At 39.9% G+C, this 57,671-nt stretch carries 44 protein-coding genes, 1 tRNA gene and 3 pseudogenes (2 of these 48 only partly in view); 24 read left to right on the top strand and 24 right to left on the bottom strand.

The window, feature by feature from the left end; translation table 11 throughout:
- On the bottom strand, positions 1-1,024 hold the 5' portion of the coding sequence (locus PREBIDRAFT_RS09005) for a beta-N-acetylglucosaminidase domain-containing protein (protein ID WP_004339764.1). 941 nt of this gene lie to the left of the window's left edge; only the first 1,024 of its 1,965 coding nucleotides appear in the window; its start codon is at positions 1,022-1,024; its stop codon lies beyond the left edge, outside the window.
- Positions 1,025-1,838: 814 nt separating this feature from the next.
- Between PREBIDRAFT_RS09005 and PREBIDRAFT_RS09000 the strand changes: the two genes are divergently transcribed.
- The 11 genes and pseudogenes from PREBIDRAFT_RS09000 to PREBIDRAFT_RS08950 all read left to right on the top strand — a co-directional run bounded on the left by PREBIDRAFT_RS09000 (position 1,839) and on the right by PREBIDRAFT_RS08950 (position 14,537).
- On the top strand, positions 1,839-2,465 hold the full coding sequence (locus PREBIDRAFT_RS09000) for a TetR/AcrR family transcriptional regulator (protein ID WP_004338736.1): 627 nt from the start codon (positions 1,839-1,841) through the stop codon (positions 2,463-2,465).
- Between the two features lie 7 nt (positions 2,466-2,472).
- Positions 2,473-2,703: pseudogene (locus PREBIDRAFT_RS08995) on the top strand (3-oxoacyl-ACP synthase); the annotation flags it as partial.
- Positions 2,691-3,134, top strand: a complete 444-nt coding sequence (locus PREBIDRAFT_RS08990) for an SPASM domain-containing protein (RefSeq protein WP_004338738.1) — start codon at positions 2,691-2,693, stop codon at positions 3,132-3,134. The pseudogene PREBIDRAFT_RS08995 and the gene PREBIDRAFT_RS08990, both read left to right, overlap by 13 nt.
- A gap of 64 nt (positions 3,135-3,198) precedes the next feature.
- On the top strand, positions 3,199-5,508 hold the full coding sequence (locus PREBIDRAFT_RS08985; protein ID WP_048740451.1) for an outer membrane beta-barrel family protein: 2,310 nt from the start codon (positions 3,199-3,201) through the stop codon (positions 5,506-5,508).
- Positions 5,509-5,589: 81 nt separating this feature from the next.
- Positions 5,590-6,564: an IS982 family transposase gene (locus PREBIDRAFT_RS08980; RefSeq protein WP_004339762.1), complete on the top strand. Its 975-nt coding sequence runs from the start codon at positions 5,590-5,592 to the stop codon at positions 6,562-6,564.
- A 39-nt stretch (positions 6,565-6,603) separates the two neighbouring features.
- The gene (locus tag PREBIDRAFT_RS08975; protein WP_004338592.1) at positions 6,604-7,743 is read left to right on the top strand and encodes a StlD/DarB family beta-ketosynthase; all 1,140 of its coding nucleotides are present in this window, start codon (positions 6,604-6,606) and stop codon (positions 7,741-7,743) included.
- A gap of 237 nt (positions 7,744-7,980) precedes the next feature.
- The gene (locus PREBIDRAFT_RS08970; RefSeq protein ID WP_004339761.1) at positions 7,981-8,199 is read left to right on the top strand and encodes a hypothetical protein; all 219 of its coding nucleotides are present in this window, start codon (positions 7,981-7,983) and stop codon (positions 8,197-8,199) included.
- Positions 8,200-8,267: 68 nt separating this feature from the next.
- Positions 8,268-9,518 carry a radical SAM/SPASM domain-containing protein gene (locus PREBIDRAFT_RS08965; protein WP_004338587.1) on the top strand — a complete coding sequence of 417 codons (1,251 nt, stop codon included), beginning with the start codon at positions 8,268-8,270 and terminating at the stop codon, positions 9,516-9,518.
- Entirely contained in the window at positions 9,515-11,812 is a 2,298-nt protein-coding gene (locus PREBIDRAFT_RS08960) for an outer membrane beta-barrel family protein (protein ID WP_004338586.1), read from the top strand. The genes PREBIDRAFT_RS08965 and PREBIDRAFT_RS08960 overlap by 4 nt, the downstream gene beginning before the upstream one ends.
- Before the next feature lie 30 nt (positions 11,813-11,842).
- Positions 11,843-14,053, top strand: coding sequence for a peptidase domain-containing ABC transporter (locus PREBIDRAFT_RS08955; RefSeq protein WP_004338584.1), 2,211 nt, complete (start codon positions 11,843-11,845; stop codon positions 14,051-14,053).
- A gap of 1 nt (position 14,054) precedes the next feature.
- Positions 14,055-14,537 (top strand): hypothetical protein, encoded by a 483-nt coding sequence (locus PREBIDRAFT_RS08950; RefSeq protein WP_004339759.1) that lies wholly within the window; start codon positions 14,055-14,057, stop codon positions 14,535-14,537.
- A 16-nt stretch (positions 14,538-14,553) separates the two neighbouring features.
- Here PREBIDRAFT_RS08950 and PREBIDRAFT_RS08945 read toward each other — a convergent pair.
- The 4 genes and pseudogenes from PREBIDRAFT_RS08945 to PREBIDRAFT_RS08930 all read right to left on the bottom strand — a co-directional run.
- A pseudogene (locus PREBIDRAFT_RS08945) lies at positions 14,554-14,739 on the bottom strand (plasmid mobilization protein); the annotation flags it as partial.
- 1 nt (position 14,740) lies between these two features.
- Positions 14,741-15,529 (bottom strand): annotated as a pseudogene (locus PREBIDRAFT_RS08940) (phage integrase SAM-like domain-containing protein); the annotation flags it as partial.
- A 4-nt stretch (positions 15,530-15,533) separates the two neighbouring features.
- On the bottom strand, positions 15,534-16,754 hold the full coding sequence (locus PREBIDRAFT_RS08935) for a site-specific integrase (protein ID WP_004338576.1): 1,221 nt from the start codon (positions 16,752-16,754) through the stop codon (positions 15,534-15,536).
- Positions 16,755-17,249: 495 nt separating this feature from the next.
- Positions 17,250-17,323, bottom strand: a tRNA-Met gene (locus PREBIDRAFT_RS08930).
- A 146-nt stretch (positions 17,324-17,469) separates the two neighbouring features.
- On the opposite strand from PREBIDRAFT_RS08930, the gene PREBIDRAFT_RS08925 reads away from it, so the two are divergent.
- The 3 genes from PREBIDRAFT_RS08925 (at position 17,470) to PREBIDRAFT_RS08915 (ending at position 21,196) form a co-directional block, all read left to right on the top strand.
- Positions 17,470-17,856 (top strand): START-like domain-containing protein, encoded by a 387-nt coding sequence (locus PREBIDRAFT_RS08925; RefSeq protein ID WP_004339757.1) that lies wholly within the window; start codon positions 17,470-17,472, stop codon positions 17,854-17,856.
- A gap of 199 nt (positions 17,857-18,055) precedes the next feature.
- Positions 18,056-19,957 carry an LptF/LptG family permease gene (locus tag PREBIDRAFT_RS08920; RefSeq protein WP_004338573.1) on the top strand — a complete coding sequence of 634 codons (1,902 nt, stop codon included), beginning with the start codon at positions 18,056-18,058 and terminating at the stop codon, positions 19,955-19,957.
- A 30-nt stretch (positions 19,958-19,987) separates the two neighbouring features.
- Positions 19,988-21,196 (top strand): bifunctional 3,4-dihydroxy-2-butanone-4-phosphate synthase/GTP cyclohydrolase II, encoded by a 1,209-nt coding sequence (locus PREBIDRAFT_RS08915; protein WP_004338572.1) that lies wholly within the window; start codon positions 19,988-19,990, stop codon positions 21,194-21,196.
- Between the two features lie 216 nt (positions 21,197-21,412).
- Here PREBIDRAFT_RS08915 and PREBIDRAFT_RS08910 read toward each other — a convergent pair whose 3' ends face one another.
- From PREBIDRAFT_RS08910 to PREBIDRAFT_RS08900, 3 genes are read right to left on the bottom strand one after another with little or no spacing between them, the layout of a single operon-like run.
- On the bottom strand, positions 21,413-22,477 hold the full coding sequence (locus PREBIDRAFT_RS08910) for a hypothetical protein (RefSeq protein WP_004339755.1): 1,065 nt from the start codon (positions 22,475-22,477) through the stop codon (positions 21,413-21,415).
- A gap of 22 nt (positions 22,478-22,499) precedes the next feature.
- Positions 22,500-23,264 (bottom strand): hypothetical protein, encoded by a 765-nt coding sequence (locus tag PREBIDRAFT_RS08905; RefSeq protein WP_004339753.1) that lies wholly within the window; start codon positions 23,262-23,264, stop codon positions 22,500-22,502.
- A 36-nt stretch (positions 23,265-23,300) separates the two neighbouring features.
- Complete coding sequence (locus PREBIDRAFT_RS08900; RefSeq protein WP_004338569.1) at positions 23,301-25,430, bottom strand: TonB-dependent receptor; 2,130 nt, start codon at positions 25,428-25,430, stop codon at positions 23,301-23,303.
- 1,264 nt (positions 25,431-26,694) lie between these two features.
- On the opposite strand from PREBIDRAFT_RS08900, the gene PREBIDRAFT_RS08895 reads away from it, so the two are divergent.
- The 3 genes from PREBIDRAFT_RS08895 to PREBIDRAFT_RS08885 all read left to right on the top strand — a co-directional run bounded on the left by PREBIDRAFT_RS08895 (position 26,695) and on the right by PREBIDRAFT_RS08885 (position 29,873).
- Positions 26,695-28,239, top strand: coding sequence for a Gfo/Idh/MocA family protein (locus PREBIDRAFT_RS08895; RefSeq protein WP_004338567.1), 1,545 nt, complete (start codon positions 26,695-26,697; stop codon positions 28,237-28,239).
- Between the two features lie 368 nt (positions 28,240-28,607).
- Positions 28,608-29,036: a hypothetical protein gene (locus tag PREBIDRAFT_RS08890; RefSeq protein WP_004339750.1), complete on the top strand. Its 429-nt coding sequence runs from the start codon at positions 28,608-28,610 to the stop codon at positions 29,034-29,036.
- Positions 29,037-29,294: 258 nt separating this feature from the next.
- Positions 29,295-29,873, top strand: a complete 579-nt coding sequence (locus tag PREBIDRAFT_RS08885; protein ID WP_230586346.1) for a GDSL-type esterase/lipase family protein — start codon at positions 29,295-29,297, stop codon at positions 29,871-29,873.
- A gap of 126 nt (positions 29,874-29,999) precedes the next feature.
- Here the strand turns inward: PREBIDRAFT_RS08885 and PREBIDRAFT_RS08880 are convergent, their stop codons facing one another.
- The 3 genes from PREBIDRAFT_RS08880 to PREBIDRAFT_RS08870 all read right to left on the bottom strand — a co-directional run bounded on the left by PREBIDRAFT_RS08880 (position 30,000) and on the right by PREBIDRAFT_RS08870 (position 33,421).
- Positions 30,000-31,100 carry an Mrp/NBP35 family ATP-binding protein gene (locus PREBIDRAFT_RS08880; protein WP_004338564.1) on the bottom strand — a complete coding sequence of 367 codons (1,101 nt, stop codon included), beginning with the start codon at positions 31,098-31,100 and terminating at the stop codon, positions 30,000-30,002.
- Positions 31,101-31,161: 61 nt separating this feature from the next.
- Complete coding sequence (locus tag PREBIDRAFT_RS08875; RefSeq protein ID WP_004338563.1) at positions 31,162-31,866, bottom strand: HAD family hydrolase; 705 nt, start codon at positions 31,864-31,866, stop codon at positions 31,162-31,164.
- A gap of 283 nt (positions 31,867-32,149) precedes the next feature.
- Positions 32,150-33,421 (bottom strand): O-acetylhomoserine aminocarboxypropyltransferase/cysteine synthase family protein, encoded by a 1,272-nt coding sequence (locus tag PREBIDRAFT_RS08870; RefSeq protein ID WP_004338562.1) that lies wholly within the window; start codon positions 33,419-33,421, stop codon positions 32,150-32,152.
- Between the two features lie 175 nt (positions 33,422-33,596).
- On the opposite strand from PREBIDRAFT_RS08870, the gene hflX reads away from it, so the two are divergent.
- From hflX to PREBIDRAFT_RS08850, 4 genes are all read left to right on the top strand, one after another.
- Positions 33,597-34,847: a GTPase HflX gene (gene hflX, locus PREBIDRAFT_RS08865; protein ID WP_004338561.1), complete on the top strand. Its 1,251-nt coding sequence runs from the start codon at positions 33,597-33,599 to the stop codon at positions 34,845-34,847.
- A gap of 52 nt (positions 34,848-34,899) precedes the next feature.
- Complete coding sequence (locus PREBIDRAFT_RS08860; RefSeq protein WP_004338560.1) at positions 34,900-36,756, top strand: DUF4954 family protein; 1,857 nt, start codon at positions 34,900-34,902, stop codon at positions 36,754-36,756.
- A gap of 21 nt (positions 36,757-36,777) precedes the next feature.
- Positions 36,778-39,717 carry a M16 family metallopeptidase gene (locus PREBIDRAFT_RS08855; protein ID WP_004338559.1) on the top strand — a complete coding sequence of 980 codons (2,940 nt, stop codon included), beginning with the start codon at positions 36,778-36,780 and terminating at the stop codon, positions 39,715-39,717.
- An 87-nt stretch (positions 39,718-39,804) separates the two neighbouring features.
- Entirely contained in the window at positions 39,805-41,445 is a 1,641-nt protein-coding gene (locus PREBIDRAFT_RS08850) for a fumarate hydratase (protein WP_004338558.1), read from the top strand.
- A 174-nt stretch (positions 41,446-41,619) separates the two neighbouring features.
- On the opposite strand, the gene trhA is transcribed toward PREBIDRAFT_RS08850, so the two are convergent.
- The 5 genes from trhA to PREBIDRAFT_RS08825 form a co-directional block, all read right to left on the bottom strand.
- On the bottom strand, positions 41,620-42,288 hold the full coding sequence (trhA, locus tag PREBIDRAFT_RS08845; protein ID WP_004339746.1) for a PAQR family membrane homeostasis protein TrhA: 669 nt from the start codon (positions 42,286-42,288) through the stop codon (positions 41,620-41,622).
- A gap of 52 nt (positions 42,289-42,340) precedes the next feature.
- The gene (locus tag PREBIDRAFT_RS08840) at positions 42,341-42,841 is read right to left on the bottom strand and encodes a gliding motility lipoprotein GldH (RefSeq protein WP_004338556.1); all 501 of its coding nucleotides are present in this window, start codon (positions 42,839-42,841) and stop codon (positions 42,341-42,343) included.
- The gene (locus PREBIDRAFT_RS08835) at positions 42,831-44,084 is read right to left on the bottom strand and encodes a PSP1 domain-containing protein (RefSeq protein WP_004338555.1); all 1,254 of its coding nucleotides are present in this window, start codon (positions 44,082-44,084) and stop codon (positions 42,831-42,833) included. The genes PREBIDRAFT_RS08840 and PREBIDRAFT_RS08835 overlap by 11 nt, the downstream gene beginning before the upstream one ends.
- A gap of 52 nt (positions 44,085-44,136) precedes the next feature.
- Positions 44,137-45,288 (bottom strand): DNA polymerase III subunit, encoded by a 1,152-nt coding sequence (locus tag PREBIDRAFT_RS08830; protein ID WP_036875686.1) that lies wholly within the window; start codon positions 45,286-45,288, stop codon positions 44,137-44,139.
- A gap of 118 nt (positions 45,289-45,406) precedes the next feature.
- Positions 45,407-46,567, bottom strand: a complete 1,161-nt coding sequence (locus PREBIDRAFT_RS08825; RefSeq protein WP_004338553.1) for a TlpA disulfide reductase family protein — start codon at positions 46,565-46,567, stop codon at positions 45,407-45,409.
- A 268-nt stretch (positions 46,568-46,835) separates the two neighbouring features.
- On the opposite strand from PREBIDRAFT_RS08825, the gene PREBIDRAFT_RS08820 reads away from it, so the two are divergent.
- Entirely contained in the window at positions 46,836-47,798 is a 963-nt protein-coding gene (locus PREBIDRAFT_RS08820; RefSeq protein WP_004338552.1) for a type I phosphomannose isomerase catalytic subunit, read from the top strand.
- 178 nt (positions 47,799-47,976) lie between these two features.
- Here PREBIDRAFT_RS08820 and PREBIDRAFT_RS08815 read toward each other — a convergent pair whose 3' ends face one another.
- Positions 47,977-49,038, bottom strand: coding sequence for a glycosyltransferase family 2 protein (locus PREBIDRAFT_RS08815; RefSeq protein ID WP_004338551.1), 1,062 nt, complete (start codon positions 49,036-49,038; stop codon positions 47,977-47,979).
- Positions 49,038-50,393 (bottom strand): tRNA (N(6)-L-threonylcarbamoyladenosine(37)-C(2))-methylthiotransferase MtaB, encoded by a 1,356-nt coding sequence (gene mtaB / locus PREBIDRAFT_RS08810; protein WP_004338550.1) that lies wholly within the window; start codon positions 50,391-50,393, stop codon positions 49,038-49,040. Before mtaB ends, PREBIDRAFT_RS08815 begins: the two co-directional genes overlap by 1 nt.
- A 429-nt stretch (positions 50,394-50,822) precedes the next feature.
- On the opposite strand from mtaB, the gene PREBIDRAFT_RS08805 reads away from it, so the two are divergent.
- Positions 50,823-51,005, top strand: coding sequence for a PG1828 family lipoprotein (locus PREBIDRAFT_RS08805; protein WP_004338549.1), 183 nt, complete (start codon positions 50,823-50,825; stop codon positions 51,003-51,005).
- Between the two features lie 61 nt (positions 51,006-51,066).
- Here PREBIDRAFT_RS08805 and PREBIDRAFT_RS08800 read toward each other — a convergent pair whose 3' ends face one another.
- Positions 51,067-51,813, bottom strand: coding sequence for an SIR2 family NAD-dependent protein deacylase (locus tag PREBIDRAFT_RS08800; RefSeq protein WP_004338548.1), 747 nt, complete (start codon positions 51,811-51,813; stop codon positions 51,067-51,069).
- 373 nt (positions 51,814-52,186) lie between these two features.
- Between PREBIDRAFT_RS08800 and PREBIDRAFT_RS08795 the strand changes: the two genes are divergently transcribed.
- Positions 52,187-52,450, top strand: coding sequence for a hypothetical protein (locus PREBIDRAFT_RS08795; protein ID WP_004339741.1), 264 nt, complete (start codon positions 52,187-52,189; stop codon positions 52,448-52,450).
- Between the two features lie 173 nt (positions 52,451-52,623).
- On the opposite strand, the gene PREBIDRAFT_RS08790 is transcribed toward PREBIDRAFT_RS08795, so the two are convergent.
- The 5 genes from PREBIDRAFT_RS08790 to PREBIDRAFT_RS08770 form a co-directional block, all read right to left on the bottom strand.
- Positions 52,624-53,250: a deoxynucleoside kinase gene (locus tag PREBIDRAFT_RS08790; RefSeq protein WP_004338547.1), complete on the bottom strand. Its 627-nt coding sequence runs from the start codon at positions 53,248-53,250 to the stop codon at positions 52,624-52,626.
- A gap of 34 nt (positions 53,251-53,284) precedes the next feature.
- Positions 53,285-53,899: a deoxynucleoside kinase gene (locus tag PREBIDRAFT_RS08785; protein WP_004338546.1), complete on the bottom strand. Its 615-nt coding sequence runs from the start codon at positions 53,897-53,899 to the stop codon at positions 53,285-53,287.
- 2 nt (positions 53,900-53,901) lie between these two features.
- Complete coding sequence (locus tag PREBIDRAFT_RS08780; protein WP_004338545.1) at positions 53,902-55,395, bottom strand: alkaline phosphatase family protein; 1,494 nt, start codon at positions 55,393-55,395, stop codon at positions 53,902-53,904.
- A gap of 42 nt (positions 55,396-55,437) precedes the next feature.
- Positions 55,438-56,697, bottom strand: coding sequence for an Nramp family divalent metal transporter (locus PREBIDRAFT_RS08775; RefSeq protein WP_004338544.1), 1,260 nt, complete (start codon positions 56,695-56,697; stop codon positions 55,438-55,440).
- Positions 56,698-56,818: 121 nt separating this feature from the next.
- Positions 56,819-57,671: the 3' portion of an aminoacetone oxidase family FAD-binding enzyme gene (locus PREBIDRAFT_RS08770; RefSeq protein WP_004338543.1), read on the bottom strand. It continues 389 nt past the right edge of the window; only the last 853 of its 1,242 coding nucleotides appear in the window; its start codon lies beyond the right edge, outside the window — the gene reads right to left on this strand; the stop codon is at positions 56,819-56,821.

Raw genomic sequence — 57,671 nt, 5'->3', positions numbered from 1 at the left:
GTTTCACGGTGTCGGCAGCAGTTTTGTAAGTTTTATTCCAACGTTCCTCCACAGCATGTTGAGCTTCTGTCAGGCGTTTTGCATTCAAAGCTAGGCTGATGCTATCTGTAGGTACACCAATATCATCGACAAAAATACCAAATTGGCGCACCCCAAGATTGTACATTTTCTCAAATTTATTCATGATCTTACCGATCACATTATTATCTTTATTCTCGGTGAATGCACCTCCCGGGTGGATAGCCCAAATAAAGTTTACCTTATTATTATGTGCTGTTGTGGTAATATCGCGCATCATAGGAGCCGATAAATAACCAATGGCTTTTTGCTCCGGAGTGATCGAGTCAGGGTAAGCCTCTTGCCATTTTTGCGAGTGGTAAGGATCGCTCTTCGCTCCATACATATAGCTATTCATCTTATAACGAGCCATAAAATGGAAGAGATCCTTAGTGGTTTCAGCCGAATAAGGCACCCCATAATAGCCCTCTATCACGCCACGATACTGAATATCGGCATAGTCTTCTATTTTTACACAAGCCAAATTCTTAGTACCATTATCGAGGATTTGCTCTAGTGAGGCTAGTCCGCAGAAAGTAGCATCTGTATTTTCGCCTAGGATCATAACGTTTGCTTTCCCACCATTTGATGTGATGCAAAGCAAATGTTTATCAAATTTTCCTACCTTATTAAACACTTCTGTCTCCATGTGCCATTTCTTTGCCATAGCGGTTGCTACTCCATTTTTGAGCGCAACACCCAAGAACACGTTAGACACTTTGTTGTTAGCGCGTTTGCCAACCTGCACCGTTAGTCCTTTTGCTGTTAGCACATCCTTAGCTCGAGCGATAGTAACCTCATCTATTGAGGCATCGGCTACAACGTTCACTACTTTTGTAAAGGAAACTTTTCCTCCTAAAGCCTGTTGGCTATGAGGAACAGGGTAAATGGTATATACGTTTTGTGCTACGCCTGATAATGAAATGGCGAGCAAAGACATACACACTACGATTTTTTTTAAAAACATACGAGTTATTTTTATCTAGGTTTATATTCTGATGTGCAAAGATAGTGCCAACGAGCGCAATACAAGCTTGCTTGAATATTGCCGAGTGCAGCCTATCTTATGCAAAGATAGTGCCAACGAGCGCAATGAAAATTTACTTTCAAATTGCCGAGTGCCGCCTATCTTCTACAAAGATAGTCAATTTTTTCTAATTAAAATTATTGTATCCTGCTAGGGTATGAGTTTTCAAATGGCAAGTGTTGAGCTTTTAAGTGGCTAAAGATCGGTTTCTCTCTATAAAAAGCTTACCTTTTTAATTTATTTTTAATTTATTTTTGCTCCAAAAATAAATTATTTTTCGTGATAATAATTCACGCTTTACGCCCGCAAAAGATTCAATAAATTCGTATATAGCAGATAATCAGTAAGATAAGAAAGTGTAAAGGGTAAAAGGGGTACGAGTTGGAAACGAGCGAGTTTCTTTCCCTTTCTTTATTCTGCAGCGCCCCAAAGAACACTTAAATTGATAATGCAAAGATAATATTTTCTGATGAAAGCAGTGTGTTTTTACGGAAATAAATTGTAGGAGCACTTAAAATCATTACCAACTAATTTTAATGGAAGTAATTTGTCAGATTTTTTTAGCCTTATTGCCTAATCAGCAAAAATGAATAGAAACAACTATTTTTCTATTGCAAAATGCAAAAAAAGAGAGAAATGAAACTTTTTGAAGAAAAATTCCCCGAAATATTTGGCGGATTGAAATAATTTGCATAATATTGCACTTATAAACACAGAACAAACGTTCTGTTTTGAATCTACTAAGTATGAAATAATGGAAAAACAAATAGATAAAGAAAGCATAAGCAAAAGGGACATTATCCTTAATGAATCGTTCAGGCTGTTTCTGAAAAAAGGTTATGCAGCAGTATCATTTTCGGATTTAGTGGAAGCTACTGGCATTTCTCGTGGCAATATGTTTCATCATTTCAAGAATAAGGAGGATATATTCAATCATGCCGTTGATAGGTTTGTATTTGAATTCTTGACAAATGATGCTACAGACTTTCTTGAACTTACAAGCTCGACACCATTAAAGACCTTCATTGATAATCGTGTAGAAAACATCGGTCGCCGTATGAAATCATTTTTTATAATGACAAAAGGCACAGTCACTCCTGCCAATTTCATGTCATTTATCTTGTATCTGAAAGACAACTATCCGGATTGGAAAGAGAAGTTTCAAGAATACGAGAAAAGAAAGAGCCTTGAGTGGAAAGAGGTGATAGAGCTTGCCAAACAGAAAGGAGAGATTACTCAAACTGTGGAAACAGAAAAGATTATATCTTCCATTAGAAATATATATCTTGGATTGTCATACAGAAGTGCATTGAGCAGCCAACTTTCTATTTCCGAATTGAAAGAGCAAATATACACAATATACTATTTAATAACCAAATAATATTCCTATGGAAAAAGCAGCATATATCAATAGCGTATCGGCATATCTTCCTAATTCTCCCATCGCCAATGAGGATATGGAAGACTATATCGGAAAAATTGGTGGAAATCCGTCAAGGGTTCGCTCAATTGTACTGAGGCAGAATGGGATTAAAACACGATATTACGGGTTGGACAAAAACCAAAGCCTAACACACTCGAATGCAGAATTGGCAAAAGAAGCCGTATGTGGGCTGTTCCTATAAGAGTTCTTGCAAATAGCTTGTATAATAACGTAAATAAAAGTCAGAAGAAAAAGAATAATGATTTTATAGAAAATAGGGTTCTTTGTACTGCAAATTATTCTCACTTATTTATTTTGCCTGATGGGAAAGTTACTATATGTGAGCAACTTTATTGGAACTCTAAATTTATTGTTGGAGATATATTAGAATCTTCTCTTGCTGAGATTTGGACTTCAGATAAAGCTAAGTATTTATACAACCTACCTCAAAAAGATATAAGTGATGAAAGCTCTTGTAAGACTTGTAAAGTATACACAATTTGTCGGCAACAGTCAGGTGGAGTATGTTGGAAAGAAGTAATTGCGGCATATGGAACAGACAAATGGGACTATCCAGACCCTAGTTGTCCTCATGCTCCAAATATCTACAATGATATTTATTTGTAATTTTATGTTTCGAATGAGAAGTTCTCGTGTTTTCAAAAACATCTTCTCTATATTAAGTAGGGAGATGAAGCTTGTAAGCTTATTAGTTCTTGTTTTGTTGTCTATACAGAGTTCTTATGGACAGCAGGTTTCGGGAGTAGTACAGCATGACAACAATGCGATAGAGTATTGTAATGTGATGGTTAAAAATGTGGAAGATTCTGCATTTGTTTCTGGAACAGTAACAGACCAATTGGGAACCTTCGTGATTGACAAGATAGGTGTTGGAAACTACTTCTTGGAAGTTTCATGTATAGGCTATGAAAAACAGAGAATCCCCTTTACAGTTACTTCCAATCAGAATATCCACTTGCGAGTAGAGCTTCTACGCAATGAAACTTTCTTGGACGAAGTTACAGTTACGGCTTCTCATAAAATTTGGAAGAGAACGAATAATTCATTAGCGATGAAAGTCGAGGGGACTCCGCTTGCCGATATGATTTCCGCTATTGATGTTTTAGCATATATGCCGGGAGTTATGGCTGATAATTCCGGCATAAAACTAATTGGCAAAGACAATCTGCTTATTTTGATAGATAATCGTGTAGTATCTTCATTTTCAGAGGTAGAAAACCTAAGTGTAAACTCTATTAAAACAGTCGCTCTCGAGAAAAATACAGGCGTGCGGTATAACAGCAAGTATAAATCAGTCTTGCGAATTACCACAAAGGAGCGCAGTGGTAATTCTGTGGAAATAAGTCAGAGGACGAAAGTAGGTAGGAAAATTTCCAATACAGAAAACGCCAACTTTTATCTCGCATCAAATAAAATAACACTTAATGGCGGAGTTATCACGAATTTCCGTAACGATTTGAATTACTACACTGTGGAAACACAAAATGTAGAGAATAATGTCCACTACATTAGTCGGCAGTCGATACAAAACAAACGAAAAGGCTTCGATGCTTCGCTCGGACTTAAATATGAGTTCAGCAACAACCACTACTTACAGCTATATGATGATTTCTATTACACGGGAAACAAGCCAATTAACAAAAGTACCACAGAGTATATTGAACCCGGTTTGCACGAACAGATATTCACAGAGATTGCACCAAATTACAATGAAAAGAATAATCGGTTGAACCTCTTCTATAATCTGCCGATATTGAAAGATAGTCATTTAGAATTAAATCTTGACTACATATATCAATCTTCTGATGACAACCAAGCAATCAAGAACTCCAACAAACAAAAGACAAATGAGTTTTGCATAACTTATAAAGGACGTTATAACGTTTATCTGGCTCAGCTAAACTATGTGGGCACATTTTGGCGTTCATTCGACGGAAATCTGGGCTTGGACTATATGAACTTGACGAACGATACCTTTTCCTATAATAACGCGGAAAAGGCGAATGCGATAAATAACGAGGGAGAACATAAAGAACAACAGATTGCATATTACATCAACCTGAAAAAGCAGTTAAATAAATTTGGTCTTCAAGCAGGTATCAGATACGAAACGGTTAGGCTGAAATATAAAGATACGAAAGAATATGCCGGACAAACAAAACGGATTAACAGTCTGTTCCCGTTTATGTCTTTGGAGGTAAATTTGTCTTCCAAATGGAACCTCTCCCTGACGTACGACAGAAAGATGAACCTTCCTTCTTATCAACAATTAAATCCCATCATAACCTATTACGACAAGTATAGTTATAGAATAGGAAATCCGAATTTGGAACCGGTTTACTTTAACAATTTCTCATTAAGTGCATTGTACGACAATATCTTGAACCTTTATGCGGAATACTCATTCATAAGGAACCAAATACAGGAAGTACCGATGACTGATGCTGCCAACCGACAAGTGATTAAAGTAATTCCTGTCAATATAGCGAAGAACCATCAAATAAGCATCGGAGCAAACCTGACGAAACGATTTGGAAAGCATCAGATAGGTTTCCACAGTGCACTGTTAGCGCAAAAAAATCAATTAGACAATTTACAGGTTGAAAAACATCGTTTTTTTACCTCTGTCTATGTGTCGGTTAATTATAACTATCGCTTACGGGATAATATAAACTATTACGTGAGAATGAATTATACCGGAAAGACAGAAGATACCGTCTTTAAACAATATCCGGCATTCAGCACCAGCACTGGCATTACTTTCAGTTTCTTTGATAAGAGAATGCAACTGAATATTGCTTGCAACGACCTTTTTCGTACCGAAAACTCCGATTGGGAAGTCAAGTATTTAAACATTAACAACTTACAAAGAAACAACGCAGACTCGCGATATTTTTCTATTTACCTTAAATACAATGTCAACAAGACTTCTCGCAAGAATAAAGTAAAGAGTTTGGATAATATACTGAATAGGCTGTAGTGCAACATTAACTTTGCTTTTAACTCTATTGTATGATTTTTTATAACCCGTTGGCGGAATTAAAATAATAGATAAATTTATATGAAAGAAAAGTTGTACATACAAGAATTTATTTGTAACTTAGTGTTGCTCAATACATTAAGTTATAAAATCAGTATGCACAACTTATATACAAATTTCGTAAAAATCCTTGATATATGCAAGCTATTCTCAAAAGATTTAGTAAATGAGCAAGGTAATATTCCACGCCCAGGCGTCGTTCCGAGATTTAGCGACCTTGAAATAGTATCGCTTTCCATAGTAAGCGAGGCAATGGGCATTGATAGCGAATGCCTGTTGTTTGCTAAGTTGAAAGAGTATGTAAAGGAAATGCCGAACCTTATCTCACGCCGCCAATACAATGACCGTAGGAAACTAACCAGCAATCTGTGTGATACCATAAGAAAACGTATGGCACTGGAAATAGATGGTACAGAGGACTACTTCTGTATTGACTCCAAGCCAATCGAGGTGTGCAGACTATCCCGCTCCAAGCGTTGTAAGATGGGCAAAGATGAATACAGAACAGCCCCTGCATATGGTTACTGTGCATCGCAAGGCGCATACTACTATGGTTATAAGTTGCACGCTGTCTGTGGATTAAGTGGCGTGATACATTCTTTTGACCTAACAAAGGCTAATGTCCACGATATTCGTTATTTACAAGACGTAAAATATGAATATCATGACTGTTGCATTTTTGGAGATAGAGGCTACATCAGTGCAACGGCGCAACTGGACTTATTTGAAACCGCAAATATCAGATTGGAAGTTCCTTATCGGCACAATCAAAAGAATTGGAAACCTACTTTTATTCCTTTTGCGAAGGCGAGAAAAAGGATTGAAACAGACTTCTCGCAGATGTGCGACCAATTTATGATTTGCCGCAACTATGCAAAGGAAACAGTAGGATTGTTTACAAGAATTATCGGTAAAATCAGTGCCTTTACCGCAATGCAATATTTAAATCACATTAATAATAGACCCATTGGAAGAGTCAAGTATGCACTGGCTTAATTCCGCCAACGGGTTATTTAATAACCAAATAATATTCCTATGGAAAAAGCAGCATATATCAATAGCGTATCGGCATATCTTCCTAATTCTCCCATCGCCAATGAGGATATGGAAGACTATATCGGAAAAATTGGTGGAAATCCGTCAAGGGTTCGTTCCATTGTCCTTAGACAAAATGGCATCAAAACGAGATATTACGGGTTGGACAAAAACCAAAGCCTAACACACTCGAATGCAGAATTGGCAAAAGAAGCCGTATGTGGGCTGTTTGAAAATGGAAGTATTCCTGACGACTTGACCCTTTTGGCTTGTGGGACAAGCACACCCGATCAATTGCTTCCTTCCCATGCGTCTATGGTTCATGGAGAATTAGCCAACTATCCTATGGAAATATTTTCCTCTGCAGGTGTATGCCTTACCTCATTGCAGGCATTGAAAATATGCTATAGCAATATTCTTGCAGGACTGCATCAAAAAGCTGTATGCGTGGCATCAGAATTAACTTCACCTGCATTGGTATCCAAATTTTATGACCCTGAGTATGAAGCTACACATGACAATCCTGACAAAGACCCTTATATGGCTTTTGAGAAGGATTTTATGCGATTTATGCTTTCTGATGGTGCAGGAGCGGTATTGGTGCAAGATCATCCCGAAGGAATATGTCCTCTCAAAATCGAATGGGTTGATATGACTTCTTATGCCAACGAACTACCGACCTGTATGTTTATGGCATCAGAGTTACAAGAAAACGGACGACTCAAAAGTTGGAAAGAGTTCTCTCCTGATGAGATTAAGGAGCGCGCTGTACTTGTTGGCAAACAGGACATACGGCAATTAAAGAAGCACATTATTAAGTATTGGGTAGACCATATCGAAACCGTACTTGCCAAACATCATGTAAAAGCAGAAGAGATAGATTATGTCATACCTCATGTATCATCAATGTTTTTCTATGAGAAATTAAATGATGAAATAGCTGCTCGCAACATTGCTCTGACAAAAGAGAAATGGTTTACAAATCTGACTTCTGTCGGCAACATCGGGTCAGCAGCCATTTATGTCGGATTGGAAGAACTCATAAGGACAAAGGAAATAAAGCAAGGGGACAAGATACTTCTCCTTGTACCCGAGAGTGGAAGGTTCTCATATGGAACGGTATTGCTTACTGCTGACTAAGTAGAAACTAACTTATTGCTCTCTTGCAAGGACGTAATAAGGTTTTGTATGAGAAGTATTAGTAAGTAAATCAAAAAACGCAATCAGAGATTTAAAACACAAACTTAGTCGTTTGGAAGCTGTAAAATTGATTACAGTGCAGCAATTTCCTTACCGACTTTATCGGAAAGCTGTATGAAATAAAGGACGCGGATTCAAAAGGCGACACGAGTAGAAAAACATAATTAAAAGGAAATTATGAACGATTTAAAAATCTTAAACCGTGGGCGAACAGATTTATTAAACCCCATGAGTGATGAAGAGATGAACTTCCTTACTGGAGGTGTCGATTCTCAGGTAGAAGTTTCTTGCAAAAAAGGCTATACTTCTATGGAATGTAAATGTGGTTATCAAGGCCCTGCTTTTTTAACAGATGAATCTGAGAATTCGGAAGCATCAGTAACTCTATCCCCATAATTTATTAACTATGGAAAGGTGTGGGATTGAGTCAACTACACCTTTCCATTATAATTTAGATATTATCAATGGAATTTTCTAAATATAATATTTACGCAAAGAGAGATGGAAAAGTTTCCATTTTCAACACTTTTACAAGTGCATTAGTACAACTTGATAATGACATCTTTAATGGTTTATTCACAATAGAAAATAATTCAGATATAATTAAGCAATTAATTGATATGGGAATTATTATAAATGAAAGAAAAGAAGAAATACAAAAATATAAATACATTCAGTATTCCAAAATGTTTCGTAATAATCGAATAGTGCTTTATATCTGTCCAACAATGAACTGCAACTTCTCATGTTCTTATTGCTTTGAAGCTGGAAATAAAAGAAAAATTAACATGACAGAAGATGTGGAAGATGCGATTGTCCGCTTCTTAGTGAAAAACAAAGAGAAAAAGATTTCTATAATTTGGTTTGGAGGAGAGCCATTATTGAATATAAGGACTATAGAAAATATTACCAAAAAATTAGAAATGGAGCATGTTAACTATTCATCATCAATGATTACTAATGGTAGTTTATTGAATAGCCATGCTATTGATATTCTCAAAAAAATATCTATAGAGTTCATTCAGATTTCAATGGATGGAACAAAAACAATACATGATAGCAGAAGATATTTTCATTCAGGGAAAGGCTCATTTAATATTATAATTTCAGGCATCAAACGATTGTTATCTGAGACTTCCATTCCCATAACCATACAGGTAGCGATTGATAAGACAAACTTCCAAGAGTATGAGAAATTATTAGTTTTCTTTAATCAAGAATTCCCTTCTCAAATGAAGAAAAAAAGAATACAATTAAATTACAATATAGTGAAAGACCGTACTAATTTTGATACACAAGGTTCTTGTATGAATCATCAAGATTATTTTGATTACTTAATGCGGATTGATGAACTAAAAATTAATAACAAAAGAAACTTATTCCTCCCTGATATTGCTTCCCCCTGTATGTATAACTCTGTAGGAACATATGCAATAACGCCAGATGGAGAAATTTTCAAATGTATAGAACATGTCGGGAATAAAAATAAATCCATAGGAAATATTATAAAAGAAAGTATATCACTGGAAAGATTGTCTTCTTGTTTTTTCACGGCCAATCATCTTGAAAATTCTGAATGTATTGACTGTCCCGTCTTACCTGTTTGTGGAGGAGGCTGTCCTCTTGATAGAGAAATTGACCAAGGTGTAAACAAGGTAGCCTGCTCTTTTTATAAAACACATATTGACAAGATTTTATCTCAGATGAAGTTATGAAGAAAGAACTTTTTCTAATAATCCTAAGTTTATTATTGAACTTGTCTCTCAATGCACAGGAGATACGAGGACAAGTGTCTAATGAGCGTGGCGAGATGGTTGCTTATGCCAATGTCGTCCTGCTGACAAAATCAGACAGTACTTTTATTTCAGGAGCAGTAACAGTTGATGATGGGCATTTTCTGCTGTCGAATCCGAAGAAATTGTCTTTGGATGACTGTCTTATCAAGATAAGCAGTCTTGGCTACAAAAACATATATTTGACTCCTCGTGTAGATATGGGAACCATTATACTCATTGAAGAGACACAACAACTGAATGAAGTGGTAGTGTCCGGGAAACGTCCTGTCATTCAAATGAATCGAGGGAAAATGCAAGTCAATGTGCAGCACACCTTGTTGGCACGAACAGGAGATGCCATTCAGGTTCTGTCCATGATGCCTTTTGTCAGCCGTACAACGGAAGGTATCTCTGTCTTTGGCAGAGGAACACCCCTGATTTATATAGATAACATCAAGATCAACGATGTAGGTGAGTTGCAAAAACTTTCCAGTGATGAGGTAAAAAATGTTGAAATCAATCTTCATCCAGGTACGGACTATGGAAACAACGTAAAAGCAGTCATCAACATAAGGACTATCCGGAAAGGTGAAGGCTTGAGCGTCAATCTTACAGCATGCGAAACTCTGGTAAAACATTTCAATCATTTAGAGTTTGGAAAGTTGAACTATCGCTTGAGAAATTGGGATTTTTTCGGTGGTATGGACTTCCGATATGATAGCAAAGAAAGTTCGACAGGAAATTTGATTGATTTTGACCATAACAGTAACGCCATCAATGTAGACCAATCGTTCAACAATAATATTAGAAACAAGTTATTCAATGTAAGCTCGGGGTTCAACTTTTCCAACAATGGGAAAAATGACTTTGGCATGAAATACAACTTTTCCCGGACACCATCCAACAGAGATGAAATGAGCGGAACCAGCATATATTCAGTGAATAATGCCACAAAATATTCGGAAGATGTCATGCTGCTGGGAAAAAATGAAAAAACAAATCATGCACTGAATGCCTATTACATCACCTCCTGGGGGAAAGGTAATAGATTGACTATGAATGTTGATTATATGCAAGGGAAAGCACTTTCTCAATACGAAACCTCCTGGGCACAGAAAAAAGATGTGGATTCCAAAAATAAATCCGATTATCACCTATATACAGGCAAGGCTGAAATCCTTAATCCATTGTGGGGTGGAGAGCTACATTATGGTTTGGAATTTTCTTTCACGAAAAACAAATATTCATATCATGCAAACAAAACGAGCAATACAGCTTTAAATGAAAGCGAAGATGAAAACTGCCAAAGATTGTGGGGGCTCTTTTCTTCACTGTCGAAGACTTTCGGGCATTTTTCCATAGAAGCGGGAGGGCGCATAGAAATTGTCAATTATCAATACTTTCATAATGAAAAGCTCAATGAGGAGGTTAGTAAAGACTATAAGAAAATTTTACCCTACTTGCAGATAGATTATGACAAGAATGCTGTCTCCATGTCATTGAGTTACACGACCTCCATTCATCGCCCCTCTTATGGGCAATTAAACAGCAGCACTGTATATGTGGACAAATATACCTATCAACGAGGCAACCCACTGCTGCTGTCGGCCAATGACTATATTCTGGATTACGTGTTTTCGTGGAAAGGTCTGATGATTGATATAACACATACTTGGTATAAGAACAGTCTCATGCGAACAACCAAGAAGTTAGAGAGTACTTCAGCGATGTTGTTTACGACAGAAAACATTCCACATTATCGGGAATGGAGCGCGACGGTGAGTTATTCATCAACGATAAAATTCTGGCGTCCTAAAATTGAAATGAGTGTATTCAAGCAAATTTTTACGTATCATGGCAGAAACTACAATAAACCCTATTTCTGTTATGAACTTGATAATCTCTTCCGCCTCTCGAAACACGTCAATCTTTCGTTCGACATATGGGGAACGGCAGCAGGCAATCTCTATTTGTCTGATTTCAAACCCTCTTTCCGTACCGACATCGGTCTGAATGCCTCTTTGCTAAAAAACAAGTTGGCGGTGTGGATTAAGATTTCAGATTTATTCAATACCGACAAGGAGCGATGGAGCAGCCACATCAATGATGTCTATTACTCAAAAAACAGAAAACTTGATACACGGGGTGTAATGCTACAGTTGCGCTATTCATTTAACCCACAGCGCAGCAAATATAAAGGAAGAGCAACAAGTAGCGAAATCATACGATTATAAAAGTAACAAGTTATTATTGTATTCATCATTATGATATATATTAAACAACAAGATGCAATGGATTGCGGTCCCTCTTGTTTGGCGATAATAGCCAAACATTATGGTCGGAAAGTTGAAAGGGAACAATTACGGGAAATCTGTTCCTTAGGCAAAGACGGAGTGTCTTTGTTAGGTATTAGCAAGGCAGCAGAAACCATCGGCTTCAAGACTATTGGAGGACGTTTGAGTTTTGAAATGCTATCCCAAGAGGCTCCGATGCCTTGTATCGTCCATTGGAATCAGAATCATTTTGTTGTTGTCTATAAGATAAAAAAGCATCGCAAGGGTAGATATTCGGTCTATGTAGCAGACCCAGGCAAAGGACTTGTAACCTATACGAAAGAGGAATTCTGCGAGCATTGGGTAAGCACCAAGACTGGTGGTGAAGAGAAAGGCATAGCCCTGCTCCTTGAGCCAACGGAGCAATTCTACGCTCAAAAGAGTGAGGAGACAATCCCCACGCAAAACCGAGTAAAGTTTCTTTGGAACTACCTAAAGAAGTACAAGCGTTTCTTTACGCAGTTGATACTTGGCTTGTTGCTCGGCTCGCTCCTGCAGCTTATCTTTCCTTTCTTGACACAAGCTATAGTAGATACGGGTATCGGAGGAAAGGACATCGGCTTTGTGTGGTTAGTGCTGTTGGCGGAGACGATGCTCCTCTTCAGCCGTACTGCCATCGACTTTATCCGCTCCAAAATACTCCTGCACATCTCCACACGTATTAATATCTCGCTCATATCGGATTTCTTCATCAAATTGATGAAACTGCCGATGAAGTTCTTCGACACCAAACTGATGGGCGACCTGCTACAACGCATTGAAGATCATCGACGTGTGGAGCAGTTCCTTACTTCAAGCAGTCTGAGCCTGCTCTTCTCTTTCTTCACATTCCTTGTCTTCGGTATTGTGCTTGCAGTCTATAACATAGGAATCTTCCTTGTTTTCCTGTTTGGTACATCGCTTTATGCCGGATGGATTATCCTTTTTCTCAAAAAGCGCAGGCAGCTCGACTATAAATATTTTGAGCAGGCAGGGCGAAACCGTAACGTTACCTACCAGCTCATCAATGGAATGCAGGAAATCAAACTGCAGGGGTGCGAACAGCGCAAACGTTGGGAATGGGAGGATGTGCAAGCCGACCTGTTCAAGGTGAACCTGCAATCACTCAATCTTCAGCAAGTACAACAAGCCGGAAGCATTACCATCAACGAGGTAAAAAACATACTTATCACGGTACTTGCTGCCACTGCCGTGATACATGGCAGTATGACACTTGGTATGATGCTGGCAGTACAGTACATCATCGGGCAACTCAACAGCCCCGTAGAACAACTCATCCAATTCATCTACTCTTGGCAGGACGTGAGCATCAGCCTTGACCGCATGAACGAAATCCATACCGAAACCAACGAAGAAAATGCGGAAAAGACACAAAATGCCTATACGGACGAAACAGCCGAGGGACATTCCCTCACGATAAAAGATCTTTCCTTTAAATACGACATCTACAGTCCGAAAGATATTCTCTCCGACATCAATCTCTCCATACCCAACGGCAAGGTAACGGCAATCGTGGGAGCGAGCGGAAGTGGAAAGACCACGCTCGTAAAACTCCTTTTGGGTTTCTATGAGCCACAGAATGGAAACATCGAGATAGGCAATGCCAATTTGAGTGAATACAACCTCGGCTGGTGGCGAAGCCAATGCGGTGCGGTGATGCAGGAGGGGTATCTCTTTTCCGATACCATTGCGAGGAACATTGCCATATCAGACGATGAGCCCGACATCGAACGTATCCGTCATGCTGCCCGTGTGGCAAACATCGCTGACTACATCGAAGCCCTGCCTTTAGCTTACAACACGATGATAGGACAGGACGGACAGGGCATTAGTCAGGGACAACGACAACGCATTTTGATAGCAAGGGTAGTTTATAAGAATCCAATGTTCGTCTTCTTGGATGAAGCGACCAATGCCCTCGATGCCAACAATGAACGAGCCATTACAGAAAACCTCTCGGAGTTCTACAAGGGAAAAACTGTTGTAGTAGTGGCACACCGCCTTTCCACTGTTCGCGATGCCGACCAAATTGTAGTTTTGGATGAAGGTAAAATTGTAGAGGTAGGTACACACGAGGAACTGACTACTAAACGTGGTAAATATTTTGCCTTAGTAAAGAATCAATTAGAATTGGGTAACTGATATGGAAGAGCAGAAAAAGAAACAGGAACGGAGTCTTGAGCTTCGCAGCGAGAAAGTACGCAGTATCGTGGGACAGATACCCTCCTCGCTTATCCGTTATGGCATTACCGCCATCGGAATGGTGTTGCTCTGCCTTTTTGCTGTAGCCTATTACCTGCCCTATAAACAAGTATATTCGGGTACGGCTACCATACACAAAACGGCTACCACACCAGTAGACAGCACAAATATAACCATCTTGCTTAAGTTTGAAAACAAGCGTCCTGACAAGATGAAGGGACAAATAATTTGTCTGCAATCTCCCTATGGAACGTTTGCAGGACAGATACGAGACCTGTCTCCCGTCCGAGACACATTGGAGCGCCAGGAAGCACTATGCCGTTTCAAGTCAGCCGACATAAAAACTGTAGAAAACCAAACGGTGGATTTCCAGATAACTCGAACATCGGGCAATCTGCTGCAAAAAATGCTTGGGGACATCTAATTCCATCGCACATTCCTTATCTCTCTCGATAGTCAATGGTTAAACTCACTGCTTTTTCTTGCAAGGCAGTGAGTTCTTTTGTCAAACCGATAAGCTCCCACAACAATGCCTGTATGCTTTTCTCTGCCGTATAAAGGCGCATCAGTCGTACCACCTGATTGTAGTTCACTCCAATTTTATGTACTTGGGCTGTGAGTTCAGAGAATATCCACACGAGCCAGACCAGTAAAGGCGCAGAAAAGAAAGAGTTGCCTTGCCCGTTCGAACTGCTTGTCAATTATGGGTGTTTGCAGGACCCTCTGCAATTCCTCCGTAGTGAGATACCTGCGTGTGCGATGTGGCAGTTCTGCCTTGTAGTCCGCAAACGGATCGATACGGATATACTTCTTCTGCTGACCGATGCCGATGAGTTTCCTAAGGAAGATGACCGCTACCTGAATAGTGGCAAGAGAAAGGTTGCGCTCTGATTTAAGGTAGAAGTCCAGCCCCTCGATAAAACCATAGTCCAACAGAGAGTAGCGGATATCCTCCAGCCCTAAGCGTTCACGCAGATAGGACTTTATGAGCTGCGCTGCATAGATGTAATTAGCAAAGGTAGGCTTGGCAATCGTTACCCCCACACAGGGACGTTTATCCTCAATGAAGAGATGTGCTTCTTCCAAAAGAAAACCTTTAGGTTTGTCTTCTTCCATGAGTTCACATTTCAGTAGCTCAGCGGTAATATAGCCACGTTGCCAGACTAATTCTTGATACTTCGCTTTGACTTGTTCCTCTTTGGCTTGGAGATAGCGGTTGATTTCCTTTATCTCTTCGCCCGTTCCTTTGCACCGTCCCTTACGACTATCCCAAAGTTCGGGAGCGATTTCCTTTCCCGTGCTGTATTGCACCTGCTCACCGTCTATGGTGATGCGTCCCATAATCGGGCAGCTGCCGTTCTTTTTCTCTTTTGAGCGATTGATATAGAATAGTGTCTTGAATGTGCTTCGTGCCATAATGTCAAAGTTTTAAGGTGAATGTATCTTGTATTCGCTGCTGTATCGCTTGCATATCCCGATGGATTCTTTCGGAGGAAACCGCTGCATATACTTGTGTTGTTCTCAGGTTGGTGTGTCCGAGCATACGGCTCACCGTTTCGATAGGTACACCTGCCGAGAGCGTGATAATCGACGCAAAGGTATGGCGAGCCATATGAAAGGTTAGCGGAGTTTCCATGCCGATGTTTCTCTGTATGTAGTGCATACCATTGAGGACAATGTCGGTGGTCGGCACGTCAAAAACAAAGCCTGCCCTTATCCCTCTATAACGATTCATGATAGTCAGCGCAGGGGGAAGCACCTGTACACGATACGGGGTCTTGGTCTTCATGCGTCTGCCCTTGATGCAGAGTTTGCCTTCTTCAGTGACGATATTCTCCTCCCGAAGATTGCGGACATCTGAGATTGCCAGACCTGTGAAGCAGGAAAAGACAAAGAGATCACGGACAATGCGGTAGTTCTCCCATTCAATCTCCAAGTCGATGATGCGCTCAAGTTCTTCCTTCGTGATACTTCTCGGTTCACCCTTTGGTCGCTCGTAACTGTAGCCCAAGAACGGATAGAAATCCAGCACACCTTTCTTCAGCGCCATGCGGACGATGGTCTGCAAGGTGGACAAGGCACTCGATATGCTGCTGCGTTTCAGTCTGCGGTCGATGGTGAGATAATACTCGAAGCCCTCTATAAATGCTTTGTCCAGTTGTGAAAGGGGAATGTCGCATACCTTGTGCTTCTTCTGCACATACTCACGGAGCAAGGATAGCTGATAGGTACAGAGTTTGAACGTCTTCAAGGCTCGGTCGATGCCTATACGCTCCTTAGTCTGTGTAAGATACTCCCCAAAACTCTCCAAGAGCAAGGCTTGACGGTGGATTTGCCCCTGATAGGCATCCCTCGCATCGGTGGCGGTAAAGGCTTCTTCTCTTTCACTGAGCTCGTGAAAGCGTGCGTGGATGAGTGCGGTGCATTCGCCGAGTTTCTGATTGACAGACACCGCCATTGCACTCTTTCCGATGAGCCGTTGCTTACGGCTGTCCCAAAGAGCGAGCGGAGTTTTGCATTTGGTGGAGAAGCCCGAATGGGTTCTGCCAACTGAGATGCGCCCGATGACAGGCACAAGTCCTTTCTTGTCGGTTCGTTTCGCCTGAACGAAGAACGATACTTTCAGTTTGTTTTCCTTCATTTTTCTGTCGTTTTTTCTAAATTTCCTTTGCTTGCAAAGGTACAGATGAACAAGTCTTCCTGAGCGATGCAGAAAAATGAAAGATGAAGAATAAAAACCTATGACACAGTTGTTTACCTTCAATTCGTAACCCCTTTTTACTTTTTCACGGGTGGGTTACGATTTGGTAACGGAACTCCTGCCGTTTGATGCTCGTTTTCGCTTACCCTTATAATAGCAGAGAAATGCTAAATAATGCTATTTCAAATAGTTACATTCTATGCGTTTCCCCCTATTTCCCTTAATTCTTAATGACTGATTATGCCCTTAAAGGTCAGCAATTACTATTAAGCAGGTATCCTGTTAGTGTAAGAACGATCGTTACGAAAATTTCTATTCCGTATTATGCAAGGCTGCGAAAATAGCTCAGTAGGGAAAAGGTAGTTGTAACCTCTACATTTTATTAGCAAAGAAAAAGGAGTTACAGATAGCTCTGTAACTCCTTGATAATTATTGTAGCGGGACGGGGCTACGATCCCCGGACCTCCGGATTATGAATCCGACGCTCTAACCAACTGAGCTATCCCGCCATCCTTTACTGCTTTAAAAGCGAGTGCAAAGTTATAGAAAAACTTGGAAACGACCAAAAAATATTTCAAAAAAAATGTACTATGCTGCGAAAAAAGTTATATTTTTGCAAACGATATTTAGATATATCCATAATTAAAATAAACTTATGGCAAAAACAATCAATTTGGCTTATGAATTGAAAACTAGATCAAAGACTACTGTTTGGACACTTATAGGTACCGTGATAGGCTTAAACAAATGGATTGCAGATAGTGTTAGTATCGAAGGTAATGAGCTGACATTTATATGGGGTGACCCATTGCGCGACCATGAGACAAGAGTTGCAACTGTCGTAGAGCAAATTCCAAATGAACGTATTCGGCTAAGATGGTACGACGAAGATTGTGAAACAACCATTGAAATGGCTAAGAATGAGATAGCCGAAAATTATCATTTGCTGATTACTGAAGAAGTGGATGAGGAAGAAACTGACTCGATTATCAACTTTTGGAATTCTAAAATAAAGCGATTGCACCTTATAACTGGTATTTAATGGTTTTGTTTCGATAATCGTTTATCCTATTTTGTGCGGAAGAATAAAAAAACTAAAAAAGCTTAGTTCTACCATATTTTTATGTACTTTTGCATTTAATATAAGGGATAGTAACCTAGCGCATAATATTATTTTGCGCTCTATTTGCTAGTAGCAAGCTGCCCTTGATAGATAGACAAATGTCTTTGTCCATTCATATATGTTACGCTTCAAGAAACTAGACATATTTATAGCCAAGCAGTTTGGCATGCTTTTCACGGGAACTTTCTTCATCAGCCTCTTTGTGTTGATGATGCAGTTTTTGTGGCGTTCTATTGATGATCTTATTGGTAAAGGTCTCACTGTAGATGTGCTTGCACAATTTTTTGGTTACATGGCTTTGATGTTGGTGCCACAAGCCTTACCGCTTGCCGTATTGTTATCCTCATTGATGACCTATGGCAACCTGGGTGAAAGCTCTGAGCTAACGGCAATTAAGTCGGCTGGAATATCTTTATTTCAATCGTTTCGTGGGCTAATTGCTACTACTATTCTCATTACTATTCTGTCTTTCTATTTTCAGAACAATGTGGCACCTATAGCCCAGAAGCATATTTATCAGCTTCTTATCTCTATGAAGCAAAAGAGTCCAGAACTAGAAATCCCAGAGGGAGTGTTCTATGATGGTATTCCGCAGACCAATCTTTATGTTGAGAAGAAAGATCTTAACACGGGGCATCTATATAATATTATGGTGTATCGTATGACGGATAGTTATGAAGATCAGGCTATTATTCTTGCCGACTCTGGTATGCTTCAATCTACTGCGGAGAAGAAACACCTCATCTTAAACTTATGGAATGGTGAGTGGTTTGAGAATATGCGTTCCCAAGGAATTGGCAATAGTGCTAGTGTGCCTTATCGTAGAGAAACATTTGCACATAAAAAGATAGTAATCGACTTTAGTGACGACTTTAGTCTTTCCGATGCTGCAGGCTTATCGAATGATGCACGAACGAAGAGTTTGGCGAAAATAAAACACGACAAAGACTCGCTAGTACAAGTATACGACAGTGTGGGACGGGCATATTATAAAGAAGCAAAGGAGCTATATTACCCGCGTCCAAAACTTAATAAAACTCAACTTTCGAGTGTGAAAACGCTAACGCAATCGAAAGGCTTTAATATCGACTCTATTTATACGAAGCTTTCGGCTGATAAGCGTAGAGAGGTTGTTGATATGGCTCTGTCAAATGTTCAGCAGGAAGTGGGCGATCTTGAGTTTAAGAGTATGGTAACAAGCGATGGCGATAAGCTGCTTCGGCAACATGCTATTGAGGAAATTAATAAGTTTACCCTTGCGCTTACTTGTTTGATATTCTTCTTTATAGGTGCGCCATTGGGTGCTATTATTCGTAAAGGTGGACTTGGTTTGCCTATTATTATCAGTGTGCTGGTATTTATCATCTTTTATATCTTGGATAATACAGGATATAAAATGTCGCGACAAGGCGATTGGGCGATATGGTTTGGTAAAGGACTTTCGCCAGCGGTACTTATCCCAATGGCAATTTTCTTTACTTATAAGGCCAACAACGACTCAGCAGTTTTCAATGCCGATATGTACAAAAACGCCTTGATGCGTATCTTCGGATTGCGTATGAAGCGTAACATTGTGAGAAAAGAAGTATTGATTTCCGATCCTCATTATGCAGAAGATGCAAAGATCTTAGAGGAATTGACCGCAGAGATAAGAAGTTATGCGCAGGCGAAACGTTTAACATTGTTGCCAAATCCTATAAAAGTGTTCTTTGAGTACCACCCTGATCATAAGATAGAGCAGCTAAGCGATATATTAGAGCGAGTGATAGAAGATTTAGGCAACACCAAAAATCGTATTATCCTTGGTGAGTTAAACAAATATCCTATCATTGCTACCAAGGCACACACACGTCCGTTTGAACATAGATGGATGAACATTGTCTCTGCAATTATGGTTCCTGTAGGTATATTCTTCTATCTAAGAATGTGGCGTTTTAGATTCCGTTTGTATAGAGACTTAAAAGAAATCACTTCTACAAATACAAATATTATAGAAGAGATTGGGAAAAACTATAAATAGAAAAATGTAATTTTAAATAGTAATATTATTATGGAGAAATATAAGTTGAATAGTATAGATGATGCTTTACAAGACTTTAAAGAAGGTAAATTTATCATTGTAGTTGATGATGAAGATCGTGAAAACGAGGGCGATCTCATTATGGCAGCAGAACTTATCACCCCTGAAAAGGTGAACTTTATGTTGAAGAATGCGCGTGGTGTGCTCTGTGTACCAATTACGAATGCAAGAGCAGTAGAGCTAGATCTTCCTCACCAAGTTTCTGATAACACCTCTATGCTAGGTACTCCATTTACTGTTACTGTTGATAAATTAGAAGGCTGTACTACAGGTGTTTCTGTCCATGATCGTGCCGAAACGATAAAAGCCCTTGCCGATCCTCATGCAAAACCTGAAACCTTTGGTCGTCCCGGTCATATCAATCCTCTCTACGCACAAGACAATGGTGTGCTGCGTCGTTCTGGTCATACGGAGGCGGCTGTCGATCTTTGTCGTTTGGCAGGCTGTTATCCTGCAGGTGTGTTAATGGAAATTATGAATGAAGATGGTACGATGGCACGTATGCCCGATCTTCAGATCAAAGCCAAGGAATGGGGTATGAAGATTATCAGTATTAAAGACCTCATAGCCTATCGCTTAGAAAGAGAAGCGGGAATAGAAGTGGGTGAGAAAGTAGACCTTCCTACGAAATATGGTAACTTCCAGCTCATACCTTTCTTACAGAAGAGCAACGGATTGGAACACATGGCGCTTGTTAAGGGCGAATGGAAAGAAGATGAAAGCATCTTAGTGCGTGTTCATTCTTCATGCGCAACGGGCGATATTCTTGGCAGTCGTCGCTGTGATTGTGGCGAGCAGCTTCATAAGGCTATGGAGATGATAGAAAAAGAAGGTAAGGGGGTTATTATCTATATGCAACAAGAGGGGCGTGGTATAGGTTTGATGAACAAGATAGCAGCTTACAAACTTCAAGAAGAAGGCTTAGACACTGTAGACGCTAATATCCACTTAGGGTTTCGTCCAGACGAGCGTGAGTATGGCAGTGGCGCCGAGATGCTTCGCCATCTAGGTGTGCATAAGATGCGCCTTATGACTAACAATCCTACAAAGCGTGTAGGGCTAGAAGCTTTCGGTTTGGAGATTACCGAGAATGTTTCAATAGAGGTAACACCTAATAAATACGATTATCGTTATCTTAAAACAAAGCAAGATCGTATGGGGCATAATCTCCATTTATAAATATAATATTTCACTTTTTTTTATACCGCCTCTAGAAAATTTATTCTAGAGGCTTTTTTGTTGATGTAAAGGTATTCGATATAGCTTTGCTATAGATATAAAAAAAAGCAGTGGAATACCATCTCACGACGCCACTCCACTTAATCAGTACAATAAAAAAAAATTGAGTTTTTTATTTGATATACATTGCTACTTTTCTTCAATTACTATTGGTTATTAGAACCAATAGCTACCCGATTCAGGGTCAGTATCGCCGTAAAGTCGATAATGTAAGTTCTCCAATATTTCTTTATAAGGGATGTGAAGATTGTCGTGAATGGTTTTTACCAAGCGCTGTGTCTTAGGTGAAAGTTCTTCAAGCTTAGGTAGTTTTCCATCATCTATTTTTACATCGCCTACATATTCCTCACACCAATCTATGTAAACCATAACAGGAATGTTGATAGTGGGATACCAAAGATCGTTTTTCTCTTGTTCAGAAGTAGGAAGCCATGACGCTATTTTTTGTGGATTATGCTCAACTTTACCTATTTGGTCGTTATAGAAAAAATCGAGTTCCTTTTGATTACTTGTTTTTTGATTTTTTGCCTCCATTAGTTTTATTGCAAGATTAAATGTATGGCGACTGTAACCAAAGGTGATATATCCCTTAAAGCCCATAGGATTTTTAAGTCCGTTATACTTTGCACCATCTTTTTTTATCGTCTTTCCAAATGGGGTAGGGTCAATGTAATCGTAACGGAATATTTCATTGTTATTAGGATTGTCGATCGTTTTATCAAAATCCTTTAAAGGCTTGATGTTCTCTGGAATAAAGAAGTGTTGTAGCTTTTTATCCTTACCATCGGCTACCATTTTCTCGGTAATATCTTCTCCCTTCTCATTGAAGTAATGAATATCTATAGCGTAAGGAGTGCTAGACTCTGTGTTGAACATTTTACCAGAACTAAAGGCATAAAGATATTTAGGGTTTGCCTTATCGGGTACCCACTGGTTATCTTTAAGCGTAAACTTAAAGGTAGGGTTCTTACTAAGGAAGGTGGTGCCTTCTATTGGAGGATTTTCGTGGAAGCTAGTGTAACCATGTAGATGACCATATATTACTCTTATCTCAACACTTGCAGGCATAGGGCCTGAAAGTTTTTGAGTAACTTCGGGAAGCTGCTTATCTTCTTCTCCATTTGTTACACCAAGATAATCATCGCTACTACATGCAGTTAGCGCAAGAGCCACAAGCATATTTGCGGCAAGTATGTATAAGTATTGAAATAGATTTTTCATTTCCTTTTTGTCTAATCGTTAGTTATTCTTGAATTTCGATAGGAAGCGCAGCAGTAAAGTCCCAAAGTGAGTTTGCGATCTGACTAGGTGAAGGCGTATAAAATTCGGATGCCTTATGGTTGTTGTCAAATTTGCTCGCATTACCAGCGTGCATCAATGCTACTTTAAGTTCAAATTTTCTGCCCTTTTCTTTGAAGACAATAAAGCCCTTGAAGCCCATAGGATTGGTTTTCCCTATAAAGCTGTTATTAAATTCGTCGGCATATACATAGTCGAAAGGCAATTTGCGCTTATCTGTTTCACGAATAGAAATCCCATTTGAGTCTTTCTGATAGAGTTGGAAGAAGTGCTGGTGTATTCGGTCTTGCTGGTTTAAGAAAAACTGATCATTCATAAGTTCATGTTTTACATTATAATAATCCAGCTTTAGAAGATACACCGTGTTGGGGTTATCTTCTGTATTCTTCACAACAAACTTTGTTGCTCCCTTAGCAGGGTCAATGTGGAAACCTTGTTTTTTCTTGCTGTGGGTAGCATCTACAGCATATGTGATAGTTTGTTTGCTGTCAGCGAGCGTAACATCGTTAGGGGTAAGGTCGGCTGAAAAAAGCTTGCCTTCCTTTAATGTTCCTTCTATGAGTGTGAATACAGCAGAGGTAGGGTCCTCGTGGTGTTTATTGTTAATTTCGTTTTCAGGACGCTCTGGGTCGCTGGTACAACTTGTTAATGTCATTCCTGTAATAACGAGAGCAGCGACTATAAGTGTGTTAAATATGATTCTTTTCATTTTCTTTTACTATTTAATGTTGTTGTTTTGAGGGATTTAAAATTTCCAACCAAGTGTTATGCGGATGTCTCTTCCAAGATCGTGCGAGTAGTAACGCGCTCGATTGGTGTATTCCTTGTACTCCTTATTGAAAATATTTTCACCTGCTATATTGAAGAAAAGTGTATTGCGATGATTGATATTCCAGTTTACTCCAGCTTCGAAACCAAATAGGTTGTAAGCAGGAGGAGCTGTGTTAATGAGGTCGGTATTAGGATCGAACCTATGCTGCTGTGCCACGAAACGGTGGTTTATTTCTATCCATGGAGCCCACTTCCCTATAGGTTGAGGAGTGTAAGCAAGGCTGTGATCGAAGCGAAACGAAGGAATGTAAGGTAAGTAGTTACCCGTATTCTTCTCGTTAGCCCAAATCATAGAACTCGTAAAGTGATAGTCGAGTAAGGTGATAGGACGAATATGTAAGTCGAGATCCACTCCGCGGAAGAAAGCATCAGCCTGCATATATTGGAATACGGGGTAAGTACCTGATATTACAGTAATGTTCTTCTGCATAGGGCGGTCGTATACATAGTTCTTAATCCATTGTAGATAGGCATCTACTCGCACATCAACATATTTGCTCTTGTAAACGGCAGAGGTAACCCACTTGTAGCTATTTTCCGAGTTTAGCAGCGAGTCGCCAATAACATATCTGCCCGATCCAAGTTCGTTTCCGTTACTGTATAGTTCGTAAACATGCGGTGCACGCCATGCGAGCCCTATATTAGAAGTGAGTGTAAAGTGTTGGTTTACCTTATATTGTGCGCCAATATTGTAGGTGAAGTTATTGAAAGAACGGTGTCCACCATAGTACGTTCCCGTCCAATCGTAGCCAGCAGCCGCTGTGTTTTGCCAATCGAACCTAGCACCTAGCTCTGCACTCCATTTATTTTTATTGTATTTTTGGAAAGCATATACCCCTAGGGTGTGCTCTGTATAGTTAGGAATAATAGGAACAACCCCAGTGCCACGTTCGTTTTTATGATTGGTGTAGCCATATTGTACGCCCACTTCTGTTTGCCAAACACTATATGCTTTGCGCCACCTGAATTGGTTTTGGAGCGATTGCAAGTGCAAGCTTACTGCGGGAATATTAGATAAGTTTTGTCTTCTTATTCTGTTTTCCTCACGATCGTCTTTTTGATAGGACGTAAGCCAATAAAAGTTACCATAACGATTGTTATTGTAAAACATCTTTAGCGTTACATTGTTATGGATTACATGCTGAAACGGATATGTTATAGTGCGTGTAAAGGGCGTAACAATTACAGGGCGTCCAAGGGCTATGCGCTCCGATAGTAAGTCTTGATTGCCCATCTGTGCATTGAATAGCACCCCTAGCTTGAGGTCGTATCTACTATAAGACAACTCCGTACGAAAGTTTTTATGGCGATAGCCTAGTGTTCCCGCAATATCAAACTCGCGCGTACCTGTATTATTTAGCATATATTTTGCAGCACGTTGATCCCCACTATTACCATAGGTCGACTGTATGCGCCATGCTATATCCTTAGCAAATGGAAAAGCACCTTCTGCACTTCCTACAATCTGATAGCGTCTGCCATTGTCTCCATACATTGTTAATACCTTGCCATGTATGCAATCCGTTTCATAGGGAAGCATAGCTTGCTCCATAACAATGATACCTCCAAGGGCTTCCGATCCATAACGAACAGCTTCGGCTCCCTTGACAACTTCTATCTTATTACTATTATTTTTATCAACTTCAGGTGCATGATCATCGCCCCATTGCTGTCCTATTTGGCGTGCCCCATTTACAATCATTAGCAATCTATTGCCATACATACCATGAATGACGGGTTTTGAGACTGTTGTGCCTGTTTGGATAGAGCTTACACCACTTATGCGCTCCAGCATTGTTGCAAGCGATTGCCCTATTGAACGGTTGATCGTAGCTTGATTAATTTGGCTACTAACAACGTTATTACTTACTAATTTCCTTTCTCCATTTACCGTAACTTCTTCCAAACGGTGAACTTTCGAATGGGTAGAGTCGGACACAATTACTCCGTGTTGGAACTTTTGTGTGTGGGCTGAAGCAGAAGGAATTAGCGTGAAAATAGCAATACCAATGATGGTAAGGCTAATATAAAAGTGTTTCTTCATTCCTAAAACAACAACTTTTTTTGTTTTTAAAGTTTTGATAGCTTTGCTTGACTAGTACTGCTCTGTCTTTTTTTTGAACTACTAATACCCGATAATATACTGATTATTAGACATTCAATAATCAATAAGCCATTGCCTTAATATCAAGTTGTCGTACTGATATAAGACAAACAGAAGCTAGTCAAACTAATAACAAGTGTCTAAAAAAAGCTTTTAGACTAGTAGGAATGATGGAGGGGAATTTGCATTTACAGAATAAATAGGTCGCCAAACGGTGAGCTCTTTTATTTCGTAATGCGATATAAGTATTCCGATAAGAATAGGGATAAACGTTACACTCTTAGCGGATTCTGATTTTTGCCACGTAAAATTACAGGTAGGACAGTACGCTTTTACCTGCGCCTTTACATCTGACTTTATTGTTTTAAGGTGGGGTACGTGTTGCAGCGAAAGATGAAGGTCAAGATCTTTGCATATATGTGCTAACATGAATACTAATAATAGTATCCATGCATAAAATATGCTATATCTTTTCTTTCTTTTCAAACCACTCACGATTTTTTGGGTTTTGTTTTATACCACAAAAGTATTACAATTGAAGCATAAATATGCTTTTTAAGGGTCTTATTTATATAATATTAAACCTTTTACTGCTTTAGCAAGCGAATATCTTAATAAAAAATGTGCTGTACAGAAACGCAATATGGCTTTGCTGTCAGCATAAAAAGCAGTGAAGCACCGTCTCACGACGCTACTCCACTTAATCAATACAACAAAAAAAATTGAGTATTACTAGTCGAAAAATACAAGTACTACCAGTTTCTATAAAACTTGTTATTATCTATAAACCACTGGGGTATGTGTATTTTACAGTCCTTTACAGTTGTTATAATGTATGTTTTTGCCCAAAAGAATAGTTTTTTTAATCTACTTATAACGAGAAAAGCCCTATGCTTCAAAGCTATCCTTTATGACTTTTCGTAAAATGCTAATATGCAATAACTTTTTTCTATTTTTAGTCCATTTATTGTTTATTTTAAAGCAGTTATTTTTAATTTATAATACAAAAGTATTACAATTTCAGCATACATATACATTTGGTATACTTTATTTATATAATATTAAGCATTTTGGTGCTTTTAGGGTGTGAATGTCTTAATAAATATTTATTTTATTTTTTATTACTTGCATAATGAAAGCTAGGTGTTTGGCTTTTTTTCTTTATCTTTGCAATTATTCTTTATCATTTATTAAACAACTAAAAATGAGATACTTTAAACAAGAAATTCTAGCAGGACTGCTTATGCTAAGTCTTGGTACGCTTCGGGTATATGCACAATTTGATTGGCATTACACAGTAAAAGATGGCAAAGCTGTTACTGAAGTTCCAGTGAAGGCAGATGGACAACAAACGGCTTTAAATCTCGTTACTCCAAAACTAAATGTTGTACGCGTAGGTTTTGTAGGACTAGGTATGCGTGGTCCGGGAGCAGTTGAACGTTGGACACACATCAATGGTATAGAAGTTAAAGCTCTCTGTGATCACGAGCGCAATCGTGCTGAGGCTTGTCAGCATATTCTTCGCAAAGCTGCTATGCCTGCCGCTGCTATCTATGATGGCGAAGAAGGATATAAGGCTTTATGCGAGCGTAAGGATATTGATCTCGTTTATATTGCAACCGACTGGTTACACCACTTCCTCGTTGCTAAGTATGCACTCGAGCATGGTAAGCATGTGGCTATAGAAGTGCCATCAGCAATGAACTTAAAAGAGTGCTGGGCGCTTGTAAATCTTGCTGAAAAAACTCGCTTGCATTGTGTAATGTTAGAAAATTGCTGTTATGATTTCTTCGAACTCAATGCACTCAATATGGCACAGAAGGGAGTTTTTGGCGAGGTTATCTATGCGCAAGGTGCTTATCGTCATGAGCTTTCTCCGTTTTGGAATGCCTATTGGAAAAAAGATGCTAACGACAAGCTCGGGTGGCGTTTGGAATACAATTCAAAGTTTCGTGGCGATGTTTATCCTACACATGGCTTAGGTCCTATTGCGCAGGTGATGAATATTCATCGTGGCGATAAGTTTACTACATTAGTAGCGATGGACACAAAATCGTTTAATGGTAAAAAACTTGTGGAAGACCGATTAGGAACACCCTGCAACGATTTCCAAAACGGTGATCATACTACAACACTTATTCGTACCGAACAAGGCAAAGTAATAGAGATACATCATAATGTTATGACACCACAGCCTTATAACAGAATGTATCAGCTAACAGGCACGAAAGGTTTTGCTAACAAATACCCTATAGAGGGCTATGCTGTAAATTCTAAGAACATTTCGGAAACGAATTTATCGGCCGATAATCTTACAGGGCATGAATATCTTTCGCTAGCCGATAAGAAAAAGTTGGAGGAGAAGTACCAAAATCCTATTATCACACGTTATGGCGCAGAAGCCAAAGAAGTGGGAGGACATGGAGGAATGGACTTTATTATGGACTCACGCCTAGTGTATTGTCTCCGAAATGGACTGCCTACCGATATTGATGTGTACGACCTAGCCGAGTGGTGCTGTCTAGCCGAGCTAGGAAGTATTTCTATGAACAATGGTAATATTCCCGTAGAAGTGCCCGACTTTACGCGTGGTCATTGGCAAGACAATAAGGGCTTTAGCTATGCTTTTGCAACACCTCAACAGGAAGCCCAAACCGAGAAAGAAGGTATTCTCTTCACAAAGCAATTGAAAGAAAAGGGTAAGAAGTATTGGGAGAAAATAGATAAGCAAGCTAAGCATAATAAGTAAGCTTACTAAGCTAGTTATATCGTTCAGATCATTTGTTTTTGAGCCTTACTAATTCAGTATCAAGGCTAAAGAATTTATTCCGTGTATGTAAGAAGAAGGCACTCAAAAGATGAGAGCCTTCTTCTTTGGTTTATAAATGTACCTTTGTGTTATAAAATGTTTTTTCAGTTCGATTGCGTCGCTTCTTTGTTAAGAAGCCCAAAGAAATGATCTATTTGTAAGTAAAATCACCGATAAATTAGTCTGTTTTTCGTATCTTTGCGCCGCTAATATGAAACAGAGGTGCGTAGTAACTCTTTCTCACATAGAACGCACTGTGTAGTTATTGCTTTTCAAAGGCTTTAATTCGTATGTTTCGAAAAATATTAATGATGAGATTTTTAAAAGTAATTGTATTAGGTTTTTTAATTAATTTATGTGCAGTAAGTGCTCACGCTGAAGTAAAAAAGTCGGGCGATACGTTTAATTGGGAGTCAGTAATGGCTGCAATTATCCACTTAGAGAGTAGAGGAAATGCAAAAGCTGTCAACGGGCAGTATGCAGGAATATTACAAATATCTCCCATACTCGTAAAAGAATGTAACAACATTTTGAAGGCAAGAGGTAGTAAGAAGCGTTACAAACTATCCGATCGTTTCAATGTTCAAAAATCAAAAGAAATGTTTGTTCTTATTCAGTCGTTTCATAACCCAATGAATAATATTGAACGTGGTATTCGTCTTTGGGCAGGAGGCATTCAATATAGCATTGCTAAAACGCAGTCTTATCTAGGAAGAGTGCTCTCAATTATGAAGTAAAGCACATAAGTGCAAACTTTAGATTTGCAAAAAAATATTTTAGGCTGGCTTATTCTTTTAGAAGAATGAGCCAGTTTTTTTTATACTATCGTTGTCTAGGTATTCATTTATTCAGTACCTTTGTGGAAAATAAAACTAAGCATGAAACTATTTTCTTATATATTATTCATACCGTTATATTTAGGAATGCTGCTCTTTGCCCAAATAGCAAATGCACAATCACACCATTTTAAAGCCTCAAAGCATTATACAGAGCGTATGAAAATATTTACAAATGAAGGTAGAATTGCCGCCGATAAGGTAATTATGTTTGGGGATAGTCACATGGAGTTTGGTGGCAATTGGAATCGTTTTTTCAATACAAATCATCTTATAGTCAATCGTGGTATTATAGGCGATGATGCTATAGGTATGTATCATCGTTTACCAGAAATTATTGCTGCTCAACCTCGTGCCGTTTTTTTCGACTGTGGCACTAATGATTTAAGTCATGGTTTGGCAATAGATAAAGTATATAATAATATTGTTCGGATATTAAACGAGCTGCATTCTGCATGCCCTGCTACGCAAATCTTTGTGCATAGCTTGCTTCCACTTTGTCCAGAAAAAGGCGTTTGGCGCTATATGAAAGGCAAAGGCGATATGATTATAGCTTTGAATAAACGGCTAAAAGAATATTGCGAAGCAAGCAAGTTTATCTACATTAATATATACGATGATTTGCTAGGCAAAGATAAGAAAACAATGAAACCAAGCTATTGCCGCGATGGTTTGCATCTGACGGAAGAGGGGTACAAGGTATGGGCGGCAAAGATAAAGCCTTACATAGAGAGTTGAGAGTTGAGATTTTAGATTTTAGAGTTGAGATTTGAGAGTTGCTCATCCTAGTATTCCTAGTAATTCTAGTACTCCTAGAAAAATTCTCACCTCTCTCAACTCTCAACTCTCAACTCTCACCTCTCACTAAGCGTGCATTTCAACAATCTTTGTTGGAGCTTGGTTGGCATTGCGCCGATTTACCACCGTTACTACAGCTTGTGCCAAATTGATGAAAGCTTGTCCCGTCATAGTGTCTACCTTTGTGGCTGCTGGCGCACCGTCGTCGCCCCCCTCGCGAATACCTTGTACAAGCGGAATTTGAGCAAGTAGCGGAGTATTCATTTCTTTTGCAAGCTTTTTACAACCCTCTTTTCCAAAGATGTAGTACTTGTTCTCGGGCAATTCGGCTGGTGTAAACCATGCCATATTCTCCACCAAACCGAGTATAGGAATGTTTACTTTGTCATTCTGGTACATATCAATGCCCTTGCGAGCATCAGCCAGAGCCACCTCTTGTGGTGTAGATACGATAACCGCCCCTGTGATAGCCAATGTTTGCATCAATGTGAGGTGAATATCGCTAGTGCCAGGAGGCGTATCAAGGATAAAGTAATCGAGATCGCCCCAATCGGCATCGGCAATCAATTGTTTCAAAGCTGATGTAGCCATACCTCCACGCCACAGCGTAGCCGTATTTGGATTGACAAAGAAACCGATAGAAAGCAACTTCACACCATATTTTTCTATTGGCTCTATTAAGTCTCTACCTCCTTTGTTAACACCAGTGGGGCGTGCCTCCTCTACACCAAACATCTTTGGCATACTTGGTCCGAAAATATCAGTATCTAGCAGTCCCACCTTATAACCTAGCTTTGCCAATGCAATAGCAAGGTTGGCAGAAACGGTGCTTTTGCCTACGCCACCCTTGCCAGAGCTTACAGCAATGATGTTTTTCACCTCTGGAAGCAACTTGCCTACCTCTGGACGTGGTGCGTTCTTAAACTCTGTTTCAATAGTAACCTCTACCTCTTTACCCACCGAATAGTGTATCTGAGCCTCGGCAGCTTTGAGGGTTGATTTCAAGAAGGGGTCGGTTTCGCGTGGGAAAATCAATGTAAACTTCACCTTATTGCCATTGATGCTAGGTGTGTCTGCAAGCATCTCACTTTCAATAATATTTTTCTTTGTACCTGGATAAATTACTTTCTCCAGCGCATCTGTTATGAGTTTTGGATATAATGTCATAATGAGTATTTGTATTTTTTATATATTTATTAAGCTAAAATCGTGCCAAAGGAGAGACGATTTATAGAATTATCTTGGTCAATTCGGAGAAGCTATCCAAGACGATCAAGTTTTCGTGAGGATATTCTTCCACCATTTCATGTTGCCAGACAGTATGAAAAGGAATATGAATGGCACATCCGCCTTGTTTCAGCACAGGTTCGATGTCCGATTTAAACGAGTTGCCTATCATCAGCAGTTCCGCTATCTGAACACCAAAATGCGTGCAAAGCTGCTTATATGCTGCTATTGTTTTGTCTTCTACTACGATGATGTCATCGAAATAAGCAGAAAGTCCCGACTTGTGATATTTATTTTTTTGGTCGAGTAGTTCGCCTTTGGTAAATACCACCCTAGGTACATTGCTTCCACGCTTTAGTTTTTTCAGCGTGTCTTCTATCCCTGCAAGTGGCTGTCCTAGCGATGTAAGCAGGTGGTGGGATAAGTTGAGAATGCTCTGAATATCTTTGCCCTCTATCTCCCTATGGGTCATTTTTACAGCATTCTCTATTAGCGATAAAATAAAGGCTTTGCATCCATATCCTAGCAGTGGCATATTTTTCGTTTCGGTCTCAAATAGCGACTCCGCCACCTCTTTAGCCCCAATACCGTACCGCTCAAGTATCTTTGTGTATGTATCCTCCGCTTCGTCATAGTAGCTTTGGCAGTCCCATAGCGTGTCATCAGCATCAAAGGCTATGAGTTTTATCTTGTTAATATCTATCATTATCTTCTTTTTTTTGTCCACCACAAAGGTACGGCTAAGAAAGCTATCACGCAAACGCTATCCCAAATTATGTTTTCGTTTAAAGGTGTTGGTTGGTGAAATATAGTTACATATAAAATATCTTCGATTTTATATTTTATGCTTGTAACTATCTGATATTCATTATATTATAAAAGGTCATCTTTTGCTATTCAAAAGATGACCTTTTAGTGAGCAAAAGATGCCCTTTTGGTATGCAAAAGGTGATGTATTGCCGCACAAAAAATTATATATTACGTTTATGTTAAATTCTTTCAAGCGCTTGCTGAATGTCTTTTATCAAATCTTCCACCGCTTCGATACCCACAGAAAGGCGAATTAAGTCGGGAGCAATGCCCGCTTGTTTTAGTTGTTCGTCTGACAGTTGGCGATGGGTATGGCTAGCAGGGTGAAGCACACAAGTCTTAGCATCAGCCACGTGGGTAACAATGCTTATGAGTTGTAGCGCATCCATAAACTTCACTGCTGTAGCTCTGTCGCCCTTCAAACCAAAAGAAATCACACCGCATGAGCCGTTAGGCAAGTATTTTTGTGCAAGTTCGTAATACTTGTTATTTTTTAAACCACAGTAGTTGACCCATGCCACGCGCTCGTCTTTTTCTAAAAATTCTGCTATTGCTTGAGCGTTTTTGCAATGTTGTGCCATACGCAGGTGAAGCGTTTCGAGACCAAGATTAAGCAAGAACGAGTTTTGTGGTGCTGGTATCGACCCAAGATCGCGCATCAATTGCGCAATCAGCTTTGTGAGATAGCCCATTTTTCCAAAAGCCTTTGTGTAGGTAAGCCCGTGGTACGACTCATCTGGCATACACAAACCCGGAAACTTTTCAGCATTTGCTTCCCAATCGAAGTTACCACTGTCCACAACAGCACCACCTACCTGCGTGGCATGTCCGTCCATATATTTTGTGGTAGAGTGGGTAACAATGTCGCATCCCCATTCGAAAGGACGACAGTTAATAGGAGTAGCAAAGGTGTTATCTACCATCAAAGGTACACCGTGCGCATGGGCTACTCGTGCAAACTTCTCTATATCTAGCACATTTCCAGCAGGATTACTGATGGTTTCGCCAAACATCAGTTTAGTGTTTGGGCGGAAAGCCTTAGCCAATTCTTCCTCAGAAGCGTCAGGATTTACAAAGGTAACTTCTATTCCCTGCTTGCGCATCGTTATGTTTAGCAAGTTGAATGTACCACCATAAATCTCGGTAGATGCCACCACGTGTCCGCCTGCCTCACAGATATTGAAAATGGCAAAATAATTAGCCGCCTGTCCACTAGAGGTTAACACAGCTCCAATACCACCTTCTAGCGCTGCTATCTTTGCTGCCACAGCATCGTTTGTAGGGTTAGCAAGTCTGGAATAAAAATATCCCGACTTCTTCAAATCGAAGAGCATAGCCATCTCTTCGGTATCGTCATATTTGAATGTAGTGCTTTGAATAATAGGTAATTGGCGTGATTCGCCATTCTTAGGTTGCCACCCTCCATGAATACATAATGTTTCTCTTCGCATAAAAAAAATCTTTATAATTTATTACAGAACTTTTTTTCAATTTTCAAAGATACAAATATATACTTATTTATACATCAGTTATTATGTTTTTTTATGTTCACATATAGTGCTTTTACAAAAATAAACTGTATTTTTGCAGTAAGCAAAAGACTATACGAAAAAGAAAACATATTGAATGAAGGAATTTGTTATATCTGAGGTTAAGACAGAGAGTGCTGTATTGGTGGGTTTGATTACTCAAAATCAGGACGAAGCAAAAACCAAGGAATATCTTGACGAGCTAGAATTTCTAGCCGATACAGCAGGTGCAGTTACCGTAAAACGCTTTACACAAAGGGTAAATGGTCCTAGTGCTGTTACCTATGTAGGCAAGGGAAAGCTAGAGGAAATAAGAGACTATATAAAGCAAAAAGAAGATGAAGAGGATCCCGTGGGAATGGTTATCTTCGACGATGAGTTGTCGGCTAAGCAGATGCGTAATATTGAGCAAATGTTAGCGGTGAAGATCTTAGATCGCACTTCGCTTATTCTTGATATTTTTGCGATGCGTGCTCAGACCGCTAATGCCAAGACACAGGTGGAACTTGCGCAGTATCGCTATATGCTTCCACGCTTGCAACGCTTATGGACGCACTTGGAGCGTCAGGGAGGTGGCTCTGGCTCTGGTGGTGGAAAAGGTTCGGTGGGACTGCGTGGTCCTGGTGAAACCCAGCTCGAAATGGACCGCCGTATCATCCTCAATCGTATGTCGCTCTTAAAAGAACGCTTGGCAGAAATTGACAAACAAAAGTCTACCCAACGCAAAAATCGTGGCAGAATGATCCGTGTAGCCTTGGTGGGATATACCAATGTGGGCAAATCTACCACAATGAACCTCCTTGCTAAGAGCGAAGTTTTCGCCGAGAACAAGCTCTTTGCTACCCTCGACACCACCGTGCGTAAGGTGGTTGTGGACAATCTTCCTTTCCTTTTGGCTGATACTGTAGGGTTTATCCGTAAGTTGCCTACTGATCTTGTCGATTCGTTTAAGTCGACCCTCGATGAGGTACGCGAAGCCGATTTGTTGCTCCATGTAGTGGATATATCACATCCCGATTTTGAAGAACAAATAGAGGTGGTGAACAAAACGCTAGCCGATCTTGGATGTGCTGATAAGCCTTCAATGCTTATTTTCAATAAGATCGACAACTATACATGGGTGGAAAAGGACGAAGATGACCTCACACCACCTACAAAAGAAAACATTACGCTCGATGAATTGAAGCGTACATGGATGGCAAAAGCTGATGGTAACTGTCTCTTTATCTCGGCACGTGAAAAAGAAAATATCGACGAGTTTAGAGAAACGCTCTACAAAATGGTGCGCGAACTCCATGTTCAGAAGTATCCTTATAACGACTTCCTTTATACGATAGAGGAAGAATAAAGGCGAAAAGCACTTTCAAACAATTATTCCTTAAATTATAAATATACGAACTATGACATATCGTTTATTAACACAAGATGAAATAAGCATCTTTGAAAATAATAGCTGCTGGGCAGAAGACTGGCAGCGAGTTCTTGTTGCAGAGGAAGGATTTCAGCCAAAATTCTTTCACCGTGTTATGTTCTATGGCGATATTCGCTTGGGCAGTTTTCAGAAGAATGTTGAGATAACCAAAGACTTTGTAAAACATTCTGGTATTAACGATGCTACTTTGCGCAATGTTACGGTGGGCAATGATTGTTTGATTGAGAAGGTAGGCAATTATATCAATAACTACACTATAGGTGATGATTGTCTCATTTCTAATGTTTCGGTACTCGAAACTACGGAGGGAGCTTCTTTTGGCGAAGGCAATTTAATATCGGTACTCAACGAGGTAGGCGATGGTAATGTTATCCTTTTCCACGACCTTAATAGTCAGTTTGCAGCCTTTATGGTAAAGCATTTTGACGACAAAGATGTTAAGAATGCTATCCGCCGTTTGGTAAAGGAAGAGATAATGCGCACCAATCCTGATCGTGGTGTGGTGGGCAATCGTGTGAAAATCATCAATACCCGCGAGATCACCAATACCGTTATTCAAGACGATTGTGAAATATCAGGAGCTAGTAGGCTTAGCGATTGTACCATTCTTAGCTCGGATAAGGCTAGTGTTTATATTGGTACAGGTGTTATTTGCGAAAACTCTATCATTTCCGAAGGTAGTAGTATCGTGAACAGTGTGAAGATGCAAGACTGCTTTGTGGGCGAGGCTTGTCATGTATCGAATGGCTTCACAGCTTCGCAAAGCGTGTTCTTTGCCAATTCGTATATGGCTAATGGCGAGGCTTGTGCAGCTTTCTGTGGTCCTTTTAGTGCTTCTCATCACAAGAGTTCGCTGCTCATCGGTGGTATGTTCTCATTCTATAATGCTGGGTCAGGCACCAACTTTTCTAACCACGCCTATAAGATGGGTCCTATGCACTGGGGAACGCTCGAACGTGGATCAAAGACAGCTAGTGGCAGTTATCTTTTGATGCCAGCTACCATTGGTACATTCTCTGTGTGTTTTGGAAAACTGATGCACCACCCTAATACTACAGCGTTGCCTTTCTCTTACCTCATTGCTGAGGCTGATAAAATGTTCCTTGTACCCGGGCGTAATATTACCACTGTGGGTTTGTATCGTGATATTCACAAGTGGCCTAAGCGTGATATGCGCCCACAAAATGCTCCTAAGAAGAGTATTGTTAATTTCGATTGGCTATCACCTTTTTCTGTAGGCGAGATTCTTCGCGGCAAGTTTATCCTTGAGAATCTTCGTCAGGCTAGTGGCGACAATGTGTCTAGTTATAATTTCCACGAATACACCATTAACGCCTCTAGCTTGCGAAAGGGTATAAAATATTATGATATTGCTCTCCGTATTTATATGGGGGCAGTATTGAAACGAGCCCATAAGTGGGGGTTCTTTGGTAAGCCTACTACTGATGTTGGTATAGGGGAGTGGCGAGATCTTTCAGGATTGCTACTTCCAGCGAGCGAAGAAGATCGCTTGATAGAGGATATAAAGAGTGGTAACTTGGAAACCATTCAAGAGGTGATTGATCGTTTTGAGGAAATCAATCACAATTATCGCACCTATCAATGGGCATGGACTTACAAGATGATACAAAACTATTACGGTGTGGACGAAATAACAGCCGAGGTGGATGCTAAGATCAAAGCCGACTATATCACTGCTCGCCGTGCATGGATTGCAGAGATAAAGAAGGATGCTGAGAAGGAATACAAGATGGGGGATGTTGATCGGGAAGTGTTCGAAGAATTTGTTAATAGTCTCGATCGTGAAACAGATTACGAAGAATAATGTTACTTAATATTTAACAATATGATACAAAATCACATGCTATCCTATTTAAAAGGAATTGTACTTGGCGTAGCAGTGCTCTGCGCGGCAACAGGTGTTCAAGCCCAATCTTATGCTTATGAAAGTGTGAAGGGCGACCCTATGCAAAGTCGTATTTACACTTTGAAGAACGGCTTGAAAGTATTTATCAGTGTTAATAAAGAAAAGCCACGTGTGCAAGCCTATATTGCTGTGCACACAGGTAGCCGTAATGACCCTGCTGAAACAACGGGTTTGGCTCATTATTTAGAGCACATTATGTTTAAAGGTACTAACCATTTTGGAACCTCAAACTATGCTGCTGAAAAGCCTTATCTTGATGATATAGAGGCTCGTTATGAGGCATATCGCAAGGTAACCGATCCTGCTATGCGTAAGAAGCTTTATCATGAGATCGACTCCGTTTCACAGCTTGCTGCTCAATACAACATTCCTAACGAGTATGATAAGATGATGGCAAACATCGGAGGTGAAGGAGTTAATGCCTATACTTCAAATGATGTTACCTGCTATCACCTTAATTTCCCTGCTAATGAGTTAGAAGCTTGGGCAAAGATAGAGAGCGATCGTTTTCAAAATATGGTGGTTCGTGGCTTCCATACCGAGCTAGAATCGGTGTATGAAGAGTATAATATCAGTTTGGCAAGCGATTCTCATAAGGTATCGGCTGCAATGAATAAGATGCTGTTCCCTACCCATCCATACGGCACACAGACCACTATTGGTGTGGGTGATCACTTGAAAAATCCTTCCATTACTAATATTAAGAATTACTTCAAAAAGTATTATGTTCCAAATAATGTAGCTATTTGTTTGGCTGGCGATCTAGATCCTGATAAGGCAATGGCTACAATAGAGAAGTATTTTGGTAATTGGAAGAGCTATGGAGAGGTACAGACTCCACAATATCCTGCACTAGCACCGATTACAGCACCTATGGAAACCACTGTAGTGGGTAAAGAAGCAGCTATGGTGCGCATGGGTTGGAGAGCTGAGCGTAATAACAGTTTGCAGGCAGATACTTTAAATCTCATTTCAGAAGTATTAGCAAATGGTACTGCTGGTATGTTCGACCTTGATCTAAACAGTAAGTTCAAGGTACAAGGTGCTTATGCTTTCTATAATGGTTTGAGCGAATATGGTAGCTTCGAATTGATCGGTGTGCCTAATCAGGGGCAATCTTTAAAGGAAGTAAGAAGCATCATGTTAGCAGAAATTGACAAGCTAAAGAAGGGCGAATTTTCAGATGAGCTTTTGTCGTCTATCATTAACAACATGAAGCGCGATCTCTATAAGAGTCTTGATAAGAATGATGTACGTGGCGATATGTTTGTAGATGCGTTCATCAATAATATTCCATGGGAACAGAAAGTGGGTACTATTGACCGTCTTTCTAAGATCACTAAGACAGATGTTGTTGCTTTTGCTAACAAGTTCTTCACCAATAATTACGTAACAGTGTTCAAAGAAGTGGGCGAAGCTGCTGCCGTTCAGAAGGTAGAAAAGCCTGCTATCACTCCAATTCCTACTAACAACGACAAGCGTAGCGATTTTATGAAGGAGCTTGTTAATATGCATGTTGACGAGATTAAGCCTGTGTTTGTCGATTATAAGAAGGACTTAACAGTAACTAAGACCAAGAAAGGCTTACCTTTATTGTATAAGCAGAACACTCAAGACGGACTCTTTACACTCTATTTTATATTGCCTATTGGCTCAGAAAATAATGCTAAGCTTCCTACAGCAGCCGATTATATAGAATTCCTAGGCACCGATAAGCTTACCAATGAGCAAATGAAGCAAAAATTCTATAGTCTAGCTTGCGAAACAAGTATCTCTGTGGATGCAGACCGTACTTACATCACTTTGACTGGTTTGAATGAAAACTTGCCTGCTGCATTGAAACTTGTTAATGACATAATGAGCAATGCCAAGGTTGATAAAGCGGCTTACGATCGTTATGTAGCATCAATAGAAAAAGGTCGCCAAGATGCTAAGAAGAGCCAGCGCAGCAATTTCAGAGCTTTGTTTGCGTATGGACAGTATGGTAAATACAATAGCTATACTAATCGTCCTACAGTGGCTCAGCTTCGCAGTTATGATCCTCAACAGCTCATCAATGAGATAAAGAACCTCAAGAATTACGAACACACCATAGCTTATTATGGTGCTTCTACATTAACAGAACTAGAAAAGATCATTGTAAAAAATTATACTTGTGCAGATGCTAAGCACTTTGCTAAGGTGCCAGTTGCTAAGCATTACCTCACACAACCTACTACAAAGAATGAGGTAATGATAGCTCCTTACGATGCAAAGAACACCTATATGGTGCAATATCATAACGAAGGTGTTAAGTGGCAAGCAGAACATGCTCCTATTATCAGCCTTTTCAATGAGTATTTTGGTGGTAGCATGAATGCTATTGTTTTCCAAGAGATGCGCGAAGCACGTGGTTTGGCTTATTCAGCTAGTGCAAACTATGGTGAGCCAAGTCGTCCATTCGAAACAGAAAAGTTCTATACTTATATCATCACACAAAATGATAAGATGAACGATTGTATTAAACAGTTTAATGTTTTGTTGAATAATATTCCTGAGCGTGCTGCAAATATTGAGGTGGCTAAGCAAAGTATTATGAAGAGTATAGCTTCTCGCCGTGTTACTAAGTTTAATGTGTTGACTAATTACTTATGGGCAAAGCGTATGGGATTGACGAAAGATATTAACGAACTTATCTATAACACTATTCCAAGTCTTGGACTACAAGATGTGGTAAAGTTTGCTAAGGAACACATTGCCAACAAGCCTTATCGTTATATTATCCTAGGTAATGAGAAGGAGCTTGATGTGAAGTCGCTAGAGAAGATAGCTCCTATTCAGCGTCTTTCTACCGAACAGATCTTTGGTGAGACAAAGTAAAAGAATAAGAATAACTAATATATTTTGCGCATCAATGCTTGATAAATAGGCATTGATGCGCTTCCTTAAAAACTTTTTAAAAACATTATGGCAGAATTTAAGTATGCTCCAATGTTCCAATTGGGCAAGGACGATACCGAGTATCGCCTATTATCAAAAGAAGGAGTTAGTGTAGCTAACTTCGAAGGTAACGAGATTTTGAAAGTAAGCAAGGAGGCGCTTACTTTATTAGCACAACAAGGTTTCCACGATTGTGAGTTTATGTTGCGTCGTGCGCATAACGAGCAAGTAGCCAAGATTTTAAGTGATCCTGAAGCTTCTGAAAATGATAAGTATGTAGCACTTCAGTTTCTACGCAATGCCGAAACAGCAGTAAAGGGTGTGCTACCATTCTGCCAAGACACAGGTACTGCTATCATACACGGAGAAAAAGGTCAGCAGGTGTGGACTGGTTTCGATGATGAAGAGGCTCTATCTCGTGGTGTATTCAATACCTTTACAGAAGAAAACTTACGCTATTCTCAGAATGCTCCTTTAAATATGTACGATGAAGTAAACACAAAGTGTAATCTTCCTGCACAGATAGATATTGAGGCTACAGAGGGTGCTGAATACAAATTTGTTATGGTTGCTAAGGGTGGTGGCTCTGCTAACAAAACTTATTTCTACCCAATGACAAAGGCTACAATTCAGAATGAAGGCACTTTGGTTCCTTTCTTGGTAGAGAAGATGAAGAGCCTAGGTACTGCTGCTTGTCCTCCTTATCATATTTGTTTTGTTATTGGTGGTACTTCTGCTGAAAAGAACCTGCTAACAGTGAAGCTAGGTAGTATTAAGTATTATGATAATTTGCCAACTACTGGCGACGAAACTGGTCGTGCTTTCCGCGATACTGATCTTGAAAAGAAAATCTTGAAGGAAGCTTATAAGATAGGTTTGGGTGCGCAGTTTGGTGGAAAGTATCTTGCTCATGACATTCGCATCATTCGTCTTCCACGCCACGGTGCTAGTTGTCCTATCGGTATGGGTGTTAGCTGTTCTGCCGATCGTAACATCAAGGCTAAGATTAATAAAGACGGTATTTGGATAGAGAAGATGGATACCAATCCAGGTGAATTGATTCCTGCTGAATATAGTAAGCCGGGTGAGGGCGCTAAGGGTATTGAGATAGATTTGAACCAAGGTATGGATGCTGTTCGTAAGGAACTTACAAAGTATCCTGTTTCTACTCGTATCAATCTAAAGGGTACTATTATTGTGGCTCGCGACATTGCTCACGCTAAGCTCAAGGCTCGTTTGGATGCTGGCGAAGAGTTGCCACAATATTTCAAGGATTACCCTGTATTGTACGCTGGTCCTGCTAAGACACCTAATGGTTTGCCATGCGGTTCAATGGGACCAACTACTGCCAACCGTATGGATCCATACGTAGACGAGTTTATGGCACATGGTGGTTCGCTCGTGATGATTGCTAAGGGAAACCGTACACAGGTAGTTACTGATGCTTGTCAGAAACACGGTGGTTTCTATCTTGGCACTATTGGTGGTGTGGCAGCAGTACTTTCACAAAGCAGCATCAAGAGTATAGAGTGTGTAGAATATCCTGAACTTGGTATGGAAGCTGTTTGGAAAATAGATGTTGAGGATTTCCCTGCCTTCATTCTTGTAGATGATAAAGGACACGATTTCTTCAAAGAACTAAAACCATGGAAAGGTTGTAGCTGCTAAGCAGTTAATATAATCAATAAAAAAGTCATATTTTTCAGCCTGAAAAATATGACTTTTTCTTTTTATAACTTATTGCAAGAGAGATTATAATGGCGGCTTGCAATAATATTCCTTGATATGTAATTATAGGAGAAACCATTTACTGCGAATAGGCGTTTGAACTAGATCAATATTCTAAAAGAGATATTGCACAAGAATATTCCACACAGCAATAATATGGCAGATAGAGCCAGCTAGCACGAAAAAATGGAACACTGTGTGCATATATCTCCGCTTATGCAAGCTGTAAAAGGCTGCCCCAGAAATGTAAGATACACCTTCTGCTATAATCCATAATATAGTCGTTGTGGAAACAGTTGCTAATAGTGGTTTAAAAGCTATTAGAATGCAAAGTCCCATGCCAATATAACAGAGGGTTTTTAGATTGCTGTGTTTCTTCAGTTTTCTAAAAGAGAAGATACTTCCTACTATTGCACATAGCCAAACAAATAAGAAGAGCGACCAGCCCCAATAGCCTTGCTTCATAAGTGGCAATAGGGTAATGGGTGAGTAAGAACCAGCTATATGCCAATAGATAGCAGCATGATCCCATTTGCGAAAACGTTCCTTCCAAATACTAGTAGGATTTGTAGCGTGGTAGATTGTACTCGCAATATATGATCCTAGCATGCCAAAGAGATAGAGAACTACACCTATTGTAGCCCACACATTATGCGCACTTATACACCAACTTAGAAAAATAGCACCAGTAATGCAACCTAGAATAATACCAAGGGCATGACTCCAAGCGTTCCATATTTCTTCGGAATGGGTGTAAGACATATTATGGGGAGGTGTATTCATTTGTTTTTTTTCGATTATTGACCTTATGGGCAGGTTTACTTCTCCTCTTTTTTTATTTTATAGCTTTTGTGAGTCTCACACCAATATTGTTAACACCTTGTAGCGCATCTTTGCTCATATTATGTTGAATAGTGATGTGCATGGAGTCGTTGCGTTGGAGGTGGAGCAAGATGATATGGCTGCGAAAGACGTTATTGCTGATACCATCACGCCCAATTACTTGTCCCTCATTATCAATAAGTTGGCATCGAATAGTATCACGGTAGTTTTGGGTCGTTTTCTTTTTGCCCTTTATGGAAATAAGTTTGCGATTGATTAAGAACGTAATACCACGATAAGGAAAGGTCTTTGCAGTCCGAACACCTATGTCAAGCATATATTTACCCTCCCACTGTCGAGGAATATCAAATTTTAGTGTGTCGTTACGATACCATGCACGTGTAGAAACAGTTTGGTATTTATCGTAAGTGCGAGGATCATCACAAGAAGTAGCGTTTATAACTAGGGTTATAAACGCTATATAATATAATAAGGTGTAAACCTTACTTCTCATCTCTATTTTCTTGCTTTGGAGTGTTATTATAATTGTTTCTGCGCTGACCTTGTTGTTGCTGATTGCGGTAGGGACGGTTTTCTCTGCGTTGCGGTGCATTTTGTCTCTCTTTGCTCTCGCCTCCACGATTCTCATTTCGAGAATTGTTAGGTCGTTTCTTTTTCTTTGCTTTGTCGAAACGGCTAATATCAGCACCTGCTAGCAAGTCGGAAGATGGCTTCTTAGGCTTTACCTTACCATTTTCTAATAATGAGAGTGGGCGCTCTCCACGACGATTAAGCTCAATAATTTCCTTAGCACGTTCAGCACTGATGTATTCGAGGTTAGCAGGAAAGTTTTTGTCGGTAGAATATGCGCACTGTCCGCTCAGAATATCAGCTTTGAAGAGATAGAAGTCTGTATCCTTTGTCTGTAATACTACTTCTTTGCTAGGAAGTTTGCGGGCTGCTTCCATATAAGTGTCTACTTCATAGTTAAGACAGCATTTTAGCTTAGCACACATACCAGCTAATTTAGTAGGATTGGGGGAGATGTCTTGAAAGCGTGCTGCTGTTGTCGAAACACTAGAGAAGTTCTTCATCCATGTAGCACAACAAAGTTCTCTGCCACAAGGTCCTGTTCCACCAATGCGCCCTGCTTCTTGGCGTGCACCAATTTGCTTCATCTCAATACGAACATGGAAGGCTGCAGCGAGGTCTTTTATGAGTTGTCGGAAGTCGACACGCTCATCTGCGATATAATAAAAAATAGCTTTGTTGCCATCGCCTTGATATTCTACATCACCAATTTTCATTTTTAGTCCTAGACTTTTTGCTATTTGGCGACTCTCTATCATAGTGTTGTGTTCGCGTGCCTTTGCTTCATGGTATTTCTCCATATCCACATCTTTAGCAAGACGATACACACGTTTGATGTCCTCAGGCGATTTGATACCCGAATTCTTTTTTATCTGAAGGGTAACCAGTCTGCCTGTAAGCGTAACTACACCTATATCATGTCCCGGATTCGACTCCACTGCTACTATATCGCCTTTCTTCAAATCGAGGCGATTGACATTATGGTAATATCCCTTACGCGTATTTTTGAATTGCACTTCCACAAGGTCGGTGCTATAACTATTGCCGGGAACATCGGCAAGCCAGTCATAAGTGTTAAGTTGTTTGTCTTGGCGTCCGCAGCCCTCTTTACAGAGTCCTCGAGAACAGCCATGCCAAACCTTAAATTTCATATTATTGTAATCCATCAATGAATTCTTCTGAGTTTTGAATATATATATAATTGTAAATCTGTATCTGTTATTTTCTCAAAATGAGTACAATCATCTTTAAAGCCAAATCGTAGAAAACAATTTTAGCATTCGCATTCTGATGAATGTCTCTGTAGGCACGCTCCAATAGCTCGTTTATTTCTATTACGTTAGCTTCGTTGATAAAGCGTGCAAAGTTTTTTGCAAACTGCTCCTCTTCTAGGGTCATATAGATGAGGTCAGGTTGGCGAAAGTTGTAGATGAAATTTTCTCTCACCTGCTGCATAAAGTAAGCGAGCATACGACGCTGCTTCTCTCTACCATAGCCACTTACCGTGTCCGACCATGTTTTTAGCTCTTTTAGATTTCGCAGATAAACAAGGCGCATCAATGTTTGAAACTGAGCTAAAAAGCTTTTATTCTCATTATCGACATCCATTGTCTCTAATGCTTTTAGCCAATTACCATTTGCAAGGCGCGCTATGCGATGCGCCATCTCCTCGTCAATGCCTCGTTGCTCTACAAGTGCTTGTTCAATGGCAGCGTTGTCAATGCGCTTTACATCAATACGCTGTGTTCGGCTGCGTATGGTTTCTAGCAGTGCTTCTGGTGCTTCGCTCACTAGGAGGAAGATAGTACCCGATGGAGGTTCTTCTAAAAGTTTTAAAAACTTGTTTGCCGAGGTGAGATTCATACGTTCTGGGCGCCATATTATAGCCACCTTAAAGCCGCCTTGGCTCGACTTTAAAGCTAGCTTTCTTGATAATTCGTCAGCCTCTGCTCCTGTGATAATGGCTTGCTGGGTAGTGGCTTTCATAAGTTTCATCCATTGTTCCATAGTGAAATAAGAGCCTTGTAGGATCAGCTCACGCCACTCTTTTATATAATCGGTACTAATGGGCTGATGCTCGCTGCTCATAGCTGCCGACTTAATCGTAGGGTAGGAGAAGTGAAGGTCAGGGTGTTCCCATTTACGGAGCATAGCCTCATCGCGTGAAGTATCATTATCGCCAAACATTGAGGTTTCGTCTTTTGGCTTTCCTTCTGTGAGCAGATAGCACGCAAAATCCATCGCAAGTGCCATTTTGCCAGCTCCCTCTGGTCCAGAGAATAAGATTGCATGAGGCACACGATCTTCCTCAACGAGCGATTTCAGTCGTTGTATTGTGGTAGTTTGCCCTATTACGCTGTTGAAGTTCATCATTCTTCTTGCTGTTTTTATCTACTAGATAGGGTACAAAGATAAGAAATAAATGCGAGATAATGGTGGATAAAGTGGAGTTTATCCGTTGGCGAAGATGAAGTTAGGCGTAACGATATTACTTCTTCAGCAGCTTCTCCATATAGGAGAAAAATTCAGCATCATTGCCCGCAAACGCTTTTAAAACAGTTCCTTTTCTGTCGATCACTACTTTGTATGGATAACCATATACTTTGTATATTTGTTCGGCGATCCCATCTTCGCTACGTACATGCTGCCATGGAAGCCTATATTTCTGAATAGACTGTCGCCATTGGTTATCATTGTCTTTACAAGCCACACCAATAATTTCCACCTGTTCTTTGTGTTGCTCGTACCATGTCTTGAGTTTAGGAAGCCCTTTTATACACCATGTACACCATGATCCCCAAAAGTCGATGATGAGAAACTTGCCTTTATACTGATTAAGCGTAACAAGGTTGCCATCAAGTCCTTTCAGGTTAAATTCCAACGCTGGTCGTCGCATCTCTATGCGGTTCTTGGCATAGTAAGCAGCATTACGTTCCTTTACAAAGACGTTATAGTATTCCATACCCAAGGCTATTTCCTTTTTTAATCTTCCCTCTCTCACTTCCTTTGGATACATGGCAAGTAGCTTTGGGATACTATCTACATTGGCACTTGCTATGATGCCCAACGTACCTTCTTCGTTAATGTGTTCTCGAATATATTTCACAGCAGCAATGCCTCTCGCATAGTTTATCTCACGGCGCGCCTCTATGTTCTTTCTGCGCAACTTATTAGCATCTCCACCCGCTTTAATACCTTTATACATCGTTCGGTCGGCTTGTGCAAACTCTTCTTCGTATTCCTTCATAAAGGTTTTTGCCTTACCATATTGTTGGTAAAAGGTAGTACCATTCCATGTCAAGCTGTAGTCCTTTGAAATTGCGCCATGTACCACAGCCTCCTCGTTTGGTACAAATAGGGTGCTTAGGATAGATAGGTGTCGGTCTTTTATTTGTAAAGTAGCAGCACAAGCCTCATCGAGCTGGGCAAATAGCGTAAATTTTCCTTCCTTAATAGGGGTTTCTTTGGTAACAACCTCTTGCTCTTTTCCTCGCACGATATATTCATATATTAAAGTGCCATTCTTAACATCGGTAAAAGTTCCTGATAGCTTGAAGTTATGTTGCGCTTGGATAGTATTACTTATAAATAGTAATAAGGTGAATAAAGGGATATATAGTATTTTCTTTATTGTAGTTTTATTATTCATTTATCGAACTTTCTCAGCTTTAATTCCTATAATAATTGCATGTTTTTGTGATGGATTGTATTTTGAGCATTGTAGCTTTTGAAATAGTTCCAACCTACATTAAATGCAAATTTACCCATTTTTCTGCTTTTATGCAACTACCCCTATATTCTTTTATAAAATATTTAGTAGGGTTGTACATCTATCTTATAGCTTATTTTTGTAACTTTGCATCTATATAAAATACGTATTTTGGTAAAAGAATAAGTGCCTAAATAAATAAGAAGAAATGACATTATTAAAGTTTCAGCCACTCCTTAAGCAAACTATTTGGGGTGGTAATAAGATTGCACCTTTCAAGGATGTAGACAATGCTCCTAGCGGAGTAGGTGAGAGTTGGGAAGTATCTGGCGTTCGTGGCAATGAGAGTGTTGTATCGAATGGCGAGTATAAGGGTAGAAAGCTAAACGAACTAGTTGCCGATCTTAAGGCCGACCTAGTGGGAAAGGCTAATTATACACGTTTTGGTAACGATTTCCCATTGCTAGTAAAATTTATTGATGCGCGCGAACAGCTTTCTATTCAGGTACATCCTACCGACGAACAAGCACAAGCTAAGGGCGAGCTGCGTGGTAAAACAGAGATGTGGTATGTGATGAAGAGCGATCCAAATGCCTCACTTCGCACAGGACTAAAGCAGCAGATCACCCCTGAAGAGTATAAAGAAATGGTGGAGAACGACACTATTACCGATGCTTTATCAGAATATAAGGTAAAGGAAGGCGATGTTTTCTTCTTGCCTGCTGGTCGTATCCACTCTATTGGTACTGGTTGTTTCTTGGCTGAAATTCAGGAAACTAGCGATATTACTTATCGCATTTACGACTTTAAGCGTGTGGACGATTTAGGGCATACGCGTGAGTTGCATACCGAACAGGCTGCTGAGTGTATAGACTATACCGTTTATCCTGACTATCAAACACGCTATACGCCTAAGAAAGATGAGGGGGTAGAGATAGTGTCTTGTCCTTATTTTACAACCTCTGTTTACGATCTCACCGAGCCAATGCAGCTCGATTATAGCGAGTTAGATTCGTTTGTGATCCTCGTAGGCTTAAAGGGTGGAGCAGTAATTACCGATGAAAATGGTGAGCATATTTCTTTCTCGGCTGGCGAATCGATCTTGATACCTGCTACTGTAAAAAATCTTAAAATAGAGGGAACTATTAAGTTCTTGGAAACTTTTGTATAAGGTAAAGAGCTGATTAGTAATTAGTTTCTTGGCTATCAAATAGCGAAAGATGCCCTTTTAAAAGATAAAAGAGCATCTTTCGTTATTTGTTACGGCTCAGTAGGAAATAGATGATTCAATTGAGAATTACCCAACTTTTTCCTACAGAGCCTTTGTTACCTTTCAAGAGTAGTTCACATTATGGTAAATCGCTAAACCGCTTGCGATTACCCCAATAATATTCTTTTAGGAGGAAAAGGTTGGTTCTGCCATCAGGTAGCAAGTTAGCAAGCTGCTCATCGTCTTGACCTTCTATGCGGTTTCCTTTCTGCGGCTTTATGCGTTGTTGTGTGTTGCGTGGAAACTCGTGGCGCCATTGCTTAAAGGCTCTGCGCCCATCTATTATGGCTTTACACTCTTTCCAACTGCGTTTTAATAGCAAAAACTGAAAGGCTGCTACATAGTCGAGTATTAAACGCATACGCATAACCGACTTTAAATCGGGTTCAGGCAAGTTTTTCCAAAGCATTGTGAGGTTGTTGCGGAAATTAAGGAAAGTTTTGCGGGGGTTCGATTTAGGCAAGGTTCCACCACCAAGGTGATACACAGTGCTTTCAGGTAAACAGTAAATCTTCTTACCCATGTTATGCAATCGCCAGCAAAGATCTATCTCCTCGTTGTGTGCAAAGAACCTACCATCTAGTCCGCCTGCCTTCCAATAGTATTCACGGCGTATCATTAGGCAAGCCCCTGTAGCCCAAAGTATTTCTTGCGCATGGTCATACTGTCCGTTATCGTCCTCTACCGTGTCGAACACTCTTCCACGGCAGTAAGGGTATCCGTATTTATCCATATAACCTCCGCAAGCTCCCGCGTATTCAAAGGCATCTTTGTTAAGATAAGAAAGGAGCTTAGGTTGGCAGGCTGCAATGTCCTTATGTGTGTCCATAGCTTCAAGTAGCGGTGTGAGCCAGTGGTGGGTAACCTCTACATCACTATTGAGCAGCACATAATAATCAGTGTCTGTAACCTGCTCCAACGCTTTATTATAACCATCGGCAAAGCCGTAGTTTTGGTCGAGTACAATTGTGCGAAGGTGGGGATAATGGGTAGCAAGCCACGCTAACGAGTCGTCGGTCGATGCGTTATCGGCAATGATCACTTCGGCTTCTTCGCGCGAATATTCTACCACCGAAGGGAGAAACTCTTCGAGCATCTTCCTTCCATTCCAATTGAGGATTACTACAGCAATACGTTTCATCAGATAATTTCGGCTTTAAGTGCTGTCTTGTCAAAGTTGAAATCGCCCAAGCGCACACGTACTATTTTGTTATCGTATTCGTCCTTTGCTTCGGCTGGCGATAGCTCCACACGAATATAGTTGTCGGTGAAGCCGTGCATAGCCTTGCCACGTACAGCTTTTTCAAAGAGAATATCAGCCTCTTGTCCTATGTGTTGTGCATAGAAAGCTTGCGTTTTTTGGTCGGAAAGTTTCAAAAGACGATTGGCACGATGCTTCTTTTCGCGTGGATCGACAACGTATGGTATCGACAAGGCACTAGTGCCGGGTCGCTCAGAATAAGGGAATACATGGAGTTGGGTAACAGGAAGGGCATCGAGGAAGTTGTAACAATCCTCAAAATATTCTGGTTTCTCACCACGACTACCCACCATCACATCAACGCCAATGAAAGCGTTGGGCATATATTCCTTAATCAAATTTATCTTGTTGGCAAATAAGGCACGGTCGTAATGGCGGTGCATAAGCTTCAGAACCTCGTCTGATCCGCTTTGTAGCGGAATATGAAAGTGAGGCATAAAGTGTTTGGAGGTGGCACAATATGCTATAAGCTCGTCGTCAATGAGGTCGGGTTCTAGGGAACTGATGCGGTAACGCTCAATGCCTTCCACCTTATCTAGTGCTTTCACAAGATCGAGAAACGACTCGCTTGTGGTTCTACCAAAGTCGCCAATGTTTACTCCTGTTAGTACTATTTCGCGTCCACCTTCAGCCACAGCTTCTTCTGCTTGCTTCACGAGTGAGGCTATGGAGGGGTTGCGTGAGAAGCCACGTGCGTATGGAATAGTGCAGTAAGTGCAAAAATAGTTGCAGCCGTCTTGCACTTTAAGGAAGTAACGTGTGCGATTACCACGCGAGCAACTGGCTTGGAATGTCGTAATATCCTTTGTTTTTACGGTGTGATATTTCTTGTTTTCTTCGCCATTTGCTGTTGATACTTCCTCTACTTTATTCCATGCATCGCTAAGATATTGCACAAGATTAGCCTTTTCGTTGCTACCTAAAACTAGGTTTACACCCTCTATATTTGCTACAGTTTCGCTCTCTAATTGTGCGTAGCACCCCGTTACGATCACAAAAGCACCAGGATTTTGGCGTACCATACGGTTGATAATTTGCCTACACTTATGGTCGGCAACTTCGGTAACGGAGCAAGTATTGATCAACACGATGTCGGCAACCTCACTTTTCTTTGCTTCATGTACGCCCATATTATATAATGTACGTGCGAAAGTACTCGTTTCAGAAAAGTTGAGTTTGCACCCTAATGTATAAAATTTGGCAGTTTTGCCTTGAAATGCTGCTGAATCTATCATAATTGTTTGCAAAGGTAGTGGAAAAAGTGGAGAGTGCAAAAAAGGAGATACTAGATAACGTTGTTATAAAGATTTGGAAGAATTAGAGGGAGGCTTGCTTCTTTTGGTGGTTTAAAGCTGGGTATGTTGTTTATATATATAATGTAGAAAGGGTACGATGCACTTAGTTTTAACCCGTGAAAAGTGGGGTAAGCAGTAACCTCAAATACTTCTGATGAGGCTATAATGCTTCCTTCTCTTGATATCTCCTTAATTTTTAACATTTATTTGTTGTTTGTATTTATCAGAATATCAGCACTTTATGGAAATGTTACATTAGAAAGTAAAAAAAACTATTAAAATATTTTTGGCATATCAAAATAATATCTAACTTTGCAACGTTTTAATAAACAAATTGATTGTTTTACAGAATTTAAAAAGCAAAGAAAAATGAAGAAATTAGTTTTAATGTTCGTAGCTATCGCAGCTATCTCTTTCGCATCATGTGGTAACAACGCTAAGCCAGCTGCTAACGCTGACTCTACACAGACTGACACTACAATGTCAGACTCTACACAGTCAGACTCTACTGCTGCTGTTGCTGATACTACAGCTGCTGACTCTGCTAAGTAATTTAGTAGACGAACTAAAAAGGACAACCGCTACGCCTATAAAGGCTAGCGGTTTTTTTGTGCTACTTTTGTTGCAGTGCTTGTAGTCTTTTTATGAAGATGTCAATGCCTCGTGTGGCAGGTTCCTTAATATGTTCAATGTTTGATGGTAACATAAGATTGTTAGGATCAATACAAAACTTAGGAATATTGAAAGGGGCATAATTGATTAATCCTGCTGCAGGCATAACAGTGAGCGATGTGCCAATAATGAGGAGATAATCGGCTTGTTGCATACGCTGTACACACGCTCCAAGATCGGGTAGGCTTTCGCCAAACCATACAATATAAGGGCGAAGTTGAGAACCATCAAGTGCTTTGTCGCCCACTTTAATAGCTTTGTCTAGTGGATAGGGTTGAATATATCGTGGATTAAGATAATCGTACGAAGAAGTTACTTTTGTAAGTTCGCCATGAACATGGATAACATGTGAGCTGCCAGCACGCTCGTGTAGGTCATCAATATTTTGTGTGATAACCGTTACATCGTGCCATTCTTCAAGTGCTGCTACTATTTTGTGCGCATGATTTGGCTCAATGTCTATAAGCATTTTGCGCATCTCGTTATAAAAGTTGAGTACAAATTCTGTGTCAGCAGCAAAGCCTTCTGGAGTTGCAATTTGTGCAGGATCATAGCGTTTCCATAAGCCATCAAGGTCGCGGAAAGTTTCCATACCGCTTTCTTTACTAATGCCAGCACCTGTAAATACTACTATTTTTTGACGGTGGGGTAGTGATTGCTGTTTGGGTAGGATTGTTTTTTTATTCATGTCTATCTCTTTTTTAGATTAGTTGTATAGTAATGATAGTGTAAAGTGAGTAGGGAATAATCGTGTTGAATATTGCCGAGCGCAGCCTATCTTATGCAAAGATAGTGCAAGCGAGCGCAATACAAGCTTGTTTGAATATTGCCGAGTGCAGCCTATCTTATGCAAAGATAGCTAAAATTTTAGAGATGAGTATAGACAGAGTAATAAGTTGTTTGTATGAAGTGAATGGAGTATTTCCTTTATAAAATGCTGTATAACTCTATATTTAGTTAATTATCATTTAGAGAGGTAGTAGCGATTTGTTCTATTATAAGGAAATGACTATCTTTGTATATATAGAAATATGATAGCTCAGAAATAAATACGAAAAACAATGACAATTCTTCAACGAAGCAAATATATTATCATACTTTTTCTTATATTAATGTTAACCTATTCATGTAACCGATTGAGGAGGTATGTAAAAAATGTTTCTTTAAAAGATTCTGTTAGGGTAATTTATCATGATGAGACTGATCAGAATGAAGAGGACTTAAATCCTTTTTATAGGATTAAGCCAACAAATAACGCTACAAAAAAATATAGAAATCCAAACGAAGGTGCTCCTCAAAGCAATTTGGATGGTAGAGAATGGTAATTGTTATAGATTTTTTATTGGTCTATATTAAGTAATAATAGAATTTTAAAGGATATTTAGCTGCTAGCATAGAGCTTATTAGTGAAAATCCCAACTATCTTCGCAGACAGTTGGGATGTTACTCTTATGAGATATAATAGATCAACTAAAAAGGTACCTATACCAGCGTGAGCCTACTCTTCTTCCATAGGGAATAATCCAAATAGGCGGTCGTCGATCATATCTGTGATACGCTTGAAGTCTTGAGGATTATTTTGGAAATCAGTAGCATCTCCATCTACAATCATTAAGTGTCCTTTGTAGGTTTTTATCCAATCTTCATAGCGCTGGTTTAATCCCTTTAGATAATCAATGCGCATCGTTTGCTCGTAATCACGACCACGTTGTTGGATATGATCTATCAAGCGAGGGATAGAGCAACGGATATAGATAAGTAGGTCGGGCAATTTTACTAGCGACATCATAAGGTCGAAGAGGTCGGTATAATTGTTAAAATCGCGATCGCTCATAAGTCCCATCTCGTGAAGATTAGGTGCAAAGATGCGTGCATCTTCAAAGATAGTACGATCTTGAATAATCGTATCATTGCTCTTAGATATTTCTACAACGTCACGAAAGCGCTTGTTGAGAAAATAGATTTGGAGGTTGAAAGCCCAACGATCCATATCTCCATAGTAATCTTCAAGATAAGGATTATTATCTACTGGCTCAAAATGAGCTTTCCATCCGTAACGTTTTGAGAGCATTTTGGTGAGTGTTGTCTTCCCCGCACCAATATTTCCAGCTATAGCTATATGCATAGTATGTATTTCTTTTATTTCTTTATTTCTATTCCTAGAATAGTCCAAACAGTTCTCTATCTATTTTATCGGTGATCATTCCAAAGTCTTTGGGATTATGCTGGTAGTCAAGTTCATCTACATCGACGATTAATACTCTGCCTTTATACTTATTTAGAATAAAGTCCTCATAGCGTTTATTGATATTTTCCAGATAACCTAAAGGCATTTTCTGTTCGTAACTTCGTCCACGTTTCTCAATATTTGCTACAAGATGGCTCACCGATGAGCGAAGATAGATCATCAAGTCGGGTAATTTTACGATGTCTGTCAAGTCCTCAAACAACTCCATATACGTTTCGTAATCACGCGTATCAAGATTTCCCATAGCATAATTGTTCTCTGTGAAAACATATACGCCTTCATAGATAGACCGATCTTGCACCACAGGTTTACCACATTGGTTTATCTCTAATAGGTCTTTAAAGCGTTCTTTTAAGAAGAACACCTCCATAGGGAATGACCATCGTTTAAGATCTTTGTAATAATCGTCAAGGTAAGGGTTATAATCTACCGATTCAAAGCGAGGCTCCCAGTCGTACCGTTTGGCAAGCATCGTGGTTAGGGTAGTTTTTCCACTTCCTATATTTCCTGCTATTGCAATATGCATTTTTACTGTGTTACTTTCTGCTGTTTTAATATTCTAGGTTTTCCTATGCTTCCATTTGGCATTTGTATGTGAAGCAAAGCACAAATGGTAGGTGCTATATCCTCAATGTTTACAGCCTCAAAATCCTCTCCTTGTGGAATGTTTTTGCCATAGAGTAGGAAAGGAATGTGGGTGTCATAAGGAAAAGGCTGACCATGCTGTGTGCCTTTATAAGTAGGAACGTCTTTAGCCCCGAATACCTGTGGACGTGTTATAAAGCCTATTTCACCCGAACGGTTACGAAAATATCCATTAGTAAGGCGCTCCTTTATCAATGCTGGCATCGTGGTTTGAGCCAAATGTTCGTAATCGAAAACATACATCATAAGCGGATCATGCTTTAAAAAGTCCACCGATTCATCTATTACTGTTTGCTTTGCTATGCCAGCTTTAGCAATGATAGAGTCGTTAAAGTAAAATTGATAATTGTCTTCTCCCATTACAGGAGCTATACCAAACTTACTTTGTAAATGTGCATTTAGCTTCTTAGTACTTTCTTCCCAATCCCATCCACCTGCTGGTATTTTATGTTTGCGTAGGTAGTTGAAGTTATGTGCGGCACCATGATCGGCTGTAAGAAAGATAAGATAGTTACCATATCCAAAGCGCTTATCGAGTGTAGAAAGGAAGTCGGCAAGATCCTTATCTAGCTGCATATATACTTGTTTGTTTTCTGTTCCACGTGTTCCATAAGTATGTCCTATCGCATCGGTTGACGATATACTTATTGTAAGCATATCGGTAGCATCCTCGCCGCCTAGATTATAATTATCAATCACTGCTTTAGCCATATCAAAAGTCATAGTAACTCCTTCGTTTGAAGTCTTGATATTATAACCAGATGGCTTGTGATGTGTAGAATTAAAGTTGATAAGCCACTCAGGTAATGTGTTCATATAATACGAAGAAGAAATAAAGTGTCCTGCTTTAGCACCCCACCAAAAGGCTGCATTAGCCGAATGACCAGCAGGAAGAATAGCTGCACGATCCTTTAATGATACGCCAAAAACACGTGAACGGAAATCGGTAGAAATGCGCAATTGGTCTCCAATAGTGGTGCTAAGCATGCGGTGTGGACTCATCTTTGCTCCTTTTTCATCGCTACCTACTCCTTGCACATTATCATCTTCACAACAATATACAGCTTGATCGTTTTGCCAAAAGTCGTTGCCTGCAATGCCGTGAATGGCAGGAACAGTTCCTGTAAATATTGAGGTATGCCCTACTGCTGTAACTGCAGGAGCATAGCTTATTTGTGTGTTGGCAAAGCTATAGCCTCCGTCTAGTAATCGTCTTAATCCGTTGGAGCTATAATCGTTGTAATAGTAGTAGAGGTAATCCCACCTCATTTGATCGACTACTAATCCTATTACAAGTTTAGGTCTCTGCACCTTAGCAGCAAATGCGTTGGTCTGTAGGAATAGTCCAAGCACGAGAATAATAAATAGTTTTCTCATTGTTCTAGTTATTGATTATAATGCAAACTTACAATATTTTTTTTATTTAATCAACTCTATCAGCAACCAAATGTTTAGCCCAGACACAAGTGCAGCTAAGAAATATAGTAGGGTAGTGGTACTTTTTCGGTTGACATATCTTCCCATGACTCGTTTTGATGAGGTAAGGCTTACTTGCAAGAATACTGTAAACGGGAGTTGAATAGATAGTACCATTTGTGATACTATCAGTCCCTTAAAGGGATCGCCAAGAAAAAATATTACTAAGAGGGCTATACCTAAAGAAAGCACAATTCCAATGATAGAGTGTGCGTCTTTTACATTATATGCCTCGTTGAATAGTCCTGCGAAGATACTACCTGCTGCCATACCACTTGTTATAGTACTAGATATTCCAGCTAAGAGCAAGGCTATAGCGAAAATGTTGGCAGCATTGTTGCCAAGAAGTGGGGTAAGCATTGCTTGTGCTTGTGCTAATTCGCTTACATGCTCACCATGTGCAAAGAAAGTGCTAGCAGCTAGGAGGATCATAGCTGAGTTAATAGCCCAACCAATGATCATCGAAAATAGCGTATCAACGAATTCATATTTTAGCATTTTCTTTATACGTTCTTCTCCTTTTAAATAAATTTCACGACTTTGCACAATCTCCGAATGAAGGAACAAGTTGTGAGGCATCACGACAGCACCCAGTACGCTCATAACTATCATTAAAGAGCCTTGTGGTACAGAAGGGATAAAAGCTCCTTTAAGGGCTGTTTCCCAAGGAATATCCACTAAGATCAATTCGTATAAGAAGGCTAAACCTATCATTGATACAAAGCCTATAATAGCTTTTTCCATACGTTTATAACTATTGGTAAAAAGCATAATAAGTACGGCTGCTGTGGTCAATAATGCTCCATTTGGGATGCTAATGCCAAAAAGCATTTGTAAAGCAATAGCTCCACCAAGGATCTCCGCTAAAGAGGTAGATATACTTGCAAGAAAGCCACTCACGATGATAGGACGTCCTAGCCATTTCGGTGAATATTTCACAGCAGCTTCGCTCAAACATAAACCTGTAACGATACCTAAGTGGGCAACGTTGTGTTGTAAAATGATAAGCATAATGGTAGATAGCGTTACTACCCAAAGCAAGCTATATCCAAAGTCGGAACCAGCAGCAAAATTGCTAGCCCAATTGCCAGGGTCGATAAATCCTACTGTTACGAGTAATCCCGGACCAATATATTTGAAGATGTCAATAGCACCCAACACACGTGGATGATCGCTACGTTTTAATTCTTTTAAAATACTCATTCTGTGTTTATGGAAAACTTTAATTGTTACAACAAAGGTAAGAAAAAACTAGAATTTAAGCCATACTATGAGATACTATTTCCTTATAATTCTATCCTTTGTTAGAATAATTTGTCTCTAGCTATTCTTCCTTTGTCTTACCTATCCATAATCCTACGGTATAGCCCATTGTCCATGCGGCTTGCAAATTGAAACCGCCTGTGATGCCATCTACATCGAGAATCTCGCCAGCAAAGAAAAGTCCTGAACAGGTTTTGCTTTCAAGTGTGTTTTGGTTAATAGACTTTAAGCTGATACCACCACAAGTAACAAATTCTTCCTTGTATGATCCTTTACCCGAAATGCCGTAAACATCATTTACAAGTACTTCTACCATACGGTTGAAGCCCTTTTTCCCAAGCTCTCCCCATGGCTTTGTTTCTTCAAGTTCCACCTTATCTATAAGGTAGAGCCAAAGCTTAGTAGTGAGATTAAAAGGTCGGACATTGCCTAGCTGCTTTTTAGGATTCTCGCTTATTATTCTATTGATGGCTGTTTCTACTTCTGTTCGTGTTCGTTCGCCCACCCAGTTAATAGCAACTTGTCCCTTATAATCGTTTTCTCCTAGTATGCGAGCAGCGTGGGAAGATAGCTTCAATATGGCAGGACCGCTCATACCCCAGTGCGTTATAAGTAGCGGTCCTACTGTACGTAGTTTTGTTCCTAGCATGGTGGCTACTACAGGATCTATTACCGTTCCCATGAGTTTCAGTATTTTTTTATCATCTATGTTAAAGGTGAAGAGCGAAGGTACGGGTGCTTCTACCTTGTGATTTAATGTTTGAAGGTATGCCAGTTGTTTCTGCAAAGGTGCTCCACCAGTGGTTATAGCCACCCTATGAAAGAGTCTGTCGGTGCCATCTTTAAAGGTAAGGCGGAAATAGCCCTCCATAGGTTGTTCTAGTGCGATGAGTTGTTTACACACAATGATGTTT

This window comes from Prevotella bivia DSM 20514 (genome assembly GCF_000262545.1).
GTDB lineage: Bacteria > Bacteroidota > Bacteroidia > Bacteroidales > Bacteroidaceae > Prevotella > Prevotella bivia.
Note: the sequence above shows the minus strand (reverse complement) of the source record. Positions and strands in the feature narration are given on the sequence as shown.

Coding starts and splice junctions, on each gene's coding strand:
- PREBIDRAFT_RS09000 (WP_004338736.1), top strand. CDS start 1,839: ATGGAAAAACAAATAGATAAAGAAAGCATAAGCAAAAGGGACATTATC.
- PREBIDRAFT_RS08990 (WP_004338738.1), top strand. CDS start 2,691: ATGTGGGCTGTTCCTATAAGAGTTCTTGCAAATAGCTTGTATAATAAC.
- PREBIDRAFT_RS08985 (WP_048740451.1), top strand. CDS start 3,199: ATGAAGCTTGTAAGCTTATTAGTTCTTGTTTTGTTGTCTATACAGAGT.
- PREBIDRAFT_RS08980 (WP_004339762.1), top strand. CDS start 5,590: ATGAAAGAAAAGTTGTACATACAAGAATTTATTTGTAACTTAGTGTTG.
- PREBIDRAFT_RS08975 (WP_004338592.1), top strand. CDS start 6,604: ATGGAAAAAGCAGCATATATCAATAGCGTATCGGCATATCTTCCTAAT.
- PREBIDRAFT_RS08970 (WP_004339761.1), top strand. CDS start 7,981: ATGAACGATTTAAAAATCTTAAACCGTGGGCGAACAGATTTATTAAAC.
- PREBIDRAFT_RS08965 (WP_004338587.1), top strand. CDS start 8,268: ATGGAATTTTCTAAATATAATATTTACGCAAAGAGAGATGGAAAAGTT.
- PREBIDRAFT_RS08960 (WP_004338586.1), top strand. CDS start 9,515: ATGAAGAAAGAACTTTTTCTAATAATCCTAAGTTTATTATTGAACTTG.
- PREBIDRAFT_RS08955 (WP_004338584.1), top strand. CDS start 11,843: ATGATATATATTAAACAACAAGATGCAATGGATTGCGGTCCCTCTTGT.
- PREBIDRAFT_RS08950 (WP_004339759.1), top strand. CDS start 14,055: ATGGAAGAGCAGAAAAAGAAACAGGAACGGAGTCTTGAGCTTCGCAGC.
- PREBIDRAFT_RS08935 (WP_004338576.1), bottom strand. CDS start 16,754: ATGAAGGAAAACAAACTGAAAGTATCGTTCTTCGTTCAGGCGAAACGA.
- PREBIDRAFT_RS08925 (WP_004339757.1), top strand. CDS start 17,470: ATGGCAAAAACAATCAATTTGGCTTATGAATTGAAAACTAGATCAAAG.
- PREBIDRAFT_RS08920 (WP_004338573.1), top strand. CDS start 18,056: ATGTTACGCTTCAAGAAACTAGACATATTTATAGCCAAGCAGTTTGGC.
- PREBIDRAFT_RS08915 (WP_004338572.1), top strand. CDS start 19,988: ATGGAGAAATATAAGTTGAATAGTATAGATGATGCTTTACAAGACTTT.
- PREBIDRAFT_RS08910 (WP_004339755.1), bottom strand. CDS start 22,477: ATGAAAAATCTATTTCAATACTTATACATACTTGCCGCAAATATGCTT.
- PREBIDRAFT_RS08905 (WP_004339753.1), bottom strand. CDS start 23,264: ATGAAAAGAATCATATTTAACACACTTATAGTCGCTGCTCTCGTTATT.
- PREBIDRAFT_RS08900 (WP_004338569.1), bottom strand. CDS start 25,430: ATGAAGAAACACTTTTATATTAGCCTTACCATCATTGGTATTGCTATT.
- PREBIDRAFT_RS08895 (WP_004338567.1), top strand. CDS start 26,695: ATGAGATACTTTAAACAAGAAATTCTAGCAGGACTGCTTATGCTAAGT.
- PREBIDRAFT_RS08890 (WP_004339750.1), top strand. CDS start 28,608: ATGATGAGATTTTTAAAAGTAATTGTATTAGGTTTTTTAATTAATTTA.
- PREBIDRAFT_RS08885 (WP_230586346.1), top strand. CDS start 29,295: ATGAAAATATTTACAAATGAAGGTAGAATTGCCGCCGATAAGGTAATT.
- PREBIDRAFT_RS08880 (WP_004338564.1), bottom strand. CDS start 31,100: ATGACATTATATCCAAAACTCATAACAGATGCGCTGGAGAAAGTAATT.
- PREBIDRAFT_RS08875 (WP_004338563.1), bottom strand. CDS start 31,866: ATGATAGATATTAACAAGATAAAACTCATAGCCTTTGATGCTGATGAC.
- PREBIDRAFT_RS08870 (WP_004338562.1), bottom strand. CDS start 33,421: ATGCGAAGAGAAACATTATGTATTCATGGAGGGTGGCAACCTAAGAAT.
- hflX (WP_004338561.1), top strand. CDS start 33,597: ATGAAGGAATTTGTTATATCTGAGGTTAAGACAGAGAGTGCTGTATTG.
- PREBIDRAFT_RS08860 (WP_004338560.1), top strand. CDS start 34,900: ATGACATATCGTTTATTAACACAAGATGAAATAAGCATCTTTGAAAAT.
- PREBIDRAFT_RS08855 (WP_004338559.1), top strand. CDS start 36,778: ATGATACAAAATCACATGCTATCCTATTTAAAAGGAATTGTACTTGGC.
- PREBIDRAFT_RS08850 (WP_004338558.1), top strand. CDS start 39,805: ATGGCAGAATTTAAGTATGCTCCAATGTTCCAATTGGGCAAGGACGAT.
- trhA (WP_004339746.1), bottom strand. CDS start 42,288: ATGAATACACCTCCCCATAATATGTCTTACACCCATTCCGAAGAAATA.
- PREBIDRAFT_RS08840 (WP_004338556.1), bottom strand. CDS start 42,841: ATGAGAAGTAAGGTTTACACCTTATTATATTATATAGCGTTTATAACC.
- PREBIDRAFT_RS08835 (WP_004338555.1), bottom strand. CDS start 44,084: ATGGATTACAATAATATGAAATTTAAGGTTTGGCATGGCTGTTCTCGA.
- PREBIDRAFT_RS08830 (WP_036875686.1), bottom strand. CDS start 45,288: ATGAACTTCAACAGCGTAATAGGGCAAACTACCACAATACAACGACTG.
- PREBIDRAFT_RS08825 (WP_004338553.1), bottom strand. CDS start 46,567: ATGAATAATAAAACTACAATAAAGAAAATACTATATATCCCTTTATTC.
- PREBIDRAFT_RS08820 (WP_004338552.1), top strand. CDS start 46,836: ATGACATTATTAAAGTTTCAGCCACTCCTTAAGCAAACTATTTGGGGT.
- PREBIDRAFT_RS08815 (WP_004338551.1), bottom strand. CDS start 49,038: ATGAAACGTATTGCTGTAGTAATCCTCAATTGGAATGGAAGGAAGATG.
- mtaB (WP_004338550.1), bottom strand. CDS start 50,393: ATGATAGATTCAGCAGCATTTCAAGGCAAAACTGCCAAATTTTATACA.
- PREBIDRAFT_RS08805 (WP_004338549.1), top strand. CDS start 50,823: ATGAAGAAATTAGTTTTAATGTTCGTAGCTATCGCAGCTATCTCTTTC.
- PREBIDRAFT_RS08800 (WP_004338548.1), bottom strand. CDS start 51,813: ATGAATAAAAAAACAATCCTACCCAAACAGCAATCACTACCCCACCGT.
- PREBIDRAFT_RS08795 (WP_004339741.1), top strand. CDS start 52,187: ATGACAATTCTTCAACGAAGCAAATATATTATCATACTTTTTCTTATA.
- PREBIDRAFT_RS08790 (WP_004338547.1), bottom strand. CDS start 53,250: ATGCATATAGCTATAGCTGGAAATATTGGTGCGGGGAAGACAACACTC.
- PREBIDRAFT_RS08785 (WP_004338546.1), bottom strand. CDS start 53,899: ATGCATATTGCAATAGCAGGAAATATAGGAAGTGGAAAAACTACCCTA.
- PREBIDRAFT_RS08780 (WP_004338545.1), bottom strand. CDS start 55,395: ATGAGAAAACTATTTATTATTCTCGTGCTTGGACTATTCCTACAGACC.
- PREBIDRAFT_RS08775 (WP_004338544.1), bottom strand. CDS start 56,697: ATGAGTATTTTAAAAGAATTAAAACGTAGCGATCATCCACGTGTGTTG.